Origin of the sequence: Vibrio galatheae (assembly GCF_000967545.1) — a bacterium.
Lineage (GTDB): Bacteria > Pseudomonadota > Gammaproteobacteria > Enterobacterales > Vibrionaceae > Vibrio > Vibrio galatheae.
In genome coordinates, this window is record NZ_JXXV01000025.1 from 173015 (window position 1) to 228288 (window position 55274).

The window sequence follows — 55274 nt, forward strand, 5'->3', positions numbered from 1 at the left end:
GACCTTTTACGTAGTGACAGAAATGCTGAACGTAGCTGGACATTAGACAAAGCGATGGCACGTATTGGTCAAGAAGGCGGTGTACTGGTGATTTTAGGCAATGAAGAGTCGACCGATCTGCTTATCCATCGCGTGAAAATGTTTGAAGCACAAGATAAAGGCCAAGCGCCAACATTAGCTAAGAAACAGGGCACGTCACGCCGTGTTGGTGTTGGCTCGCAAATATTGCAAGACCTTGGTGTTCATGACATGCGTTTACTTTCTTCGACCAATAAGAAATATCATGCACTGGGTGGTTTTGGTCTTAACGTAGTGGAATACGTTTGCGAATAGCCGCTTATCTATGGCGCTTCATTGCAGCAAAGTTTTAGCCGAGGCTCTAAATCGAGCGGCTTTATTCCCGGTCAATATAGCGCTAGAAATACGGATGCCGGAAATTTTTAGACAAATCCACTTGGGCTAATTTCTATTAGATATTGCTCACAGAATTGTGCTAGAATCCGGCGATTCTCACTTGATGAACATAGTTAAAGGAAGGCTTATGAAAGTGATCGAGGGTGGCTTCCCAGCGCCAAACGCAAAAATTGCTATCGTTATTTCTCGTTTCAACAGTTTTATTAACGAAAGTCTATTGTCTGGTGCAATCGATACTTTAAAACGCCATGGCCAAGTTAGCGAAGACAACATTACCGTTGTTCGCTGTCCTGGTGCCGTTGAACTGCCATTGGTTGCTCAGCGTGTTGCGAAAACAGGTAAATTTGATGCAATCGTATCTCTTGGCACTGTAATTCGTGGCGGCACGCCGCATTTCGACTATGTTTGTAGTGAATGTAACAAAGGTCTTGCGCAAGTTTCTCTGGAATACAGCCTTCCAGTGGCATTTGGCGTACTAACCGTTGATACAATTGACCAAGCAATTGAGCGCGCAGGAACCAAGGCTGGTAATAAAGGTGCAGAGGCTGCACTAAGCGCACTTGAGATGATTAACGTTCTTTCAGAAATCGATTCCTAATGGGGGCCAGTGTGAAACCAGCCGCACGTCGTAATGCACGTCGATTCGCTCTACAAGCGATCTACTCTTGGCAAATTACTAAAGAAAATGTTGCTACTATTGAAGAGCAATTTTTGTCAGGTGGTAAGTATGATGAAGAAGAGCATCATGCATCAGAGCCTGCGCTTTCTAGTCCAGACACAGACGTTGCGTACTTCCGTGACCTACTAACAGGTGTTGTGCTAAGTCACACAGAGCTAGATAGTAAGATTCGTCCATACACAGCGCGTCCAATGCAAGATTTGGACATGATGGAGCTGGCCTTGCTTCGTCTTGCTATGTATGAAATGACACGTCGTGAAGACGTACCTTACAAAGTGGTCATCAACGAAGCGATTGAACTTGCTAAAGTTTTCGCCGCAGAAGATAGCCACAAATTCGTCAATGGTGTGCTAGATAAAGCCGCACCTCACGTACGTAAGAAGTAATCAGACGAGATGATTAAAAGGTCAGCATTTGCTGACCTTTTTTATGAGCTAAAATAACTCAGAAAAAAGATATGTCAGGCGAGTTTAATTTAATCGAGAAATATTTTGTTGGTCGCCAGAATCAGCGCAAAGATGTCTTGCTTGCTGCGGGAGATGATTGTGCGCTAGTACAAGTCCCAACCAACCTTTCTGTTGCCATCAGTACCGATACACTTGTGGCGGGAACTCATTTTCTTGCTAGCGCCGACCCTGCTTGGGTGGCACACAAGGCGTTAGTGTCAAATATTAGTGACTTGGCCGCGATGGGAGCCACTCCAGCTTGGGTTTCTTTGGCTCTAACTATGCCAGAGCCTAATGAAGTATGGTTGGCTCCGTTTTGTGATGCGTTTTTCAAATTGGCAGATTATTACGGAATTCAACTTATTGGTGGCGATACAACCAAAGGGTCATTGAGCTTAACCTTAACCGTGCAAGGGTTAGTTGACCCTATAAAAGCGCTACGCCGCAACGGGGCACAAGTGGGGGATTGGGTCTACGTGACAGGCAGTTTAGGCGATAGTAAGGCTGGACTGGATGTCATCCTTGATGCGAACCTAGCAAACAAACCTTATGCGCAAGAGCTTGAAAAAAGGCATTATCTAGCAACGCCAAGGGTGCTGGTCGGCCAAGCTCTACTCGGTCTCGCAAGTTCTGCCATCGATATTTCTGATGGCCTGATCTCTGATATCAAACATATTTTGCAACGCTCACAAGTAGGCGTTAGCCTAGATGTATCTAAGTTGCCAATCTCCAACGAGTTGATTCAATTTTTGGGTTCTCGTAGCAAGGCGCAGCAATATGCGCTGACGAGTGGAGAAGAGTACGAGCTCTGCTTCACTGCTCCTGAACAAAACAAAGGCTCGCTGGATAGCGCACTGAGTCACTGTGGAGCAAGTATCACTTGTATTGGTCAGATTCGGCCGCAAGGAACATTTGATTTACACAGCAACAGCCAACCCGTAAATTGGGATTTGAGCGGCTACGATCACTTTAAATAGACAGCACCTATTATGACCAACCCTTTATCACTTATCTCTTTAAAAAATCCATGGCACTTGTTAGCTACCGGATTTGGTAGTGGATTGTCGCCTGTGGTACCCGGCACTATGGGAACATTAGCCTCGATTCCATTTTACTTACTTTTGGTTCAATTGCCGTTGTCGCTGTATATCATTGCCGTGATCGTAGCTTGCTTGGTTGGAATTAAAATCTGCCAAGTGACTTCTGATGACATGGGGGTGCATGATCACGGCTCGATAGTCTGGGATGAGTTTGCCGGCTTCTGGATCACCATGTTAGTGGTGCCGTTACTTAACCTTTCTAGTGCCGATTGGAAGTGGTTGCTGACTGGATTTGTGTTATTTCGCTTCTTTGATATGGTCAAACCATGGCCGATTGGTTGGTTGGATAAACGGGTTCATGGCGGTTTAGGGATCATGGTTGATGATATTGTGGCTGGCGTGATGGCGGCGATTTCTTTATACCTAGTAGGTCGCTACGCTGGCTGGTTGTGACTGTTCGAATGGAATGAGTTCACTATCTAAATTTAAAACAAAAGGGCTGGCGTTTATCGCCAGCCCTTGCAGTTTATTACTTGTTACTTAAGTTTTTCTAAATCCGCTTCGATTTCAGCAATCTTACTTGAGACCACTTTCTCAAGATGGCGTAAATCAGACAAAATCTTCTGCTTAACATCCACCTCAACAATCGTTGCTGGCTTGGTGAGTTTGTTTAACTCATCAATAACAAGGGTAAGGTTGCGATTGATTTCGGTGACTTCTTTGTATTTGTGGCTACCACTATCGACAAGCACATTTTTGACCTGTCGCGGGTACTTAAACTTGACGCTTTTCGCAAACAGCTCACCTTTCTGTTTATGAAAATAGATTTTTAACACATCCTTGTGCGCTTCTTGACGAAGGGAATAGCGCTCAATCTGTTTAGGATCATGAATACCTAAACCTGTGAGGTGTGGATACATAGGCTACCTCTATTGTGTTGCGGTAATTATCCCTACCAACCTGAGTAGGGAATAAACAATTCAATAATAATGTAGCAGTCTATGATCGTGGTAGACAGCGCTTTTTTTACCAAGTTAGCAACTTGTGGTCGAGATCGCTTAAGGTGCTAGTTCTGCGACGTTTTTTATTAGCTTTTCTCGAAGCTCTAGCTGTTCTTCTTCACTTAATCGCCCACCATTTTCACTAGTGATAATGAACAAATCTTCTGCTCGTTCACCAATGGTAGTGATTTTCGCGGCGTGGAGGTGGACACCTGAGTCGGCAAAAGTCGCCCCGACGGTGGCAAGCAATCCTGGTGTATCAAGTGCAACAAACTCAAGTAAGGTGCGCTTTTTACTTTTGGTTGGTAAGAAGTCGACCTTCGTTTTTACTTTGAAATGCTGCAAATTACGCGGAGCACGGCGAGTTTTGATCTTGGTTGGTCGCCCATCTTCTAATACATGAACAAGATGTTTGATGACCGCCTTATGACGGTTTTCGTCAACGACGTCGCCATTTTGATCAAGCACCATAAAGGTATCGAGCACGTAGCCATCTTTACTGGTCATGACTTGTGCGTCATGTACGTTAAAGTTACGTCGGTCAAGTTCAGCAACAACGGTAGCAAATAGCGCGTGTTGGTCTTTACTGTAGACAAACACTTCGGTGCCACCTCGCGTGGCTTTCTTTGAGATCAAAATCAGCGGCTGGGAGTGATCTTCATGGCGCAACAGATGCGCGCAGTGCCAGGCAATCTGTTTGTGACTATGACGTAAGAAGTAATCAGCCTTAAACCGCTGCCAAAGTACTTCGATTTCTCGTGCGGTAAAGCCCTCTTTTCTCAATAGCGCTGAGGCCAACTGTTGGTTGTGGCGAATACGTTCTCTGACATCAACTGGGTTTTCTAGACCACGGCGCAGTGCACGCTGAGTCGAGTAGAACAACTCAGCCAGTAAGGTGCGTTTCCAGCTATTCCAAAGTTCTGGGTTGGTAGCACAGATATCGGCCACCGTCAGGCAGACCAAGTATTCTAAATACTCTTCATCACGTACCTGCTTGGCAAATTCAGTAATCACTTCAGGGTCGTAGATATCTCGTCTTTGGGCGGTTACTGACATAAGCAAGTGATGTCTGACTAACCATGAGACGAGCTTCGCTTCAGGCTTAGATAAACCATGTTCGATGCAGAAATCATAGGCTTCACTTTCACCAATCACGGAATGGTCACCGCCTCGCCCTTTGCCAATGTCATGGAAAATGGCCGCAATGATCAACAGCTCTTTCTTTTGAATCCGCGGGTATATTTCACAGCAGATTGGGTGTTTGCCATGATTGTTCGGATCATTGAAGGTGTTGATGTGTTTTAACAGGCGAACACTGTGCTCATCAACCGTGTAGACGTGGAACAGATCAAACTGCATCTGACCAACAATTTGGCTCCATTGCGGAAGGTAGGCCGCCAGAACGCCGAGTTTATGCATTAAGCTAAAGGCTTTGTGTAACGCGTTCGGGTGGCGACAAAGATCAAGAAACTTCTCTCTTGCTGCTGGGATGGTGTGGAGGAATTTATTGAGCCTGCGACGAGCGGTGCGCAACTGGCGCATGGTTGGCGGCGCTACGCCTTCAATGGTTGAATCATTGGCGATGTGTAAAAACATATCCAGAATCGTTTCCGGACGCGCTTGGAACAGGGCAGGTTTACGCGCTTCAATAAGGTGGCCACGACGTTGGAAGTCGTCACTTAAAATGATCGGTTCGGCTTCGATACCATTATCGAGTATGGCTTGATCAAACAGTTTGAGCAGCATTTTATTCAGTTCAGCTACGCGGCGCAGCGTGCGGTAGAACTCTTTCATCATCATCTCAACACCACGGTTGCCTTCACCAACGTAACCCAAGCTTTCCGCAACTTGCGATTGGTGAGCAAAGGTGAGTCGATTGTCGTATCGTTTTAGCTCGATATGCAGCGCAAAGCGGACGCGCCAAAGAAAATCTTGGCACTCGACCAGCTCGCGGTATTCAGCGTCAGTTAAAAAACCATATTGGCTCATTTCTAACAGAGAAGTGGCACCAAAGTGACGACGAGCAATCCAACTTAGCGTATGAATATCTCGCAAGCCACCTGGAGTGGATTTGATGTCCGGCTCTAAGTTGTAAGTGGTATCGTGGTATCGCGCGTGGCGATCGCGTTGCTCTTGGATTTTGGCTTTGTAGAACACCTCACTTGGCCAAAATGACTCTGAGTGAATGACCATTTTGAGCTGGTGGAAGGTATCTTCGCAGCCGCACAGCAAACGAGCTTCCTGTAAATTGGTTGCGACGGTGAGATCTTCTTTTCCTATTGCGGCGCACTCATCGACACTACGAACCGCATGACCAACTTCTAAGCGTAAGTCCCACAGTAAGGTAATAAACTCACTGACCTTTCCTTTTAGCGCATCAGGAAGTGCTTTTCTCGACACGATAAGAATGTCGATATCAGAGAGAGGATGCAGTTCACCACGGCCGTAGCCACCAACCGCAACTAAGCTGATATTGGGTAAACTAGCAAAGCCAAAGTGTTGCCAAAGTCGGTTAAGTAGCAAGTCGATATATTCAGCGCGTCCGAGTACTAAGTCGGTCACGGGATGATGATTGAGAAACTCTTGCTTCTGAGAGTTAGCGAAATGTTCGAGTTGTTTTTTTAATTCACTAATCGAAATTTGATTCTCTTCGAGAGTGAGAGGTGATTGAAAGGGCATACAGCGAATCCATGCAAAATAGTCCTATTGAGAACTAATCTATCAAAATGGCGTCAATAAAAAAATATCCCCGTCGAGGCGGGGATATTTTTAATGACTTGTTGGGTTACGCGTTATTCATCATGCGCGGAATTGTGTCATCGCTACGCAGTGTTAGCACTTCACAACCTGTGCTGGTCACGAGAATGGTATGTTCGTACTGCGCCGACTTTTTGCCATCGCCAGTATAGACAGTCCAATCATCTTCGGCATCAACTGTCACGCCAAACTTACCAGCGTTGATCATTGGCTCAATGGTAAAACACATGCCTTCTTTAAGTACGCGGCGATCATTGTTTTTGTAGTGTACAATTTGGGGTTCTTCATGGAACTCATTGCCGATACCGTGACCGCAGAAATCTTTCACAATGGAGAACTTATTGCGTGGATTCTTTTTGTTGTTCTCTTTGATGTACTTTTCTATCGCGGTACCGATATCACCAACGGTTGCGCCTGGTTTGACTTTACGCATACCGACATAAAGTGCTTCTTGAGTCACCATGCATAGGCGCTTATCTGCTGGAGAAACATCACCAACAAAGAACATCTTAGAAGTATCACCATGATAACCTTCAGGGCGCACGCTGAGGTCTGCGCCTGCTTGATTTGGAATGATCACCGTGATGTCGACATTGATGATGTCACCACTTTTCAGTACAGCAGGTTTTACTTGACCGTTGCTGCCCACTTCATCGGCCGAGGCTGGGATGCCGTGACAAACAATGTGGTTGATAGAGGTACAAATTGACTTTGGAAATCCGTGGTAATCAAGTGGTGCAGAGTAAGCGCCTTTTTCAATACCGTAATCGTGACAGATTTGGTTGAGCTCGTCGGTTGTCACCCCTTCTTTAATATGGGGTTCGATCATCTCTAGGATCTCTGCGGCCAAAGCGCCCGCGAGTCGCATACGTTCGATTTCTTCAGCAGTTTTAATCTTGATTGACATTGGCTTTCTCTACTTAATTGGCTTGCACTTCAGAGTGCGAATGGGCGCATTCTAGCAGGAACCTCTCATAATGAGAATGATTCTTCTAGCACTTACGCTGTGGTAGTAAGGGAGATTCCGATTGCTGTCGCTGTTTTTTTACTAGCCATATAGGGCAAAAATATGGTATAAAGCGCGCCGGAAATGTGGTCAGTTCTCTCTGCTTGGTTAAACTTAGTGGCGAAGCTGGTTACTTCCAACTTACTTATATCTTTAAATCACACACATTCCGTCACATATTCCGGGGTGCTGGGCAGAAGCCTAGTCGGAGTTATGGGGGATGTGGAGGCCTAACCCCATAGAGGATTTTAAAATGGCAACTGTATCAATGCGCGATATGCTGAAAGCTGGTGTTCACTTCGGTCACCAAACTCGTTACTGGAACCCAAAAATGAAGCCATTCATCTTTGGTGCTCGTAACCGCGTTCACATCATCAACCTAGAAAAAACTGTACCAATGTTCAACGAAGCTCTAGCTGAACTAGCTAAAGTTGGTGAGAAAAAAGGTAAAGTTCTTTTCGTAGGTACTAAACGCGCTGCATCTGAAGCTGTTAAAGAAGCTGCTATCGCAAGCAACCAGTACTACGTAAACAACCGCTGGTTAGGCGGCATGCTTACTAACTACAAAACTGTTCGTCAATCAATCAAGCGTCTAAAAGATCTTGAAGCTCAAGCTCAAGACGGTACTTTTGACAAACTAACTAAGAAAGAAGCTCTAATGCGTACTCGTGAAATGGAGAAGCTAGAGAAATCTCTTGGTGGTATCAAAGACATGGGCGGTCTTCCAGACGCGCTATTCGTAATCGATGCTGATCACGAACACATTGCGATTAAAGAAGCAAACAACCTAGGTATTCCAGTTTACGCTGTGGTAGATACTAACTCTAACCCTGACGGCGTTGACTACATCATCCCAGGTAACGACGATGCGATCCGTGCAGTACAACTGTACCTAAACGCAGCGGCGACTTCAGTAACTGAAGGCCGTAACAAAGACGTTGCGGCAGTAGCTGACAAAGACGGTTTCGTAGAAGCTGAATAATAGCGGCTCCGAGTCACACTTAGCTTATGTGCAATCCAGTTGTAGCATAAACTGAGTTATAGTTATCAGCAGGGGCCGAAAATGTAGGCCCCTGTTTTTTACCAAATCCAGAATCAACTGAGGAATAGAGAATGGCAACTGTAACTGCTGCTCTAGTTAAAGAACTTCGCGAGCGCACTGGCGCTGGCATGATGGAATGTAAAAAAGCGCTTGTTGAAGCAAACGCTGACATCGAACTAGCAATCGAAAACATGCGTAAGTCAGGTGCTGCTAAAGCTGCTAAGAAAGCAGGTAACGTAGCTGCTGAAGGCGCAATCATCATCAAAGAAGAAAACGGCTCTGCTGTTCTTCTTGAAGTTAACTGCCAAACTGACTTCGTTGCTAAAGACGGTAACTTCACTGCATTTGCAGATAAAGTAGCGGCTGACGCACTAGCGACTAAAGTTTCTGTTGAAGAGCTAGTAGCTAAATTCGAAGAAGAGCGTGTTGCTCTTGTTGCTAAGATCGGTGAAAACATCAACATCCGTCGCGTTCAATATGTTGAAGGCACAGCACTAGCATCTTACCGTCACGGCGAGAAGATCGGTGTAGTTGTTGCTGGTGAAGGCGATGCTGAAACTCTTAAGCACGTTGCTATGCACGTTGCAGCTTCTAAGCCAGAGTACGTGAACCCAGAAGACGTACCAGCTGACGTAGTGGCTAAAGAGAAAGAAGTTCAAGTTGAAATCGCTATGAACGAAGGCAAGCCACAAGAGATCGCAGAGAAAATGGTTATCGGCCGCATGAAGAAATTCACTGGCGAAATCTCTCTAACTGGTCAAGCGTTCATCATGGAGCCGAAGAAAACTGTTGGCGATATGCTGAAAGAAAAAGGCGCTTCTGTTGCTACATTCGTTCGCCTAGAAGTAGGTGAAGGTATCGAGAAAGCAGCAGAAATGAGCTTCGCTGAAGAAGTTGCTGCAGCTCAAAAAGGTTAATCCTTAGCGATACGCACAAAGTTTAGACCGTAGCCAAGGCTGCGGTCTTTTTACGAATAAAGGCATAATTTTAGCCGTGATGAATAGGGACGAAAGTGCCTAGATGCTAGTACCTAGTTCTTAGAGTGAATTGCTCTCCTCTAGAAAGTAGGGTCTACTAACTAGATACTTATCTCTATCCATGACTGTTAATCAACAACTCTCTATTGGAAGGTAAACTCCATGACTACGAACCCTAAACCAGCATATCAACGTATTCTACTAAAACTGAGTGGTGAAGCTCTTCAAGGTCCAGACGGTTTTGGTATTGATCCTGCGATCCTAGATCGTATGGCGCAAGAAGTTAAAGAACTTGTTGAACTGGGTGTTGAAGTCGGTGTTGTTATCGGTGGTGGTAACCTGTTCCGTGGTGCGGGTCTGGCTGAAGCCGGTATGAACCGCGTTGTTGGTGACCACATGGGTATGCTAGCAACCGTGATGAATGGCTTGGCAATGCGTGATGCTCTGCATCGTGCTTATGTGAATGCGCGTGTTATGTCTGCTATTCCACTTACGGGTGTATGTGATGATTACAACTGGGCAGACGCTATTCGCGAACTTCGTCAAGGCCGCGTAGTGATCTTCTCAGCAGGTACAGGCAACCCATTCTTCACAACGGATTCGGCAGCTTGCTTGCGCGGAATTGAAATCGAAGCTGACATCGTTCTAAAAGCCACGAAAGTTGACGGTGTATTTACCGCAGACCCAGTAGCAAACCCAGACGCAGAGCTGTATGATAAGCTGACTTACGCAGAAGTTTTAGATAAAGAACTGAAAGTAATGGATTTGGCAGCATTTACACTGGCTCGTGACCACAAAATGCCAATCCGTGTATTCAACATGAATAAGCCAGGCGCACTACGTCGCGTGGTAATGGGTGAAGCAGAAGGCACGCTAATCAGCGTAGCAGAGTAATTCTTATCGCCGCAGCACACGTGAATTGTGTTGCGGTATTGCCTTTTGAAGATCCCCGATTAAGCTTTCTTCAAGAAAGATTTACACATTAAGGTGATATTGTGATTAACGAAATCAAACAAGACGCTCAAGAGCGCATGGAAAAAAGCGTTGAAGCGCTAAAAAATAACCTTTCTAAAGTTCGTACAGGTCGTGCTCACCCAAGCCTACTTTCTGGCATTAGCGTAGAGTACTACGGTGCACCAACGCCTCTTAACCAAGTCGCGAACGTTGTAGCCGAAGATGCTCGTACACTTGCAATCACAGTATTTGATAAAGAGCTTACACAAAAAGTTGAAAAAGCGATCATGATGTCTGACCTAGGTCTAAACCCTATGTCTGCAGGCACTATCATTCGCGTTCCGCTACCACCTCTAACAGAAGAGCGTCGTAAAGACCTAGTTAAGATTGTTCGTGGTGAAGCTGAAGGTGGTCGTGTTGCTATCCGTAACATCCGTCGTGATGCGAACGGTGAGCTAAAAGCGCTACTTAAAGACAAAGAGATCTCAGAAGACGAAGATCGTAAAGGTCAGGATGAGATTCAAAAACTGACTGATGCCGCTGTTAAGCAAGTTGACGACGTACTAGCAGCCAAAGAAAAAGAGTTGATGGAAGTCTAATTCTCCATAAACTTTCTCTATATAGAGCGCTGTGCTCGCAGCACAGCGCTTTTTTATGCTACTCTCTGTCCCCTGCTGATTATTCATCAACGTCTTATGCAAAATTCACAACTCTCTCCTGATTTACTCCCGAAACACATTGCAATCATTATGGATGGCAACGGCCGTTGGGCTAAAGCGCAAGGTAAACCACGCGTGTTTGGCCATAAAAACGGAGTAGCCGCAGTGCGCAAAGCGATATCTACCTCTGCGAAATTAGGCATTAAAGCGATTACACTGTTTGCGTTTAGCAGTGAGAATTGGCAAAGACCGGAAGAAGAAGTCGGCGTATTGATGGAGCTGTTTATTAGCGTTCTGTCAACAGAAGTTAAAAAGCTGCACAAGAATAACCTGCGTTTGCGTGTGGTCGGCGATACGTCACGCTTTAACGCTCGTTTACAAAAAAAGATTGCTCAAGCAGAGGCTTTAACCCAAAGCAATACGGGCATGGTCATCAACATTGCGGCCAACTACGGCGGTAAATGGGATATCATGCAAGCGACGAAAGCAATTTCAGCTAAGGTTGCCGCAGGCGAGTTGAACCCTGATGATATTAGCGAAGCGCTAATCACAGAGCATCTCACCATGGCAGATTTACCTGAAGTTGATTTAATGATTCGAACCAGTGGTGAATGCCGTATCAGCAACTTTATGCTGTGGCAAATGGCCTATGCTGAACTGTATTTCACGCCGATTTACTGGCCAGAGTTCGATGAAAATAGCTTAATAGAAGCAGTGACTTGGTTTGTAAACCGTGAACGTCGTTTTGGTTGTACCGGAGAACAAGTTAAAGCTCTAATGGAAAGCGAATAAAGGATCAAAGTTTGAAACAAAGAATTATTACAGCACTCATTCTCGCTCCATTGGTTATATTGGGTATATTCAAACTTTCTTTACCTATGTTTATAGTCGCATTAGCGGCGGTCACTCTTATCGGGTTCTGGGAATGGACTCAATTTGTTTCAGCGCCATCGCGCATGCTTGCCATGATTCCGAATGTTTTGGTCAGCGCGGCTACTTTATGGTTAGTGCCTTCTGATGCTTTTCATCTCAATCAAATCACTCAGTCTCACTATGCAATTTTAGTCTTAGGCTGTGTGTGGTGGTTGGCTGCCAGCGCGCTTGCCATCAGCTACCCTAAATCATCGGCATTGTGGCAAAAATCTAATTTTCTGCGTCATGGATTCGGTATTTTGACTTTACTGCCTTTCTTCTGGAGTGTGATTCTGCTGCGGGCTGAAGGTATTAATGTCGATTCGTATCATGGTGCCAAGCTCGTTCTTTATGTTTGCTTTATCGTTTGGGCTGCAGATAGTGGTGCTTACTTTGCGGGTAAGAGCATGGGTAAGCATAAAATGGCCCCCCACGTCAGCCCGAACAAAACCATTGAAGGGCTCATTGGTGGCATGATTACGGCAAGTATTGTTGGATGGGCAACCTCATATTGGTTCGATATTCAGTTTGCTAATGCCTACGTTATGGTAGGGATTACCTTAGTGACGGTCGTAATCTCTGTACTGGGGGACTTGGTTGAGAGCATGTTTAAACGAGTATCGGGCATTAAGGATAGCAGCAATATTATTCCGGGGCATGGCGGTATTTTAGATCGTATTGACAGCCTAACTGCTGCATTCCCTGTGTTTGCATTCCTCTACTTTATATTTTAAGGCAAACTGAGGTTTGCTTTATTCATACATTGGTTTCTTGCTATGCGTAAGTTAACGATTCTCGGTGCGACTGGCTCTATCGGATCTAGCACACTTAAGGTCATCGAGCAAAATCCAGACAAGTTCTCGATCGTGGCGCTTGCCGCAGGGAACAATGTCGACAAAATGCGTCAACTGTGCCAAACATGGCAACCCAAATATGCGGTGATGGCCGATGAGCAAGCAGCGCGGGAGCTAAAGTCCCAGTTAAGCCAACTTAACATCAACACGCGAGTTAGAGCGGGTGTTGATGCGATGTGTGAAATTTCGTCGTTTGATGAAGTTGATACTGTGATGGCGGCGATTGTCGGTGCCGCTGGTCTATTACCGACCATGGCGGCGGTAAAGGCAGGTAAGCGTGTTCTATTGGCGAACAAAGAAGCCCTAGTCATGTCTGGACAGCTTTTTATTGATGCAGTTGAACAGTATAGCGCAGAGCTGCTTCCTGTCGACAGTGAGCACAACGCCATCTTCCAGTGTTTACCAGGCGAGATTCAAACCAAGTTAGGCCGCTGCAATCTCGAACAGCAGGGTATTTCTCATATTTTATTGACAGGTTCTGGTGGTCCTTTCCGTTATAGTGAAATCGAAACACTCAACGGTGTGACACCTGAGCAGGCAATTGCCCACCCTAATTGGTCTATGGGGCCTAAAATCTCTGTTGACTCGGCTACCATGATGAACAAGGGCTTGGAATATATTGAAGCAAAGTGGCTATTTAATACTTCCCGCGAGCAGCTAAAAGTGTTGATTCATCCACAGTCCGTTATTCATTCTATGGTCCAATACCGAGATGGATCTGTCTTGGCTCAGATGGGGGAGCCGGATATGGCAACTCCGATAGCTTTGACGCTTTCGTATCCTGAGCGAGTGAGTGCGGGTGTTGCTCCGCTTGACTTTACTCAGGTCGGGGAGTTGACATTCCTTGAGCCAGATTTCTCACGCTATCCTTGCCTTAAACTGGCGATTGATGCTTGTTATGAAGGGCAACACGCGACCACGTTACTTAATGCGGCCAATGAAATTGCTGTAGAGGCATTTTTGAACCGTCGACTTAAGTTTACTGACATAGCCGTCGTCAATGAGCAGGTGATTAACAAGCTGTGCGCATCAGTTCACCAGTCACATTGTACTGACTTGGACAGCATTCTAGAGCTAGATAGAATGGCAAGAGAGTTAGCCATCAACGCCATAAGTGAGCGTAAGCTATGACCGATATAATCTGGAATTTTATCTCCTTTATTGTCGCACTCGGCATCTTAGTTGCGGTACATGAATTTGGCCACTTTTGGGTCGCGCGTCGTTGCGGTGTGAGAGTGGAAAAATTCTCTATCGGTTTTGGTAAATCGATTTGGAGCAAAGTCGGCAAAGATGGCACTGAGTACAGTCTTGCGGCTATTCCCCTAGGCGGCTACGTTAAAATGCTTGATGGGCGAGTGGATGAACTTGCCGCTGGTGATGAGGCATTTGCTTTTGACCGCAAACCCTTGTGGAAGCGTACAGCAATCGTCGCGGCAGGCCCGGTATTCAACTTTTTGTTCGCCATATTTGCTTACTGGCTGGTGTTTTTAATCGGTGTGCCAGCGGTTAAGCCTGTTGTTGGTCAGGTGACCCCTTACTCGATCGCCGCAGAGGCAGGACTCGAACCTGGCATGGAACTAAAAGCCGTTTCGGGCGTCAAAACTGCGGATTGGGAGTCCGTTAACATGGGGCTTATCTCTCATATTGGTGACAGACAGCTCACCATGACGGTTGCGCCAGCTGATGGGATTGGGATCGAAGAAACTAAGTATTTTGACTTAACGGATTGGAACTTTGACCCAGAGAAAGAGTCTGCTATGTCAGCGCTTGGTTTTGTTCCCTACACACCAGCAATAACAGCTAAGCTCACCAGCGTTGCACAAGAGAGTGCGGGTGAGCGAGCTGGGTTAGAAGTTGGCGATGTGCTACTCAAAATCGATGGCGTAGAGATTGTCGATTGGTCGCAAGTTGTGGCGAGTATCCAAGGTAGCCCGAATCAGAAATTGATGTTAGAAGTCGAGCGAAATGGTGTAGTGGTACCAATTACCATTACACCAGATAGCCGAACCCTAGCGAATGATCGCGTTATTGGTTTTGCTGGAATCGCTCCTGAAGTCGCAGAATGGCCAGAAAATTATCGCTTCGACTTACAATTTGGTGTAATTGAATCAGTCGGGAGAGCGGTCGAAAAAACAGGGCAAGTCATTGAGTTGACCATCAGCATGTTGAAAAAACTGATTGTTGGTGATGTCGGCCTAAACAATTTGAGTGGACCTATTTCTATCGCAAAAGGCGCTGGGACGACGGCTGATTATGGCTTAGTGTATTTCCTAGGGTTTCTGGCGTTAATCAGTGTGAACTTAGGGATTATTAACCTTGTACCGTTGCCAATGTTGGACGGCGGACATTTATTGTTTTTTGCTATTGAGGCTGTAATAAGACGCCCCGTCCCGGAAAAATTTCAGGAAATGGGTTACCGTATCGGCGGTGTAATTATCTTCTCTCTTATGGCAGTGGCAATTTTCAATGATTTTGCTCGTCTGTAATCGAGCAAAGGTTGAAGTGAGGAATAACTAGAACAAAATGGCAATGAAAAATATTCTGTTTGCGACCCTGTTAGCGACAAGCGTGAGTGCAAACGGAGCTGAGAACTTTGTAGTTCAAGACATAAAAGTTGAAGGTTTGCAACGTGTAGCGTTAGGTGCTGCGTTATTGAAAATGCCCGTGCGAATTGGTGATACCGTTGGTAGCCAAGATGTTTCTGAAATGATTCGTGCCTTATATGCGACGGGTAACTTTGAAGATATCAAAGTGTTACGTGACAACGACGTTTTGGTCGTTCAGGTTAAAGAACGCCCAACTATTGCGAGTATCTCTTTTTCAGGTAACAAAGCGATCAAAGAAGAGCAACTGCAACAGAACTTAGATGCCTCTGGGATTCGGGTTGGTGAAGCGCTCGACCGTACGACATTGTCGACGATTGAGAAAGGGCTCGAAGATTTTTACTACAGCGTTGGTAAATACAATGCGAGTGTAAAAGCGGTCGTCACACCGCTGCCACGTAATCGTAGTGACCTAAAATTTGTCTTTACTGAAGGTGTGTCGGCGAAAATTAAACAGATTAACTTTATCGGCAACGAACAGTTTACCGATAAAGAGCTGCTAAGCCGCTTTGAACTCAATGTCGACGTTGCGTGGTGGAATTTCCTTTCCGATGACAAATATCAAAAGCAAGTGCTTGCTGGTGATATTGAAGCGTTGAAATCCTACTATCTCGATCGCGGTTACCTAAAATTTCAAATCGATTCTACACAGGTGGCGATTTCACCTGACAAGAAGGGTGTGTACATCACGTTAGGTCTTAATGAAGGCTTGCCGTACACAGTCAAAGATGTGAAGTTCCGTGGAGAGCTACTTGGTAAAGATGATGAATTTGAAGAGCTGGTTACCTTTGAAGCGGGTGAAACCTACAACGGCTCTGAGGTCACCAGTTTAGAAGAGAACGTTAAGCGTCTACTTGGTGAAGCGGGTTACGCTTACCCACAAGTACGCACTATTCCTGAATTTGATGATGAAAACCAATCTGTTTCTTTAGTAGTAAACGTTGAAGCAGGTAAACGTATCTACGTGCGTGATATTCGGTTCGTGGGTAACAACTCAACTAAAGATGAAGTATTACGCCGCGAAATGCGTCAAATGGAAGGTAGTTGGCTCAACTCTAAATCGATCGAAACAGGTAAAGGGCGTCTTAATCGTCTAGGCTTCTTTGAGACTGTCGATGTACAAACTGTGCGCGTTCCCGGCAGTGAAGACCAAGTCGATTTGGTGTACAACGTTAAAGAAGCAAACTCAGGCAGCGTCAACTTTGGTGTTGGCTACGGTACGGAGTCGGGCATCAGTTTCCAAGTTGGTCTGCAGCAAGATAACTTTGCGGGCACTGGTAATCGTGTTGGTATTAACGCGATGATGAACGATTACCAAAAGAACGTTAGTTTAGATTATCGTGATCCGTACTGGAACCTAGATGGTGTCAGCATGGGCGGAAAAATTTTCTACAACCAGTTTGAAGCGTCTGAAGCGAACATCATCGACTATACCAATGAAAGTTACGGTGCGAGTCTGACGTGGGGTTTCCCATTTGATGAATTGAACCGTTTTGAGTTTGGCTTTGGCTTGACTCACAACACTATTGGTAATGTCCCTACTTATGACCAAGCACAGCGTTTCGCTGAAAGTATCGGTCAAGGCAACGGCGATATTGTCACTAATGATATCGACCTTAACGTATCCTGGACGCGCAACAACTTGAACCGTGGTTATTTCCCAACCGCAGGTAACTACCAGAGTGCGTTTGCCAAAGCGACGATCCCAAGCTCTGATGCGCAGTACTTCAAAGTTCAGTACGACGTTAGGCAGTATATGCCAATTACCAAAAAGCATGAGTTTACCTTGTTAATGCGCGGTCGCTTAGGTTACGGTAATGGCTATGGCAAAACGGATGGCAACGATAACTTGTTCCCATTCTATGAAAACTACTATGCGGGTGGCTTTACAACTCTGCGTGGTTTCCGCTCTAACAGTGCAGGCCCGAAAGCGGTTTACACAGTGAATGGCAATCCTAGTGTGTGTAACTCAGACACTTGTTTGTCTGCAACGGACGATTCGGTCGGTGGTAATGCGATCGCTCTCGCGAGTGTTGAGCTGATTGTTCCAACCCCATTTGTTTCTGAAGACTTCAAGAGCCAGATTCGAACCAGTTTGTTTGTCGATGCGGCAAGTGTGTGGGATACAGAATTCATCTATGATTCTAACTATGCTGGTGATAGTTACTACTACGATTACTCAGATCCAATGAACTACCGCTCGTCTTACGGTGCGGCGTTGCAATGGATGTCTCCAATGGGGCCGTTAGTTTTCTCAATTGCGAAACCAATTAAATCTTACGAAGGTGACGACGAAGAATTCTTCACTTTCACTATCGGCAGAACCTTCTAATTTAAAGGAAATTACAGTGAATAAAACAATCAAAGCGGCTGGTCTTAGCCTTTTAGTCATGATGTCTTCTATGTTCGCGAACGCGGTAGAAGCTGCGCAGAAAATTGGTTATGTAAACACTGCTCAAGTATTCCAAGCGCTTCCTCAACGTGAAGTTGTTGCGCAGAAACTTCAAGAAGAGTTTAAAGATAAATCTGATGAGCTGCAGGCTATTCAGGCAAAAGGTAAAGGCAAAGTTGAAAAGCTGCAACGCGATGGCGAACTGATGAGCCAAGAAGACATTGATAAACTACGTCTTGAAATTGGCCAACTAGAAAGCGAGCTTAAGCTGAAAGCGCAATCGTTCGAGAAGTTAAGAAAACGCCGTCAAGCAGAAGAAAAACAGAAACTATTCAAAACCATTCAAGATGCGATTAACGCAGTGGCTGAAAAGCAAGGCTTTGACATGGTTGTTGATCAACAGGTGGTTCGTTTTGCTAAACCTGAAAACGATATCTCTAAAGCTGTAATTGACTCGCTAAAATAATTATTTATGACAACTCTTTCTTTGGCTGAATTAGCCACGATAACCGGGGGGGAGCTACATGGTGATGCAACGGCTGTTGTGACCATGGTAGCGCCAATGGATAGCGCTCAGGAAGGACATGTGACTTTCCTGTCTAATCCGAAATACGCTAAGCATCTTGCCGAGTGCAAAGCGACAGTCGTGATGGTAAAAGAAGCACAACGTGAACTTTGTTCAGGTAATGTGCTGGTGGTAGAGGATCCTTACGTTGCTTTTGCTAAAGTTGCACAGGCGCTTGATACCACACCATCTCCGGCGCAAAGTATTGCCGCATCAGCTGTGATTGCTGATGATGTGACACTTGGTGACAATGTGTCAGTTGGTGCCAATGCTGTTATTGAGTCTGGCGTGACGCTGGGTGACAACGTGGTCATCGGTGCCGGCTGTTTTATCGGTAAGAATGCTAAAATTGGTCACAATACTAAGTTGTGGTCTAACGTATCGATTTACCACGAGGTATCGCTCGGGAGTGATTGTCTTGTTCAAGCGAATACCGTTATCGGCTCCGACGGTTTTGGTTACGCCAATGAAAAAGGTGAATGGATTAAAATCCCTCAGCTAGGCTCTGTATGTATTGGTAACCGAGTTGAAATTGGCTCATGTACTACGATTGATCGCGGCGCTCTGGATGATACGGTTATTGAAGATAACGTAATTTTGGATAACCAAATACAGATCGCACACAACGTACACATCGGATATGGTACAGCTATGGCTGGTGGTACGATTGTTGCGGGCAGTACTAAGATCGGTAAATACTGCATCATAGGTGGTGGCACTGTGATTAATGGTCACATTGAGATTGCCGATGGTGTGACCATTACTGGTATGGGGATGGTGATGCGCGCTATTGAAGAGAAAGGTATGTACTCTTCAGGTATCCCGTTACAACCCAACAAAGAGTGGCGCAAAACCGCAGCTCGTGTTCATCGTATTGATGATATGAATAAGCGTTTAAAAGCACTCGAGAAACAGTTAGAGAACAAGCAACAAGACTAGTTCTCATATCGTGTTTAAAAAGGCTCGCGTATTGCGGGTCTTTTTCATCTATAATGCCCGTCAGATACAAAATTAGCATTCAATATAGGAATATGACTTTGACTACTGAAAACAAAACGATGAACATCACTGAAATTCAGGAATTGTTGCCGCATCGCTACCCATTCTTACTGATTGATCGTGTTATTGATTTTGAAGAAGCAAAATATCTTACTGCGATCAAAAACGTTTCAGTGAATGAACCTCAGTTTACAGGTCATTTCCCACAACTACCTGTATTCCCGGGAGTACTGATTCTGGAAGCGATGGCACAGGCAACGGGCCTGCTAGCGTTTAAGTCATTCGGTGCTCCTTCAGACAACGAGCTATACTACTTTGCAAGCGTTGATGGTGCGAAATTCCGTAAGCCAGTAGTACCTGGTGATCAACTTGTGATTGAAGTTGAGTTTTTAAAAGAGCGCCGTGGCATCGCCGCCTTCAAAGGCATTGCAAAAGTTGATGGCGAAGTTGTCTGCTCTGCTGAACTAAAATGTGCTCGTCGAGAGTTTTAATATGATCCATGAAACAGCGAAAGTTCATCCTTCAGCCGTTATTGAAGGTGACGTGACCATCGCAGCAAACGTCACGGTAGGGCCGTTTACCTATATCTCAGGTACGATTGAGATTGGTGAAGGGACAGAAATTATGTCTCATGTTGTGATTAAAGGTCACACAACGATTGGTAAAGACAACCGTATTTTCCCACATGCTGTGGTTGGTGAAGAAAACCAAGATAAGAAATATGGTGGCGAAGAGACAACGGTCGTGATCGGCGATCGTAACGTGATTCGTGAAGCTGTGCAGATTCACCGTGGTACAACCCAAGACAAAGCAACGACCGTGATCGGTAATGACAATTTGCTGTGTGTTAACGCACATATTGCTCATGATGTGATTGTTGGTAACCACACCCACGTCGGCAACAACGCAATTTTAGGTGGCCACGTGACGGTAGAGGACCATGCTGGTGTCATGGCGTTATCTGCTATTCATCCGTTCTGTAAAGTGGGTGCTTACAGTTATATTGGTGGCTGTTCTGCTGTGGTAAAAGACGTGCCGCCTTATGTGTTAGCACAGGGTAACCATGCGACGCCATTTGGTCTTAACCTAGTTGGCTTGCAACGCAATGGTTTCGAGAAAGCAGAGCTTCGCGCATTACGCAATGCGTACAAAGAGTTCTACCGCGCGGGTAAAACTCAAGCCGAAGCAAAAGTCGTGCTCGAAGAGATGGCAAAAGATTGGCCGTCAATTAAGCACTTTATTGATTTCGTGGAAACTTCTGAGCGTGGCGTTATTCGCTAAACTTGCTCCTCATGAATAGCAAAAGATCGCAATCTATTGGTTGCGATCTTTTTTGCGTTTTGTAGCATTCGGAAAGGTAAATTCAATCATGGGAAAACCATTACGTATTGGTATTATTGCGGGCGAGCTATCTGGTGACACGCTAGGTGAAGGTTTTATCAAAGCAATAAAAGCTCAGTATCCTGATGCGGAATTTGTGGGTATTGGTGGCCCTAAAATGATTGCTCAAGGTTGCCAGTCTCTGTTTGAGATGGAAGAGCTTGCTGTGATGGGGTTGGTTGAGGTGTTAGGCCGTTTACCAAGGTTGCTCAAGGTCAAAGCTGAGCTGGTGAAATATTTTAGCGCGAATCCACCCGATGTGTTCGTAGGAATTGACGCGCCAGACTTTAACCTCCGTGTTGAACTCGATCTGAAGAAAAAAGGCATTAAAACCGTCCACTATGTCAGCCCTTCGGTGTGGGCTTGGCGACCAAAGCGGATCTTTAAAATCGATGCCGCGACCGATCTTGTACTGGCGTTTCTGCCATTTGAAAAAGCGTTTTACGACAAGTACAACGTTGCCTGTGAGTTTATTGGTCACACCTTAGCCGACGCCATTCCTCTGCAACCTGATCAGCAGCAAGCGAGACAACTGCTCGAACTTGAGCCAAACAGACAGTGGCTAGCTGTACTACCGGGAAGTCGTGGCGGAGAAGTAGGTTTAATTGCTGAACCTTTTATTCAGACTTGTCGTCAAATCAAGCAAAAGCACCCTGATATTGGTTTTGTTGTGGCAGCGGTCAATGATAAACGTCGTCAACAGTTTGAAGAAATTTGGCAAGCGGTCGCCCCAGAAATCGATTTTGTTATCGTTCAAGATACGGCGCGCAATGTTATCACCGCCTCGGATGCAGTACTGCTGGCTTCTGGTACGGTTGCATTGGAATGCATGCTACTCAAACGACCTATGGTCGTGGGTTATAAAGTGAATCGCTTAACGGGTTGGTTAGTGCAGAAGCTGGCGATTACTGAATATGTGTCTCTGCCCAATATTCTCGCCGGTGAAGAACTGGTGAAAGAATTGATCCTTGAACAGTGTGATCCAGAATACTTAGTGCCCGCAGTCGAGGAAATGCTCAGCAGCAACAACGATGACTTAATTGAACGTTTTACTCAAATGCATCAGATGATACGTAAAAATGCCGATGTCCAAGCGGCAGCCGCCGTGCTAAAACTGATTGGTAAAGAGTATAACAATGGCTAAACAAAGCAAAGAGTTGCCACCTTTTGAGTACCCGCAAGGGTATCTGTATATCGCTGGAGTGGATGAAGTGGGACGCGGGCCATTGGTCGGTGATGTTGTGACTGCAGCGGTCATTCTTGATCCGAACAACCCGATTGAAGGGCTCAATGACTCAAAGAAGTTATCTGAGAAAAAACGCCTAGCCTTATTGCCTGAAATTCAACAAAAGGCGCTCGCTTGGGCGGTGGGGCGCTGCTCTCCCGAGGAAATTGACGAACTGAATATTCTTCAAGCCACTATGGTCGCAATGCAAAGAGCTGTCGCAGGCTTAGAAGTTCAACCAGATTTCGTATTGATTGATGGCAACCGCTGTCCCCAATTACCTATGCAATCGCAAGCTGTGGTTAAGGGAGACTTGAGTGTTGCGGAGATCAGTGCCGCATCGATTATTGCTAAAGTGGTTCGCGATCAAGAGATGGAGGAGCTGGATAAGCTTCACCCTGAGTTTGGTTTTGCTCAGCATAAGGGTTACCCAACTAAGGCGCATTTCGCCGCAATTGAACAGCATGGTGTGATTGATCAGCACCGCAAGAGCTTTAAGCCTGTTAAGCGCGCGCTTGGCATCGAATAGCAATGCACTTTCAGGGGTATATAAGTCAAAGTTTTTCACTTAAAATACCCCCAATATCTCCATAATTTTTCACCGTTTCGGATCTTTTTCATGTCAGACCCAAAGTTTATCCACCTTCGAGTACATAGTGACTTCTCCATGGTTGATGGCCTCTCCAAAGTGCCGCCCTTGGTTAAGAAAGTGGCCGAAATGGGCATGCCTGCCGTCGCCTTAACGGACTTTACCAACTTGTGTGGCTTGGTTAAGTTTTATGGCACCGCTCATGGTTGCGGTATCAAACCGATTATTGGCGCTGATTTTGTGATGCAGTCGCCAGAGTTTGGCGATGAGCTGACTAAGCTAACGGTATTAGCGGCGGACAATATTGGTTATAAAAACCTGACCCTATTGATCTCTAAAGCTTATTTACGTGGCCATGTCCAGCACCAACCTGTCATAGATAAAGAGTGGCTTATTGAGCTTTCAGAAGGAGTAATTATCCTTTCGGGAGCCAAGAATGGTGAAATTGGTAAAGCGCTGCTCAAGGGCAATCAAAAAGTCGTTGAGGAGTGTGTTGAGTTTTACAAGACGCATTTCCCCGATCGCTTTTACCTTGAGTTGATCAGAACAGGGCGTGCCGATGAAGAAACTTACCTTCACTTCGCTCTTGAGCTTGCTGAGCAGCAAGACCTTCCGGTTGTCGCGACCAATGATGTTGTGATTCTAGATGAAACGCTATTTGATGCGCACGAGATACGAGTTGCCATCCATGACGGCTATACCTTGGAAGATCCGCGCCGACCAAAAAACTATAGTGCTCAGCAGTACTTGCGTAGTGAAGAAGAGATGTGTGAACTCTTCTCCGATATTCCCGAAGCGCTAGAAAACAGCGTTGAAATTGCTAAGCGTTGTAATGTCACCGTACGTCTTGGTGAATACTTCCTGCCTGCTTTCCCAACAGAAGGAATGGAAGAGACTGAATTCTTGGTCATGAAGTCCGAAGAAGGTCTCGAAGAACGTTTGGAGTTCTTGTTCCCAGATCCTCAAGTTAGAGCGCAAAGACGACCAGAGTACGATGAGCGACTGAAGATAGAGCTAGAAGTAATCAACAATATGGGCTTTCCCGGTTACTTCTTGATCGTTATGGAGTTTATCCAATGGTCGAAAGATAATGATATCCCCGTAGGCCCCGGACGTGGTTCAGGTGCAGGTTCATTAGTCGCCTATGCATTGAAAATCACTGACCTTGATCCACTCGAATACGATCTGCTCTTCGAGCGATTCCTCAACCCAGAACGTGTTTCGATGCCCGACTTCGATGTCGACTTCTGTATGGACAAACGTGATCAGGTTATTGATCACGTAGCTGAAATGTATGGTCGTGATGCTGTATCGCAGATCATCACTTTCGGTACCATGGCGGCGAAAGCGGTTATCCGTGATGTCGGGCGTGTGCTTGGTCACGGCTTTGGTTTTGTTGACCGTATATCTAAACTGGTACCACCCGATCCGGGCATGACGCTGGAAAAAGCATTCAAAGCTGAACCAGCGCTGCCTGAGTTATACGAAAACGACGAAGAAATTAAAGAGCTTATCGATATGTGTCGCATCCTTGAAGGGTGTACACGTAACGCCGGTAAGCACGCGGGTGGCGTGGTGATTTCGCCAACAACCATCACAGACTTTGCGCCTATTTACGCTGATGCAGAAGGGCATTTCCCTGTTACTCAGTTTGATAAGAACGATGTTGAAACCGCAGGGCTGGTTAAGTTTGACTTCTTAGGTCTGCGGACACTGACCATTATCGATTGGGCTCTTGGTCTGATTAACCCGCGTTTGGCACGCGAGGGTAAAGCGCCTGTTGCGATTGAGTCGATTCCACTCGACGACCAAGCTTCGTTCAACTTGCTACAAAATTCAGAAACGACCGCGGTATTCCAGCTTGAATCGCGCGGAATGAAAGAGCTGATTAAACGCCTCCAGCCTGACTGTTTTGAAGATATCATCGCACTGGTGGCATTGTTCCGTCCAGGTCCGCTGCAATCGGGTATGGTAGACAACTTCATTGACCGTAAACATGGCCGAGAGGCGGTGTCTTACCCTGATGAACAATGGCAACACGACTCACTCAAAGAGATTCTTGAACCCACCTACGGCATTATCCTCTATCAGGAACAGGTAATGCAGATCGCCCAGGTTCTATCTGGCTATACCTTAGGCGGCGCGGACATGCTGCGTCGTGCTATGGGTAAGAAAAAACCAGAAGAAATGGCCAAGCAGCGTGCGACCTTTGAAGAAGGGGCAATCGCCAACGGCGTTGATGGCGAACTGGCGATGAAGATCTTCGACTTGGTTGAGAAGTTCGCTGGTTACGGCTTCAACAAATCGCACTCTGCCGCTTATGCGCTGGTTTCTTATCAAACTCTGTGGCTTAAAACTCACTTTCCAGCGGAATTTATGGCGGCGGTAATGACCGCCGATATGGACAATACCGAGAAAGTGGTTGGTCTGGTAGACGAGTGTTTTCGTATGAAACTCAAAGTCTTACCACCCGACATCAATGCGGGCCTGTATCGATTTAATGTCGATGAAGAAGGTGCGATTGTCTATGGAATTGGCGCGATTAAAGGTGTAGGTGAAGGGCCAATTGAAGCGATTCTTGAAGCGCGTAACAAAGATGGTTACTTTAAAGACCTGTTCGACTTTTGTGCGCGTATAGACCTGAAGAAGGTCAATAAGCGTGTGATTGAAAAGCTAATTTATGCCGGAGCGTTAGACAGGCTGGGGCCACACCGCGCAGCTTTAATGGCTTCGCTTAATGACGCGGTCAAAGCCGCCAGTCAACATCACCAAGCAGAAGCATTTGGTCAGACTGATTTGTTCGGTGTGTTAACCGAAGCACCAGAAGAAGTAGAGCACAAATATACCAAAGTTGATCCTTGGCCAGAAAAAGTCTGGCTTGAGGGTGAGCGCGATACTTTGGGTCTTTATTTGACCGGCCACCCAATAAATGCCTATATAAAGGAACTGGGTAAGTACACCAGTTGTCGATTAAAAGATGCCACACCCACTCGACGCGATCAGAGCGTTACAGTTGCAGGTCTGGTTATTGCAGCGCGAGTGATGACAACCAAACGTGGTACTCGTATCGGGATCATGACGCTAGACGACCGAAGCGGGCGTATGGAGGTAATGTTATTCTCTGATGCGCTTGATCGTTATGCAGAATTGTTAGAAAAAGATAAAATTTTGGTTGTTTCTGGACAGGTCAGCTTTGATGATTTCAATGGTGGTCTTAAAATGTCCGCGCGCGAGGTTATGGATCTCGGGACTGCTCGTGAAAAATACGCGCGAGGGTTATCAGTCTCGATCGACCAATCTCAGATCAATGACCGATTTTTTGAGCGCTTTAGTCAAATACTCGAGCCTCATCGGGCAGGTAGCGTTCCTGTCCATGTATACTACCAGCGCTGCGATGCACGTGCGCGTTTAACGTTAGGTACAGAATGGCGAGTAACGCCAAGTGACGCATTATTAGATGATTTAAAACAACTACTTGGGAAGAGCCAGGTAGAACTCGAATTTAACTAGTTCGGTAAAACACCACCGAATCATAAAGGATCTATAGATGAGCCTGAATTTTTTAGAATTTGAAAAGCCAATCGCAGAGCTAGAAGCAAAAATTGAAGCACTACGTGACGTATCACGTCACGGTGGAGACTCTGGTGTTGATCTTGAAAAAGAGATCGAACAACTAGAAAAGAAAAGCTTAGAGCTGAAAAAGAAAACTTTCAGCGATCTTGGTGCTTGGGAAACTGCCCAACTTGCTCGTCACCCATTGCGTCCATACACGTTAGATTACATTGAACATGTATTTACGGAGTTCGATGAGATGGCAGGTGATCGTCACTATGCTGATGACAAAGCCATTGTCGGTGGTATGGCGCGTCTGAATGGTCGTCCTGTGATGGTCATTGGTCACCAAAAGGGTCGTGAAACCAAAGAAAAAGTGAAACGTAACTTCGGTATGCCTAAACCAGAAGGCTACCGTAAAGCACTGCGTCTAATGCAGACGGCAGAGCGTTTCAATATGCCAATCATTACCTTCATTGATACCGCAGGTGCCTACCCAGGCGTTGGTGCCGAAGAGCGTGGTCAGTCAGAAGCTATCGCGACGAACCTAAAAGTGATGGCGGGCCTTACAGTGCCAGTTATCTGTAACGTTGTTGGTGAAGGTGGTTCTGGTGGTGCACTTGCTATTGGCGTTGGCGACTACGTCAACATGCTGCAATACTCAACTTACTCGGTGATTTCTCCAGAAGGTTGTGCATCAATCCTTTGGCGTGATTCGGATAAAGCGCCACAAGCCGCAGAAGCAATGGGTCTTATTGCGCCGCGTCTGAAAGAGCTGGATCTTATTGATGAAATCATTGAAGAGCCACTTGGTGGCGCACATCGTGATCACCAAAAAATGGCTGAGAACATGAAAGCGACACTGATTCGCCAGCTAGAAGAACTTGAAGCATTTGACAATGACTCGCTACTTGAGCGCCGTTACCAGCGTTTGATGAGCTACGGTTACTGCTGATTGCTGAAAATTGAGACAAAAGGCTGAACTTAGGTTCAGCCTTTTTTATTGCCAGTGATAAACTAGTTTCAATCAATCTTGTTGGCTGAGCTATGAGTTTACAAAACACCTTCAATTCCGTATTAGAAAAGCATGTTCATCGTGATGGTCAAGTGATCTTAGGTTTCAGTGGTGGGCTTGATTCTAGAGTCATGCTCGAGCTGATGGCGCATTACTGCCAGCCGAAAAACATTGCCTGTTTAGCGGTCCATATTCATCATGGTTTAAGCCCAAATGCAGACCGTTGGGCTGAGCAATGCCAACGTTGGTGTCAGCAACTTGGGGTCGAGTGTGTTGTCGAGAAAGTCGAGTTAGATACGCAAGGCCACAGCCTTGAAGAGAGTGCTCGTCAAGCAAGATACGGTGCACTGAGTAAATATCTCCACCCTAAAGATCTGCTCCTTACTGGGCAACATGCTGACGATCAAATGGAAACCTTTTTCCTTGCGCTAAAGCGAGGTAGCGGGCCCAAAGGTCTGTCATCAATGGCGCAAGCGATGCCGTTTGGCGATGCTATGCTTGTTCGTCCATTTCTTACTGTTTCTCGCCAGCAGATTGAAAACTATGGTAGAGCCAAGCAACTTGAATGGGTGGAGGATGAAAGCAATCTCGACCAACGATTTGAACGTAATTTCGTGCGACATTCAATTACACCTGTCCTTATCGAGCGCTGGCCACACCTTCACCAATCGATTCAACGTTCAGCGGAGTTATGTGCAGAGCAAGAGCAACTGCTCGATGAGCTGTTGGCCGATAAATATCAAGCATGCTTTGCGGGCGATGGTGGATTAGAGATAACAATGCTTGAAGCGTTGACAGATCGAGTCCGTCGCCGATTGATACGCATGTGGCTCGACGAATCGGATCTGCGAATGCCCAGTCGTGAGCAACTTAATAATATCTGGCACGAAGTGGCGCGCGCCCAGCCTGACGCTAATCCGAAGTTAACTCTTGAATCAGCGCAGATCCGCCGTTATGCACACAAGTTATATATCGTCCGTTACTGGCAACCACTGGATGCATGGCAACAAACGTTAACCTTTGAACAAGCATGTCACTTGCCCGATGCTTTAGGGACGGTGACGGTGATTCGTAGCACGCAAGGGCGCTTATCTGAACAAGCCTTAAATCAATCCGAGTTACGTATTACCTTTGACCCAGAGGGACTGAGTGCTCATCCTGCTGGTCGCGGTCACAGCCGTAAGTTGAAAAAGTTATTTCAAGAATATGGCGTGCCAAGTTGGTTAAGGCGCAGAACGCCTATCCTGATGTGTGGCGATCAAGTGGTTGCGGTTGGCGATTTGTTCATTGATCGCCGCTTTATAGGTCAGGATTGTGAGCTTGTCTGGGGCAAGGAATCAAACTTTGTGTAAAACTGTATAGATAAAAACCCACAACTATCATGGAATTATAAGGAAGAGCAATGAAGAAAGTCGCAATTGGATTGGTACTTGGAATGGGTCTGTTAAGTGGCAATGTATTGGCTGCCGGTGATGCTGCAGCAGGTCAAGCAAAAGCGGCGATATGTGCAGCTTGTCATGGCGCAGATGGTATCGCTGTTATTCCGGGTTACCCAAACCTTAAAGGTCAGAATGAACAGTATATTGTTACCTCAATCAATGCATACAAGAACAAAGAGCGTAATGGTGGTCTAGCAGCTGTGATGCAAGCGCAGGCTTCTATGCTTAGCGAAGCAGATATTGCTAACCTTGCGGCTTACTACTCTAGTTTAAAATAATTATCCAGATTATTGACCTCGCCCGAGCAAGTTAAGCTCGGGCTTTTTATTAGCCAGTGAACATGGGATAATAGTGTTAAAGACAATAGTTTAAGGGAAGAACATGAAAAAGATTGAAGCGATCATCAAGCCGTTTAAGTTAGACGACGTTCGTGAAGCATTGGCTGAAGTTGGTATTACAGGTATGACGGTTTCTGAGGTCAAAGGCTTTGGTCGTCAAAAGGGTCACACGGAGTTATATCGCGGCGCAGAGTACATGGTTGATTTTTTGCCTAAGGTAAAACTTGAGATCGTGGTGGCTGAGGATGTTGCCGATCAGTGTGTTGATACGATTATTGAAACGGCGCAAACCGGTAAAATTGGTGACGGTAAGATCTTTATTACAGACGTGGAACGTATCGTTCGTATTCGTACTGGTGAAGAAGACGAAGACGCAATTTAACCCCAAGATATTATTAGAAAGAGCCGCGAGGCTCTTTTTTGTTGAGACGAGCAATGAAAAAACCCACCTATCTACTCGTTATTATGCTGACCCTATGTATCGTTGCAGTTGGTGGCTACCAGAGCATCTTCCGCACCTCACAACAGGCTCAATTAGGCCTAATTTCGAACCACGACATCGAGTTATCTCTGCACTGCTATCAAAATACTGAAGCACCGCAAATAGATAACAAGGGTCAGTTGAACTTAACGGTTTGGAATATCTACAAACAGAACAAATCAAACTGGCAAGAAAGTCTCACCAAGCTATCGCAAGATAAGCATCTGATATTAATTCAAGAAGCAAGCATGACCGATGAGTTCAAGCAATGGATTGAGCAACAGGGTTGGTTTGCTAATTTGGTTGACGCGTTTGAAGTGTTTGATGTTGCGGCTGGTGTGTTGAATTTATCCGCCTCTGCACCAAGTAAAGCTTGCGCCTATACTGAGTTAGAACCTTGGCTGCGTTTACCCAAATCTGCGTTGTATGCAGTGTACCCGCTCTCTTCTGGTGAAGAGCTTGCTGTGGTGAATATCCACGCAGTGAACTTTACCTACGGTACACAAGAGTACAGCCGACAGCTCAAAACTTTGACTGATGAGCTTAGTGACCATTCTGGGCCGATTATTGTTGCTGGTGATTTCAATAGTTGGAGTGAGGAACGATTGGTGGTTATGTCGGCTGCCTTAAGCCAGTTAGGGTTAAAAGAGGTGGTCTATCAGCCAGACAATCGTACTCAGTTCATCACTGGCTTACCGCTTGACCATGTTTTCTATCGTGGTTTGCGTCTAGAAAAAGCAGAGGCGCCAATCAATGACGCCTCAGATCATAATCCTATCCTAGTGAACTTTCGTCTGACTAGTGACTAAAAAATGATGATATACAGCGCCCAGATCAGATAGTAAGCCAGCCAAGGTAGGGCGGCAATCACTAGTGCCTGGCCACGCTCGAACTCAGTCCAAGTGCCGACAGCAGCATAGCCTAAGGTGATATACCAAGGGAGAAGTAGCGGGAACGAGCTAGCAAACTGTGACCATTCGTTAGTTAATGGCAGTTTTAACAGACCGTTGAGACTGTTGAGATCGGCGGCATAGACCATAACCTGACCATGCTTCAATAGCGCGCTTATGTAACTCGCTAAATCGCCGAGTACCGCAGGGAAGGTAATCACTGCACCTGCAGCGAACCACTTCCAGAAACCATGCTGATGTTGGCTGGGTTTGGCGGCGAGATTAAACCAAAATGCCAGCATTAAGATGGTTAACGTTCTCCCCGCCATGTCACTAATGATTTCACTGGCCATAAGTGTGTTGGCATCGAGTAACGCGAGCTGCTGTGGATTGGTTACACTCAATTGCTCGGTTAAGCCTTGTTTTAGCCACTCAAAGTCGACCATTTCGAAGTAAGCGCCCCAAAACAAGAATGGGGTCAGGATTAAGAATACATATGGTTGCCAGCCCCAAGCCCCACGTTGATAGAGGGCTAAGAAACACGCGCTAGGCGAACGGAATATATCGACCAGCATGATTAAAGGGTTACTTGACGGGTTCATACACTTACCTTAGTTACATCAACATACAGCTTAAGCTTTTGACCAGGCTTAAGGTACTTTTGCTTATTAAGATCATTCCATTTCACTATGTCGTTAGATTTGACCCTAAACTTACTTGCAATACCGCTAATGGTGTCACCTGTACGCACGTTATAAAAAACGGTGCGGATGATAGCGCCATCAGAGCTGTTCTTCCAAATCACCAGTTTTTGACCTACACGCAGTGTGTCTTTTGGCCCCATACCATTCCATTTAGCTAGAGATTGATGAGAGACCTTATTTGCTCTTGCGATAGACCACAGGCTCTCACCCGAGCGAACTGTGTGGGTGAGTTTAAACTGTCCACGCGTAGTTGCCTGCGTTTTAGCGAGGCGATTCGCCGCACTCAGCGCGTAAGCTTGGTCGTCACGAGTCGAGGTGGGAATCATTAAGTGTTGACCAACGCGAATGTTGTTGCCCGTTAAGTGGTTTGCGTTGCGTATAACCTGTGATGTCGTGTTGTACTTCTTAGCAAGCACACTCAGGCTATCCCCCGATTTGACCTTGTAACGCACAACCTTGAGTCCTTTACCGCGGTTTTCACTGACGGCTTGATTGAACTTATCCACACTGTCCGTTGGCAGCAGTAGTTGGTGTGGGCCGTCAGGCGCCGTTGCCCACTGGTTGTAGGCTGGGTTTAGGCTCTGGAGCTGTTTGACACTGATGCCTGCATAGCCAGCCGCAATGGCTAAATCAAGCTGCTCTTTAGGGTCGACCATTTCCACTACGGGTTGGTTGATGATCGCGGGGATCTCAATGCCGTATTTGTCTTGATTGGCGATGATATCCGCTAAAGCAAGCAGCTTAGGTACATAACCACTGGTCTCTTTCGGTAAGTCTAAAGAGAAGAAATCCGTTGGCTTGCCGAGCTTAGTGTTTTTGCGGATGGCGCTGGAGACTCGGCCACCACCACTGTTATAGGCGGCAATGGCGTGTGTCCATTCTCCGTCAAAACGCTTGTTGAGATAGGTCAGATAATCCAGCGCAGCATCCGTTGCCGCAGAAACATCACGACGGCCGTCATACCAGAAGTTCTGCTTTAGACCTTGTTGTTTTCCAGTGGCTGGAACAAATTGCCACAAACCCGCGGCACTACCATGTGAGTAGGCAAATGCATCGAATGAACTTTCAACAATAGGCAGCAGTGCCAACTCCAAAGGCATCTCACGCTGTTCTATTTTCTCTGTGATGAGATAGAGGAAAGGTTCCGCACGCTGAGAGACCGTTTTAAGGTGATTTGGATGCTTGAGATACCAAGTTCGATAGTAGTTCACTAGCTTGTGATCTGGAATCGGCATCTCCAACTGCATCGCGATACGCTGCCAGACATCTTGTTGTGTCTCTGGCGTTACCGTTGGCTCGGGTTTGACGGAAGGTTTTGCTGGTCGAGCGCTTGGCTCAGTTTGCTTGATTGTTGATGTGTTTGTTTCTGGAGATACGGCTTCCCCAGAATCAGTCGGCTGGGTAAGCTGACAACCTGATAATATTAGCGCTAATACCCAGCTGTGTTTAACTCGCATTGCACAGCCCTTTTTTTACTTAGCTGCTGATAATACTTGCCTCAATAAGCGGGTGACAAGCAGCAAAACGTTAAAATTCGTTCTTCCACTCACGTAATGCGCTAAAAATTGCCAATGAGTCGCTTGCACTGGTGCGATTTGCTACTGAACGCATCACGCTTGGCTGGTCGGTGCGTAGAAAAGGGTTGATCCATTTTTCACGCTGAATTGTGGTCGGTAGGGTTGGTTTGTTTTGCGCTCTCAGGCGGTTGACCTCATCACGGTACTGTTGAAGCTTGTCGTTATCTGGTTCGACAGCAAGCGCAAAGGCGACGTTGCTTGCGGTGTATTCGTGAGCACAATACACCTGGGTTTCGAGTGGGAGGCTGGCGAGTTTGTTCAGCGCACTATGCATTTGCTCCATCGTGCCTTCCATTACTCGGCCACACCCTGCAGAGAAAAGCACATCGCCGCAAAAAAGTTTACCATCGCCGACGTAACCAATATGACCGAGTGTATGACCTTCCAGCCCTAGAACCAAAAATACTTCACCAAACAGCTCGATTTGATCGCCCGCGTCGACCGAGTGAGTCAAGGTCGGAATTGGCTCATTAGCAGGGCCCACGACATCGATGTTGGGGTGCTGTCTGACCAGTTCGGCGACACCACCAATGTGGTCATTGTGATGGTGAGTAATCAAAATCGCTTCTAAACTCAGGTCATGTTGTTTTAGGTAGGCCAAAACTGGAGCAGGATCACCTGGATCGACAACTGCACAACGGTGATCGCTATTTTCGATCAGCCAGATGTAATTATCATTAAATGCAGGTATGCTCTTGATATTCAACATGGTTGTCTCTCCAGTTTGTTAGTCAACAGACGCTTGATGAAGCAGGTTAATTATGAAGCCAGCACGTAGCACTAAGAAGCTTGAAAAACCGCACTCTTGGTACCAACTAAAAAATGGTCAGTGGGTGAGTGAGTCGATTCAAACTCGCATTGATGAATGGTGTCCAAAGCTATTTGGCTATCATTTATTAAAGCTCGGAGGCTTGAGTTGCGAGTTAACCAGTTTCAACTGCAATATTCAACATCAAGTTCACGTCGATATCCAGAATCCTTTACACAACGTTATTGCCGACGGCTATGACTTACCTTTTTTAGAAAAGAGTTTTGATGCGGTGCTGATGGCCCATCAACTGGACTATTGTAATGACCCTCATCGGATGCTGCGTGAAGTTGACCGAGTTATGATGGATGATGGCTATCTGATCATCACCGGCTTTAATCCGATCAGTTTGACCGGCTTGGCCAGTCTTATGCCATGGAGAAAGAACAACCTGCCGTGGAGTGGTCGAATGTTTACCTCCAATCGAATTTCTGATTGGTTAGGCTTGTTGAATTATCAAGTGATAGAGTGCGACCGTTATGCGTTGTTTCCAATGCAGAAATACCGCACCATGTGGACATGGCTAGAGAACAGTTTGGGTGAGTGGGCGTCACCGATGGGCAGTTTGTATTTTATTGTCGCTCGTAAGCGTACCTATCCACTTAAGCCAATTAAACCGCACTGGAAGCTGAAACGAAAATTGACGCCACTTGGCGTCAATTACAAGATATCGAATCGGCACAGCCACAAAGGCTAGTTAGGGATATAGCCAGTGTCTTCTTCGGTCGGGTTTTCAGCAGCAGCGCGGGCGAGTTCGTCACACATTTCATTTTCACGGTGACCAGCGTGGCCTTTTACCCAGCGCCAATCAATGGTGTGACGCTCGCTCTCTTTATCAAGTGCTTGCCACAGGTCAGCATTTTTAACCGGCTTTTTGTCAGCGGTTTTCCAGCCACGCTTTTTCCAGTTGTGGATCCATTGGGTAATGCCTTGACGAACGTACTGGCTATCGGTAGTTAAAATAACATCACAAGGTTCTTTTAGCGCCTGGAGTGCAACAATCGTTGCCAACATCTCCATACGGTTGTTGGTCGTAAGAGTGTAACCTTTGGCTAAAGTCTTTTCGGTTTGTTTGTAGCGCAGAACAACGCCATACCCACCCGGACCCGGATTGCCTAAACAGGAACCATCAGTGAAAATTTCCACCTGTTTCGTCATGATTTGATACTATTGGGTTAAGCACATTATTGGCATAGTCTGACACAGTTTTTGTTATGAATACTAGCAACAATTCGAACCAACATCGTATCGTAGTACTCGATACTGAAACGACCGGTATGAACCGCGAAGGCGGCCCTCATTATCAGGGCCATCGTATTATCGAAATCGGTGCGGTTGAAATCATCAACCGTAAACTGACGGGTAGGCACTTCCACGTCTATATCAAGCCTGATAGAGAGATTCAGCCTGAAGCGATAGAAGTTCACGGTATTACAGATGAATTTCTTGTGGGCAAACCTGAGTATCAAGATGTTCACGCTGAGTTTCTTGAATTCATTAAAGGTGCTGAGCTGGTGGCGCATAACGCGCCCTTCGATACTGGCTTTATGGATCACGAGTTTAGTATGCTCGATGCGACTATCGGCAAAACGGATGACTACTGTAAGGTGACCGATACCCTTGCCATGGCGAAGAAAATCTTCCCAGGCAAGCGTAACAACCTTGATGTTCTTTGTGACCGTTACGGCATCGATAACTCGCACCGTACTCTGCACGGGGCTTTGCTCGATGCGGAGATCCTAGCTGACGTCTATCTGTTGATGACGGGTGGACAGACATCATTGCAGTTTAATGCGGGCAGCGCGAATGAAGAGGGTGGCGAAACGATAAAACGTGCAGCCAGTGGACGAAAAGCGCTAAAGGTTTTACGTGCAAGCGCCGATGAAATAGAAGCCCATCAAAGTAGATTAGATATCGTCGAGAAAAGCGGAAGCTGTCTCTGGCGTCAATAGGAGAAAGGATGTTGAGGATTTGGATTGCCATTGTCGGTGTGTTACTCAGCGCGTCAGTTTTTAGCGCCGAAGAGTCCTCAATGTCGCTGTTAGACAATCGTTTTAGGGTTGATCCCTCAATTAAGCAGATCACCTTTGTGATTTATCGCGCTAAGAGCTCTCAACCTGTAGTGCTTGTTCGGCCTGATGGTAAAAAGTATTACGCTTGGCGCAGCCCTGAGAATGTCCGTTGGTACCAAGAATCTTCAATGGACATTGTCTCGATTGATAACCCCATGCCGGGCCCTTGGCAGGCAATTGGTAAAGTCACGCCTAAAAACAAGATTAAGCTCATTTCACACCTAGAATTGAGCAGCGATAAAATGCCCAACCGCCTGTTTCAGGGCGAATCACTTAAATTTAGCGCCAGACTGACATCCGATGGTAAATCTCTGGTTCTACGTGATTTTCTTGAGCGTGTTAAATTGAAAGTGACGTTTACTAAATATATTGAGAACGAAGACGAATTAGTCAAAGAAGCACGGCCTATCCCAGAAGTTATTGGTGAGTTTGCTGATGATGGACAAGGTCTCGATGAGGTGGCTGGCGATGGTATCTTTACGGTTTCTCTGCCTATCACCAGTGCTCCGGGAAAATACCGGGTAAGAATTACTTCTGGCAATGGAGTCTTCCTGCGTGCGCAAGAGCAAGAAGTACTGGTTTACCCAACGCCAATTCAAACCACCTTTATTCAGTCTCGTGATGCTATGTCGCCGCACCGGATTGTTATTTCAGGCGAGCAAGGGATGATCTTACCCGGCTCAATTGCAGGGCATATTGATCACACCTCACCTGAAGGTCAGCTCACCTCAGTTCAAGGCTCTGCTCCGGCGGAAAGTAATAAACTAGAGTTGGAAATACCGTCGAGCGAAAATATCGGTCTATATGCATGGACGGGGGAAGCGTTTGCCACTGAGATGGGCTCTGAACGTCCTTTAGTGTTCCCAATGACAGATCATACCTACAGTGTGGTGACTGAAGTCGATATGGCTGAAACTCGACGTTTGCAAGAAGAAGAGCGGATTAAGCAACAGAAGCTAATGGAAGAGATGCAGCTTATTCAAATGCGCGAAGAGAAGCGTACACGAACTATGATCATTATCGGTGTCGGTAATATCGTCATGATTCTTATCGGTTTACTGGTGTGGTTTGTGAGAAGTAAACTGAAAGCGAGCAAACAAGCTATTCCAGAAATGCAGTTAGAGATGCCTAAGAAGTAAAAATAGATACCTCAATCACCAGATAAACGAAAGGGCTGCCATGCAGCCCTTTGTTATTTGAGGATTCAATTACGCGACTTCATCCATTGCTGATGAGAGTTGCGGAAGAGGCTTTGCCGCAAGCTGCTCCGGACTAAAATCATCAACGTTAATCACGTATAGGCGTTGCTGCTCTGCATCACGCAGTAACTTCGCTTCACTTGCGTCAATAATACCTTGCTCTAGCCCTAACGCGGCTACTTCGTCTAAGCGTAAGAATGGGCGGCGTTTGCCCGTTTCTTTGCAGATCTTATCGAAAATAGGTTCAGCTTTAAGGATAATCTCAAGCGCTTGTTCGATACGACCAACGGGGTTGAACTCGCTCGCTGCAAAGTATTGATGGCGACCAATGCGTGAGCGAGTTTCGCTCGGTGTTTGGAGGATTTGTGCCACTTGGCTATCTAGCTTATCACTTGGCGCTTTACGTACGCGACCAAATGGCATAATTAAAACACGTAATGCTTTACCCAGCCATTTGTTCGGGAAGTTGGCCAAGAACTCATCTACTGCCAGTTCCGTTTGTTTCAAGCTATCATGTAGCCCCCAGTGCACCAGTGGCAGATCTTCGATGATACGACCGTCACTTTCATAGCGTTTTAACGTTGCAGAGCTCAGGTATAGTTGGCTGAGAATGTCGCCTAAGCGTGCTGACAAACGTTCTCTGCGTTTGAGTGAACCGCCAAGTACCGCCATTGAAATATCTGATAGGAAAGCGATATTGGCACTGTAACGGTTGAGCTGTTGGTAGTAGCGCGTGGTTGAATCTTTTACTGGCGCATCAGAGAAGCGACCATCCGTTAGACCGAGCCAAAAGCTGCGCACTAAGTTACTTAGGGTGAAGCTAACATGCCCAGCAAGCGCCGCATCGAATTTGTCTAGAGCGTTAGAAGCGTCAGAGTATGCTGCATTCATCTCTTCTAATACGTATGGATGGCAGCGAATTGCACCTTGACCATAGATAATCATCGAACGGGTTAAAATGTTAGCCCCTTCGACTGTAATGGCAATCGGCGCACCTTGGTAACCACGGGCAAGGAAGTTTGATGGCCCCATACAGATCCCTTTACCGCCTACGATATCCATTGCATCGATGACGCTGCGTTGCATTCTATGCGTACAGTGGTACTTCACTATCGCTGAAATCACAGAAGGTTTTTCGCCAAGGTCAATACCTGCAACAGTGAGTGTGCTGGCTGCATCCATCACGTAGGCGTTACCACCTAAGCGTGCTAATGGCTCTTCAACCCCTTCCATTTGACCGATAGGTTGTTTGAACTGACGACGGATTCTCGCATAAGCCCCCGTTGCCAGTGCCGCGGTTTTGACACCACCGGTTGAGTTTGATGGCAGCGTGATGCCACGACCAACAGATAGACATTCAACCAGCATACGCCAGCCTTGGCCGGCCATTTCTGGTCCGCCAATAATAAAGTCGAGTGGGACAAATAAGTCATTGGCACGAGTTGGGCCATTTTGGAAAGGCACATTGAGAGGGAAGTGACGATTGCCAATTTCGACACCTTTTAGGTGAGTTGGAATCAGCGCACAGGTAATGCCAAGCTCTTGTTTGTCTCCGAGCAGACCTTCTGGATCGCGTAGTTTAAACGCAAGACCAAGCACAGTGGCAACTGGCGCGAGCGTGATATAGCGCTTATTCCATGTTAGGCGCATGCCGAGCACTTCTTTACCTTCCCACTCGCCTTTACACACCACACCAAAGTCTGGAATTGAGCCAGCGTCAGATCCCGCTTCAGGACTGGTTAAAGCGAAACAAGGAATCTCTTTACCTTCAGCAAGGCGAGGTAAGTAATAGTCTTTTTGTTCAGTCGTACCGTAGTGCTGAAGCAGTTCGCCAGGGCCTAAAGAGTTAGGTACACCGACCGTTGAAGAAAGCACACTCGAAACACCGGTTAGCTTTTGTAGCACAAGAGATTGAGCGTAAGCGGAAAACTCTAAACCACCGTATTTCTTCTTAATAATCATGGCAAAGAATTTATTGTCTTTGAGGAATTGCCAGACTTCCGGTGGTAGGTCGGCCAGTTCGTGTGTCACTTGGTAATCATTAACCATGGCACACACTTCATTGACTGGACCATCAAGAAAAGCTTGCTCTTCTGCACTCAGTTTTGGTGCTTGAATCGCATGTAGCTTGTTCCAGTCAGGTTTGCCTTTAAACAAATCGGCTTCCCACCAAACGGTGCCCGCATCCAACGCCTCTTTCTCAGTCTGAGACATGGCAGGCAGCACTTTTTTAAACAAGGAGAGGGCTTTTTTACTGATCAGTGACTGTCTGATTGAGGGTACAGCTAAAGTCGCAATAGCGGCAATAAACAGCAACCAGCTCATTGAACCAGCGGCACCAAAAATGGATAGTGCAACCATAGTGGCCGTCAGGGCGGCAATTGAAACCAGTAGCGAGCTGCGGTGGTACAAGCAGATGGCAAGTACGACAGTAAAGCTAGCAAGGGAGAGCAAGATGTCCATATTTGTTTTCCTTTTACGACGCTTGTTAGTGTGTTTTACGTCGATGTCTAGTAAGAGGTCTAACCAGTTAAGTGTAATCAAAATATTAACGAAATGTAAAATGGTCATTTGCTTAAAAAGTGATCCAAGTAGAGTGAAAAGTCTAAAATTGACGAGCTATGCGGGTTTTGTGAACCAAGATTTGCAAGAAAGCGAGATTTGTTATCCGCGGGCTATCGACAGTGACAAATGTTTGAGTAAACTCTGTAAGTAACGTTTTCTGTATTCCACACAGAATCATTTAATAAAAAAATTAGAGATAAACCTATGTACCAGGACCTAATTAAAAACGAATTGACCGAAGCTGCTGATGTATTGAACAAGTTTTTAAGTGACGAGCACAACATTGCTCAGATTGAATCTGCGGCGAAAATGTTGGCTGATTCATTTAAGCAAGGCGGTAAAGTGCTTTCTTGTGGTAACGGTGGCTCGCATTGTGATGCCATGCACTTTGCTGAGGAGCTAACAGGACGCTACCGTGAGAACCGCCCAGGTTTACCTGGTATCGCGATTTCTGACCCTAGCCATCTTTCATGTGTCAGCAACGACTTCGGCTACGACTATGTGTTCTCGCGTTATGTTGAAGCGGTTGGTGCAAAAGGGGATGTGTTATTTGGCTTATCAACTTCTGGTAACTCAGGCAACATTCTTAAAGCGATAGAGGCAGCGCAAGCGAAGGGCATGAAGACCATCGCGTTGACAGGTAAAGATGGCGGTAAGATGGCAGGTCTAGCGGATATTGAAATCCGTGTTCCTCATTTTGGTTATGCCGACCGAATCCAAGAGATTCATATTAAAATCATTCACATTGTGATTCAGTTGATTGAAAAAGAAATGGAAAAATAATTTTCCAAATGGTTTACGCAGTACCAGTGTTTAGCGCTGGTACTGTTGTTTTAAAAGGGAGCTTCTTAAACCATGTGTGAATTGCTCGGAATGAGCGCCAATGTGCCAACCGATATCTGTTTTAGTTTTACCGGGCTGATGCAAAGAGGTGGTAATACCGGCCCACATCGTGACGGTTGGGGAATTACCTTTTATGAGGGCAAAGGCTTTCGTAACTTCAAAGATCCAAATCCTAGTTGCGATTCTAAAATCGCCGAACTGGTACAGAATTATCCGATCAAAAGTTGTGCGGTGATTAGTCATATTCGTCAGGCGAATCGCGGTGCGGTCAATCTGGAAAACACTCATCCATTTACACGAGAATTGTGGGGACGTTACTGGACTTTTGCTCACAACGGTCAGTTAAGTGACTACCAAGATTTAGTGACAGGAAGACATCGCCCTGTCGGTCAAACAGATAGCGAGCTCTCATTCTGCTGGCTATTAAAACAGATGGAAGATAACTACCCAGAGCCACCACAAGATATGGTTGGTGTTTTCCGATTTATCGCCGCGTGTTGCGATAAGCTACGCGAGAAAGGGGTTTTTAATATGCTGTTGTCAGACGGCGAGTACGTCATGACATACTGTACCAACCATCTCTATTGGATCACGCGTCGTGCGCCATTTGGCAAAGCTGCATTGCTTGATGAAGACGTGGAAATTAACTTCCAGGAAGAGACGACTCCGAATGACATCGTATCAGTGATCGCCACTCAACCTTTAACTGGTAATGAAACTTGGCATCGGATGAAGCCAGGAGAGTTTGGTATTTTTCACTTGGGTGAGTTGATTGACGGTAATGCTCTAGAGCTGGTGGATGTGGCTTTTGCGCCAAAGAAAGTTACCAGTCAGGCGCCGACAGAGCCGTTAGAATAGGCAATTTTTCTTCAGATTCTAATGTCTGAAATGGGCGAGTTTGTATTACTCCGATGTAAAAAAGGCCGATGTTTCCATCGGCCATTTGTATTTCTATGTGACAGTTTATGCGAGTTGCGTTTTCACATGCTCAACAATCTCTGCCATTGCAACGGCTGTCTTCTCACCTGATCGGCGGTTCTTGTACTCGAAGTTACCTTCTTTCATACTGCGATCGCCGATGATGATAGTATGAGGAATACCGATAAGCTCCATATCAGAGAACATTACGCCTGGTCGCTCTTTACGATCGTCGAACAAGACTTCAATGCCCATCGCTGTCAGCTCAGCGTACAGCTTCTCTGCGGCTTGTTTTACTTCTTCAGATTTGTGCATGTTCATCGGCACGATAGCTACTTGGAAAGGTGCTAATGCGTCTGGCCAGATAATGCCGTATTTGTCGTGGTTTTGCTCGATTGCAGACGCAACAACACGTGAAACACCGATACCGTAACAACCCATCTCTAGGATTACGTTCTTACCATCAGGGCCAAGCACACCGCAGTTCATCGCTTGAGAGTAAACATTACCTAGTTGGAAGATGTGACCCACTTCGATACCACGCTTAAGCATCAGCGTACCTTGACCACATGGGCTTGGATCGCCTTCTACCACGTTGCGTAGATCTTCAACTTGGCCGAGTTCAACGTCACGACCCCAGTTGATACCAAAGTAGTGTTTGTCGTCAATGTTAGCGCCTGCGCCAAAATCGTTCATTACAGCCACTGTGCGGTCAACAATGAATGGTAGTTCAAGGTTTACTGGACCTAGAGAGCCCGGGCCTGCGCCGATCAGTGCACGAATCTCTTCTTCTGTCGCCATCTCTAGAGGAGCGGCTACTTGAGGAAGGTTTTCAGCTTTGACTTCGTTGAGTTCGTGGTCACCACGGATGATAAGCGCGATGATCTCTGCATCTACTTCTTCAGATGCTTTAACGAATAGAGTCTTAACGGTTTTTTCGATTGGTAGATCGAACTGCTCGACAAGATCAGCAATGGTTTTCGCATTTGGCGTATCAACTAGCGTCATCTCTTGAGTTGGCTCAGCGCGCTCGCCAGCAGGAGCTGCCGCTTCTGCTTTTTCGATGTTCGCTGCGTAGTCAGATTCAGTTGAGAAGGCGATCAAATCTTCGCCACTTTCAGCCAGAACGTGGAACTCCTGCGAGCCGCTACCACCGATAGCACCCGAGTCCGCCAATACTGGACGGTACTCAAGGCCCATGCGGTCGAATGCTTTACAGTAAGCATCGTGCATCGCTTGATAAGATTTCTCTAGACCCGCTTTGTCGATGTCGAAGCTGTACGCATCCATCATGCAGAATTCACGTGCACGCATCACCCCGAAACGTGGGCGGCGCTCATCGCGGAATTTGGTTTGAATTTGGTACAGATTTAGCGGTAACTGTTTGTAAGAGCTCACTTCATTGCGCACTAGGCTAGTGATCACTTCTTCAGCTGTAGGGCTAAGAACAAACGGACGAGTATGACGGTCAGTAAATCGAAGTAGCTCAGGACCCATTTTTTCACTGCGGCCTGTCTCTTCCCATAGTTCAAACGGCTGAACAACGGGCATCAAAGTTTCGACTGCGCCTGCATTGTCGATCTCTTGACGAACGATGTTTTCGACTTTACGCAGTACACGTAGACCAGTAGGTAGCCAGGTGTAGAGACCTGAAGCCAGCTTACGGATCATACCTGCACGTAGCATGAGCTGGTGGCTCACTACTTCTGCGTCGTTTGGAGTCTCCTTCAGAGTAGAAAGAAGATAATTACTGGTACGCATTAAATTTATCCGTTTATTAAAGTTAGTTACTCAAGCCAGAATGGACAGGAGCAGAGAGTTCCCAAAATGGGAAATATAAGCCGCCTATAATATCAGCCAAATGCTTTTGTCAAAAGTCTTCAATCGCAGTAACTGTTATTAAGTTTTCACAGGCAGTGAACTTGACGTTCAGATCGAACAAATTTACCGCATATTGTTTATCGTCAGGTTTGTTTTTCTTGTACGCAGGGCGAGGATCCTGAGCGAGAACTTGATCGATAACGCTAGTTACATACTCGTTGTCGCTGCGCTTTTGTAAAAACTCTAAGGCTGTGGACGAGAAGACAACACGTGATTTCTTAGGCTCCTCTTCGGCATACCCGCCTAACGCTTCAGAGATAGAGTCGGAGTAGGGGATATAAGGCTTAATATCGATAATCGGTGTGCCATCGACTAAGTCAACATTGCCCAAATCCAAATAGATCTGATCGCCTGTTTTACTGATGCCTTTGACTTCTACCGCTGACATGCCAATGCCATTGGGTCTGAAGGTGGAACGTGAGGCGAATACACCGATACGCTCATTTCCTCCCAAACGAGGTGGGCGTACTGTTGGTTTCCATCCGGCTTGTAGATTTTGATCAAACAAAAATAGCAACCAAACATGAGAAAACTGCTCTAGTCCTCGTACAGCTTCAGGGCTATTGGCATCGCCAAGCAACTTAACGCGTGAGCGTGCCGCAGGGACTAAACGGGGCTGGCGAGGCACAGCGAACTTCTCTTTGTAAGGGCTTTCAATTAAACCGATCGGCGTTATGGAATACATGCATTTGCTCTTTGAAAGTGAATGTCGAAAAAATAACACAAAAAAGAGTAGTAAAATAACTTGATAATAATTATCATTCAATATGTTATAACATAACAATTTATGTCGAGGTAATTATGCAAGCCAACATTCACCCTGAGTACAGAACCGTGGTTTTCCATGACACAAGTATTGATGAGTACTTTCTTATCGGTTCAACATTACAAACTGAGCGCACTATTGAGTGGAAAGATGGCAAAACTTATCCCTACTTTACGTTGGAGGTTTCTTCTAAGTCACATCCGTTCTACACAGGTAAGCAGCGCGTGATACATCAAGAAGGGCGTGTCGCTAACTTTAAGCGTCGCTTTGGTCAGTTTTCTAAAGGAGGCGAGTAAATGAAAGTTGTTAAATCCCTCAAAAGTGCAAAAAGTCGTCACCCGGACTGCCAAATCGTAAAACGAAGAGGGCGCCTATACGTTATCTGTAAAACCAATCCAAGATTTAAAGCGGTGCAAAAGTAGCTTTTTGTTCTCACTTGGGCCTATTTACGCTTCGAGTCTCGATCACAAAACGTAAATACCACCTTTTTGGTGATTGTGTATCAGATAGACGGCACTAATGTTGTCTATCTGATACTAATTTCTCTTTGCCTTTCTTATCTATCAGCTACTTACACTTGAACTTATAATCACAAATGATACTTTTGTTTGATTCATAATGCTGACTATTGTTGTTTATTTGGACGCATTTGCTATATTTTGGTTTATTTATCGTTAAATAATATCGCATGTTACACATTTTGTAACATTTATGATTTCTAATTGAGAGTTTTGTCGAGTACCCTTCGCTGGCTTTTTGACATCTTTGTCACAATTGCTCAGGAAAAACTACAAGGAGGGAACAGATGAGTTCATCTGCTTCGATTAAACAAAATTCACCTAAAAAGCCGCTGTTTACGCGCTTTTTAGACGCTGTTGAATATTTGGGGAACTTATTACCCCACCCAATCACTCTATTCGCCATTTTCTGTTTAGCTATTCTTGTACTATCTGGAATCGCGGGCTTCTTTGAAGTATCGGTTATGGACCCTCGCCCTGAAGGTGCGAAAGGCCGTGCGGCAGATGGTATGATTCATGTTGTCAGCTTAATGAATGCTGAAGGCTTACAGTTAATCGTGACTAACCTAGTTAAAAACTTTGTTGGCTTTGCTCCTTTAGGTACAGTACTGGTTGCGATGTTGGGTGTGGCGATTGCTGAACACTCAGGTCTTCTATCGGCTGCAATGCGCGGTATGGTAATGGGTGCGTCTAAGCGCATGGTTACCGTGACGGTTGTTTTTGCCGGTATCATTTCAAATACAGCATCAGAGCTAGGCTATGTGGTTCTGATTCCACTAGCCGCTATGCTGTTCCACTCACTTGGCCGTCATCCTTTGGCTGGTCTTGCGGCAGCATTCGCTGGTGTATCGGGTGGTTACTCTGCAAACCTTCTAATTGGTACGGTTGATCCACTGCTTTCTGGTATCACCGAAACAGCAGCGCAAATGATCGACCCGTCATACACAGTAGGCCCAGAATCAAACTGGTACTTCATGTTTGTATCGACCTTCTTTATTGCAGGTATGGGTGCATTTGTTACTGAGAAAATCGTTGAGCCAAAACTTGGTAAATACAACGATGAAGAAGCCTCAGAAGATTTGTCTAACGATTCAATGGGCAAACTGACGGCAATCGAGAAGAAAGGTCTTAAGCTAGCAGGTCTAGCGGTTGTGGTTGTTTCGGCACTTCTCGCTTGGACTATCGTTCCTGAAGATGGCGTGTTACGTTCGGCTACAGGCACAGTCTCAGGTTCACCATTCCTGAAAAGTATCGTTGCTTTCATCTTTGTATTCTTTGCTATTCCAGGTTTTGTTTACGGCAAAGTAACGGGCTCAATGAAGACTGACCGTGACGTGATTGACGCAATGGCGAAGTCTATGTCTTCTATGGGGATGTACATTGTACTGGTGTTCTTCGCGGCTCAGTTCGTGGCATTCTTTAAGTGGACGAATTTTGGTCAGGTATTTGCGGTTGCGGGCGCAAGCTTCCTACAAGATATTGGTCTGACTGGCCCAATGTTGTTCTTCGCATTTATCCTAATGTGTGGATTCATTAATCTGATGATCGGTTCGGCTTCGGCACAGTGGGCGGTAACAGCACCAATCTTTGTTCCAATGCTAATGCTAGTTGGCTATGCACCAGAAACCATTCAAGCGGCATACCGTATTGGTGACTCAACGACGAACATCATCACACCTATGATGAGTTACTTTGGTCTTATCCTAGCGGTTGCAACGCGCTACATGAAGAATCTAGGCATAGGTACGCTGATCGCGACCATGCTGCCTTACTCAATCTGCTTTATCGTAGGTTGGAGTTTGCTGTTCTACATTTGGGTGTTTATCTTTGGTCTACCAGTTGGCCCTGGTGCGGCAACGTACTACACGCCATAACCATCACTCAATCGTCTTTAAAGCCGGAGCACTTGCTCCGGCTTTTTTATTATTTGCTTATAGATAGCCTCATTTTGCGCAATCTCAATCAGGTATTGATGAGCAATGGGCGTTATGATTTGGAGGAAGTCATCAAGCAATAAGAGCCGATTAGTGAATAAGCATACGTCATTAAACAGAATTGAACTGGTCTGCGACTATATCTCGCACCATTTAGATCAAGAGCTGAACCTGGATATATTGAGTGAAGTGGGGGCATGTTCTAAATACCACTTTCACCGTATTTTTAAAGCTTATATGGGAATCAGTGCGATTCAGTACGTGCAAATGGCTAGGCTAAAACGAGCCTCTTTTCGCTTGGCGTTTGAACCTAAATACACCATCACGGATATCGCCTATGAGGCAAATTTTGACAGCCCTGAAGCTTTTTCCCGTGCCTTCTCTCGTATTTTTGCTCAGACACCTTCCCAATTTAGAGCGCGGCCAGATTGGCATCAATGGCATGCGCGTTATGATATTCATCCACCCAAGCGAGGAAATAGTATGCTCGAAGTACAAGTGGTCGATTTTGCTGAGCGCAATGTGGCCCTAATTGAACACTACGGACACCCAAGTCGAGTACTTGAAACGGCAGGTAAATTTATTCAATGGCGAAAAACGACTGGGTTATCGCCAATCGACAAGAGCGAAACCTTTGGTATCCCCTATTCAGATCCAAGTCAAACCGCGGAAGAGGAGTTCCGTTTTGATATTTGCGGTACCCATCAAGGTGAGGTTCCAGAGAATGAGTTTGGCGTTAAAGCTGGGATTATTCCTGCAGGGCGCTGTGCGATGGCGATCCATAAAGGCAGTCTAGATCGAATTGGAGAGACAATTTATCAAATATACCAAGGCTGGCTGGTTGAGAGCGGAGAAGAAACAAGAGACTTTCCGTGTTTTTTCCGCTACCTAAACTTTGTTCATCAAGTGGATGAATGCGACTTAGAGACAGAAGTTTATATACCGTTAAAGTAAAAAAGCCGGCGTAGTACGCCGGCTTAAAGATTGGTGAAACTCTAATTACCAGCCTTTTACGACGCCACCTTGGAAGATGTCAGAAGCCGCTGTGTAGACTTCTTCCGTCTGATAAGCCTTAACGAAGTTTTGTACGTTTTCAGCTTGTACGTTGTCTTCACGCGCAACAATCAGGTTTACGTATGGAGACTCTTTATCTTCAACGAATACACCGTCTTTCTGTGGCGTTAGGTTGATAGAGCTTGCGTAGGTGGTGTTGATGATAGACAACGCGACATCGTCAAGTGAACGCGGAAGTTGTGCTGCGTCTAGCTCTACAATGGTAATGTTTTTTGGGTTCGCAGTGATGTCACGAACGGTTGCTAGTAGGCCTGCGCCTTCACGCAGCTCAATCAGACCTTGTTGCTCAAGAAGTAGTAGTGAACGACCTAAGTTAGTTGGGTCGTTAGGTACGGCGATACGATCATCTTGTTCAATTTCGTCAACTGATGTGACTTGTTTCGAGTAACCAGCAATTGGGTAAACAAAGGTGTTACCCGCAATCGTTAATTTGTAACCACGGTCAGCAACTTGCTGATCTAGATATGGCTTGTGTTGGAACGCGTTGATGTCGATTGAGCCGTCATCCAGTGCTGCGTTAGGGGTTACGTAGTCAGTGAAGGTTACCAGTTCAACCTCAAGACCGTATTTTTCTTTAGCAACTTTTGCTGCGACTTCAGCAACTTGTGCTTCAGCGCCCGCCATAACACCAACTTTGATTTTGCTGTTGTCGACTTCTTTCTCACCACAACCCGCTAGAACCAGTGCAGACGCTGCTGCAGCGATAGTCAAAAGACCTTTAAGACTAAATTTCATCACTATCTCCTTATAAATTAAATCTGTGAATAGGTTTTATTATTAACGGTGATCGACGCGACGAACAATCGCATCACCAATTGATTGAATGATTTGTACCAGCACTATCAGCATCACTACTGTGACGGCCATGATGACCACATCGTAGCGGTGGAATCCGTAGCGAATCGCCACATCACCCAAACCGCCACCGCCAACCGTTCCTGCCATGGCTGAGTAGCTGACTAATGTCACCAGCGTAATGGTGACTGAATTAACTATGGTTGGCATTGCTTCTGGAAGCAGTACTTTAGAAATGATCTGCAGTGGTGTGGCGCCCATTGATTGCGCCGCTTCAACTAAGCCTGTTGGTACTTCAAGTAAAGCACCTTCAATGAGACGTGCTACAAATGGAATGGCACCGATAGTTAGTGGGACAATCGCCGCTGTGGTACCGATAAAAGTGCCAACCAAAAGCTTAGTTACTGGAATGATCGCGACCATCAAAACTAGGAATGGCACTGAGCGACCAATATTGACAATTGCGCCCAGTGCGCCGTTAAGTCTGGTGTTTTCTAGCAAGCCACCTTTTTTAGTGATGTGCAGAATGACACCAAGAGGGATACCGACAGCAAAACCAACGATACCGGCGACGGCAACCATGTAGAGAGTTTCCCACGTTGCGCCGATTAAGAGTTTGCTGTTCAGGCTCAGCCATTGTGAAATTTCGTTAAAGGACATAACCCAATACCTCTACTTTTACCTTGTGGTCACGCAAGAACTCAATGGCTGCGTTGTCATCTTGTTCATTACCAAATAGTTCAGCGACCATCATGCCGAACTTGACGCCGCCCGCATAATCTAAGTCTGAGCTTAAGATGCTGACATCAATATTGAATTTGCGTGCAATCTGCGTCATCAGCGGCGCATCGACGGTTGCACCTGTAAACTCAAGGCGAACCAGCGGGTAGCTGCCGTCGACACGTGTCTGTTGCAAGCGTGCTTGGTAATCTTCTGGAATAGAAAGGTCGAGCGTCGAGCGGATAAATTGGTGCGCCAGTTCCGTTTTCGGGTGAGCAAAAATCTCACCGACTGTGCCTTTTTCCACCAATTCACCGCCACCAATAATGGCGACCTCATGACAAATGCTCTTGACCACATCCATCTCGTGAGTGATCAGCAGCATAGTAATCTTTAGCTTGCGGTTGATCTCTTTAAGTAACTCAAGAATCGATTGTGTTGTGGCGGGATCGAGTGCGCTGGTGGCTTCATCACACAGTAAGACTTTAGGATCCGAAGCCAATGCACGGGCAATTGCCACACGTTGTTTTTGGCCACCACTGAGGTTGGACGGATAGCTCTCATGCTTATCTTCTAAGCCGACCAGCTTTAATAGCTCTGTCACCTTAGTTTTGATTTGTTCAGACTCTCTGCCTGCCAGCTCTAATGGCAGTGCAACGTTAGCAAACACGGTACGAGATGAAAGCAAATTGAAGTGCTGGAAGATCATTCCGATGTTACGACGTGCTTCGCACAGTTGTGACTGAGTCAATTGAGTAAGGTCAACACCATCGACAATGATTGATCCTGTCGTTGGAGCTTCTAACATATTGACGCAGCGAATCAGGGTACTTTTTCCTGCTCCCGACGAGCCGATGACACCAAAGATCGTTCCTGGTTGAATTTGTAGGTTAATATCTTGCAAGGCGTGTATTTCTTTATCGCCTTGATAGAAAACCTTATTTACTTGATTAATTTCAATCATCGAGAGACCCACTATCAGATTAGATGAACAGCAGCAGAATATGTTGAGCTACATCTCATTTGGTAGATGATGCTATGGTCTTACAGCTTTTGTGTCAATAGATATTTTTACGTCTAGACGTCTAAACGTATCTTTTGCTCGAACGATTGGTAATTAGATAGTGATGAAAGAAATAAAGCGTGTAATAATTTAAGAAGTTAAAGCAAAGAATGAGAAGCATATTTTGGCAAAACCGGCAGTCTTTTTGGACCGAGATGGCGTAATAAACGTTGATCATGGCTATGTTCATGACGAGCACGATTTTGAGTTTATTGATGGTGTATTTGAAGCGACCAAGCAGCTTAAAGATATGGGTTATCAATTGGTGCTGGTTACAAATCAGTCGGGTATTGCGCGCGGCAAGTTCAGTGAAGATCGCTTCCTTTCACTAACGCAATGGATGGATTGGAACTTCGTCGATAACGGAGTGGAGTTCGATGGTATCTACTACTGCCCACATCATGCTGAACATGGTCAGGGTAAATATAAGCAAGAGTGTGATTGCCGTAAGCCAAAACCGGGGATGTTTATTTCAGCCCGTGACTTCTTGAAAATAGATATGGCCAACTCAGTGATGGTTGGCGATAAAGCCGAAGATATGATGGCGGCGGAAGCTGCAGGGGTCGGCACTAAAATCCTTGTTCGTACTGGTAAACCAGTGACTGAAAAAGGTGAAGCGATAGCGTCTGTGGTGCTAGACAGTATTAAAGACGTCCCTGCGTATCTGATAAAATAACCTGTATAAGGCCGCCATTGGTGGCCTTTGTCTTGTTGGAGGGAATCATGAAGTATCGAATATTATTGACCACATTTGCTGCAGCAACACTCGCTGGATGTTCTTTTACATCTACGGACGAGCAAAATCAGTATCGTGGCGATTTCATGTTCTATCAGTGCAGTGCTGATCAGACGTTCAAGTTAGCCTTAATGCCCAATGATAATTTGGCGTTACTTAGGTTGCCGAAGAAGGATTACCGCCTGATTCAAGTGCCGTCAGGTTCTGGCACTAAGTACATTCAAGATGATGGCACCGCAGAGACGCCGAATGTAGTGACTTTGTTTACTAAAGGCAAAGAAGCGCGTCTCGAAATTGGTGAAGTTATCTACAAAAATTGCCTTACTCAATAATTCTCTACCTGAGTGTACAAGTAGGCATGATTGCCTACTTGTCATTTCTAACCACTAGATCCACGATCATATGAGCAAAAAATTAACCATTCTTGATATTGCGCGGCTATCCGGTGTTGGTAAGTCGACCGTATCCCGTGTTTTGACCAACGATCCTAAGGTCAAACCAGAGACACGAGCAAAAGTAGAGCAAGTGATTGAAGAGTCTGGTTATGTGCCGTCAAAATCAGCTCAGTCTATGCGTGGGGGCAGTCAAAAAGTGGTCGGCGTGATCATCTCTCGTCTCGATTCACCTTCTGAAAACAAAGCCGTGAGTAGCATGCTGACCACTCTCTATGACGTTGGTTACGATGTTGTCATTATGGAGAGTCAGTTTGACAAAGAAAAAACCAACGCTCATTTGGACGTGCTCAAAAAGCGCAATGTGGATGGTGTGATTGTTTTTGGCTTTAGTGAGCTCGACCTAACCAAGCTAGCGAGCTGGCACAATCATAGCGTGGTTATTGCGATGGATACCGATCAGGTTTCATCGATCAACTATGATAATACGCAAGTGATCGTTAAAGCGTTGGATTTTCTAGAGCAGAAAAAACTCAATCATATCGCTTTTATCGGCGTCGACCCAAGTGATAAAACCACAGGTAAGTTGCGCTTAGACGCGTATCTTGAGTGGTGTCAGTCTCGCTCAATTCCGACCCAATACCGAACTGGTCAATTGAACTACGACAGCGCGTATCAGTTAGTCGATCAGGTTTTGACCAAGCAAACTCAGGCAATAGTCTGTGCGAGCGATACCTTGGCTCTGGGAGTGATTAAGCGCTTGCAAGAGCTCGGCCGTGAAGATGTTGTTGTAACCGGAGTAGGGGGCAATGAATTGCTATCCTTCCTTTTTCCGCAAGTGTTCAGCATTGACCCTGGTTATGCATCTGCAGGTGAGAAAGCCGCTAACTTGTTGATCTCTCATATAAATGGAGAGAGTGAACAAGTGCATCTGATGCAAAGTCCTATCTCAATCTAAGCCATTATTTTCAAAGTGATTTAAAATTATACTGTGATCTCATTCAATTAATGGGACTGTTCCCATTTTTGTTTGCAATCAGATCTGACACTATAATGCGCACAATTGGGAATGTTCCCATTATAAAAATAAACCGAGTCAGTTTGAAACGTCACAAGTTTTAAGAACAGATGAATGAGAATCCAAATAGGGTGGACAAGGATATGAGTAAGATTGCGAAACAACAAGTGGAGCGTCTGATAGAACTGGTTGGTGGTCGCGACAACATCGCGAGCGTGAGCCACTGTCTAACGCGCCTTCGCTTTGTACTAAACGATACCGCAAAAGCCGATGAAAAAGCATTGGAAGCACTGCCGTTAGTCAAAGGTTGCTTCACTAATGCTGGTCAATTTCAAGTAGTTATTGGCACTGAAGTTGATGAAGTGTACAAGGTGTTGATCGAGCTATCGGGTAAAAGTGAAGCATCGAAAGATGAAGCAAAACTCGCAGCGCGTCAGAATATGAACATCTTGGAGCGTGGCATTTCCCATCTTGCTGAAATCTTTGTACCACTGCTTCCCGCCATCATTACTGGTGGTTTGATTCTTGGTTTCCGTAATGTGATTGGCGACATCAAGATGTTTGATGGTCAATCCTTAACTGAGATCAGTCAGTTCTGGGCAACGGTTCATAGTTTCCTATGGCTAATTGGTGAGGCGATTTTCTTTTTCCTACCGGTTGGCGTGTGTTGGTCTACAGTCAAAAAGCTTGGCGGAACCCCGATTCTCGGTATTACGTTAGGTGTAACACTGGTATCACCACAACTAATGAACGCCTATCTGATAGGTAAGCAAGTTCCTGAAGTGTGGGATTTTGGTCTGTTCGTGATTGAAAAAGTCGGCTATCAGGCTCAGGTGATCCCAGCGATGTTAGCGGGTATGGCTTTAGCGTTTATTGAAACTAACCTCAAACGTATCGTCCCTTCATATTTATACCTAGTCGTCGTGCCATTTGTTTCAATCATTCTTTCGGTGGTATTGGCTCACTCTCTCATTGGCCCATTCGGTCGTGTTCTTGGCGATGGCGTTGCGTTTGCAGCTAAAGCGGCGATGACGGGTGATTTTGCCGAGATTGGTTCTATGGTGTTTGGTTTCCTTTATGCGCCATTGGTGATCACGGGTATTCACCACACAACAAACGCGGTCGACCTACAATTGATGCAAGATTTAGGTGGTACACCAATCTGGCCATTGATTGCGTTATCAAACATTGCGCAAGCGTCAGCGGTGGTTGGCATTATTATCATCAGTAAAAAGCATGGCGAGCGTGATATCTCTGTACCAGCGGCTATCTCGGCTTACTTAGGTGTGACAGAGCCAGCGATGTACGGTATTAACCTTAAGTACAAGTTCCCAATGTTAAGCGCAATGATTGGCAGTGCTATTGCCGCAGCCATTTGTGGTAGCGCAGGGGTGATGGCAAACGGTATCGGTGTTGGTGGCTTGCCGGGTATTTTGTCAATTCAACCACAGTTCTGGGGCATCTATGCTATCGCTATGTTAGTGGCGATTGCCGTACCTGCCGCATTGACTCTCTTCTTCTATAAGCGTGCACAATCTAAAGGTGAATTGGAGCCTGTAAACGCTTAATTTTCTCGTTTGGAGCGGTGTATGCCGCTCCTTGTTCAAGGTTTATTTTTTGGTAAGTGAGTTTAGCAATGACAACAATCGCTAATGATGCAAATTGGTGGAAAACTGCTTCTATCTATCAAATCTATCCGAAAAGTTTTTGCGATAGTGGTAGTAAAGGAACAGGGGATATTCAGGGCATTATTTCTAAGCTCGATTACTTAAAGAAGCTCGGTATTGACGCAATTTGGCTGACACCAGTTTACCAGTCGCCGATGATAGACAACGGATACGATATCTCCGACTACTACGCGATCAATCCCGATTTTGGCACCATGGAAGATTTTGACCAACTTCTAGAGCAAGCGCATCAGCGCGGTATTCGCATCATTATGGATATCGTGGTCAATCATACTTCGACTCAGCATCATTGGTTTCAGTCTGCATTGGGCGATAAAAACAGCCCGTACCGCGATTATTACATCTGGAAAGATCCTTTAGCGGGTGATGTGCCCAACAACTGGGAGTCAAAGTTTGGCGGTAGCGCTTGGGAATTAGACCCGCAAACCAATCAGTACTTCTTACACCTTTTTGCCAAAGAACAAGCGGATCTTAATTGGGAAAACCCGAAAGTACGCGGAGAAGTGAAAGAGATCATTAGCTTTTGGGCCGAAAAAGGGGTCGATGGCTTTCGATTAGATGTCATTAATCTCATTTCTAAGCAGCAGGATTTTCCTAATGATGAATTGGGTGATGGCAGACGTTTTTATACCGATGGCCCACGTGTACATGAATATTTGCAAGAGATCAGCGCGGCGGTATTTCAAAAATATGGCAGCGTGACTGTGGGGGAGATGTCTTCAACCACGCTTGAACATTGCCAGCAGTATTCCGCGCTAGACAGTAAAGAGCTGTCGATGGTATTTAACTTCCACCATTTGAAAGTGGATTACCCGAATGGTGAAAAGTGGACTCGCGCGCCGTTTGACTTTATCCAACTCAAGCAGATATTTAACCACTGGCAAACGGGCTTGAATGGCAAAGGCTGGGGGGCATTGTTCTGGTGTAACCATGATCAACCGCGAGTGGTGAGTCGATTGGGCGATGACAAACGCTATCGTCTGGAGTCTGCCAAAATGCTTGCTGCTTCAATTCACATGATGCAAGGCACACCTTATATCTATCAAGGTGAAGAGATCGGTATGACTAACCCCGGCTATGATGCTATCGAGCAATACCGTGATGTGGAAAGCACCAATATGTACGACATCATGGTCAATCAACAAGGTGTCAGTCACCAAGAGATGATGGCGATTCTAGCGCAAAAGTCTCGTGATAACTCGCGAACGCCTATGCAATGGAATGAAAGTCAGTATGCAGGCTTTTCTAAGGCACAACCTTGGCTTGAAATCGCGGAGAACTATAGTGAGATTAATGCAGAAAAGGCGCTTGAAGATAACAATTCGGTATTCTATTTCTATAAGAAATTGATTGAGCTACGTAAACAGGTTGAGGTAATTACTACTGGCCGGTATGAGGATCTTTACCCTTATCACCAAGCCATATTCGGCTATCAGCGTCAGTCAGATAAGCAAACCCTTATCTGCCTCAATAATTACTATGGTGAGCAAACTGAGTGTTTATTGCCTGCTAGCTTTGATGTCACAAAAGCGCACTATCTATTAGGTAACTACTCAGATTTGGGTGGGGAAGTGATGCAGCATCAAGTACTACGCCCGTATGAGACACGCATTATCCTTTTAGAAAACTAACTCCCCCCAATTGTTGTTAGTTTACTTAGCCCCGTTTATCGGGGTTTTTTTACGTATATCACTAAGAAAAAGCTCCAGTAAAGGTGATTTTCTTGATTCTAAACGCAAAAAAGCCAACTCAGAGAGTTGGCTTTTTGGAATGTGGTGGAGGGGGACGGATTCG

53 protein-coding genes (1 of these 53 cut by a window edge) are annotated in these 55274 nt (G+C 45.8%); 40 read left to right on the forward strand and 13 right to left on the reverse strand.

All coding sequences use genetic code 11. The annotated features are described in order from the left end of the window. From ribBA to pgpA, 5 genes are all read left to right on the forward strand, one after another. Positions 1-333, forward strand: partial view of a bifunctional 3,4-dihydroxy-2-butanone-4-phosphate synthase/GTP cyclohydrolase II gene (ribBA, locus tag TW81_RS14480; protein ID WP_045956437.1) — the end only. 777 nt of this gene lie to the left of the window's left edge; only the last 333 of its 1110 coding nucleotides appear in the window; its start codon lies off the left edge, out of view; it ends in the stop codon at positions 331-333. A 208-nt stretch (positions 334-541) separates the two neighbouring features. Further along, entirely contained in the window at positions 542-1012 is a 471-nt protein-coding gene (gene ribH, locus TW81_RS14485) for a 6,7-dimethyl-8-ribityllumazine synthase (protein WP_004415274.1), read from the forward strand. After that, positions 1012-1479, forward strand: a complete 468-nt coding sequence (gene nusB / locus TW81_RS14490) for a transcription antitermination factor NusB (protein ID WP_045956438.1) — start codon at positions 1012-1014, stop codon at positions 1477-1479. The genes ribH and nusB overlap by 1 nt, the downstream gene beginning before the upstream one ends. Before the next feature lie 71 nt (positions 1480-1550). Beyond that, positions 1551-2516 (forward strand): thiamine-phosphate kinase, encoded by a 966-nt coding sequence (gene thiL / locus TW81_RS14495; RefSeq protein ID WP_045956439.1) that lies wholly within the window; start codon positions 1551-1553, stop codon positions 2514-2516. Positions 2517-2528: 12 nt separating this feature from the next. Further along, entirely contained in the window at positions 2529-3032 is a 504-nt protein-coding gene (gene pgpA / locus TW81_RS14500) for a phosphatidylglycerophosphatase A (RefSeq protein WP_045956440.1), read from the forward strand. Between the two features lie 83 nt (positions 3033-3115). Here pgpA and TW81_RS14505 read toward each other — a convergent pair whose 3' ends face one another. From TW81_RS14505 to map, 3 genes are all read right to left on the reverse strand, one after another. After that, complete coding sequence (locus TW81_RS14505) at positions 3116-3499, reverse strand: DUF3461 family protein (RefSeq protein ID WP_045956441.1); 384 nt, start codon at positions 3497-3499, stop codon at positions 3116-3118. A 138-nt stretch (positions 3500-3637) separates the two neighbouring features. Continuing rightward, entirely contained in the window at positions 3638-6259 is a 2622-nt protein-coding gene (gene glnD, locus TW81_RS14510) for a bifunctional uridylyltransferase/uridylyl-removing protein GlnD (protein ID WP_045956442.1), read from the reverse strand. Positions 6260-6365: 106 nt separating this feature from the next. Beyond that, a complete protein-coding gene (map, locus tag TW81_RS14515) occupies positions 6366-7244 on the reverse strand; it encodes a type I methionyl aminopeptidase (RefSeq protein WP_045956443.1) in 879 nt (292 codons plus the stop codon). A gap of 352 nt (positions 7245-7596) precedes the next feature. Here map and rpsB point away from each other — a divergent pair, with 352 nt between their 5' ends. From rpsB to TW81_RS14620, 21 genes are all read left to right on the forward strand, one after another. Then, positions 7597-8325, forward strand: a complete 729-nt coding sequence (gene rpsB / locus TW81_RS14520; protein WP_045956444.1) for a 30S ribosomal protein S2 — start codon at positions 7597-7599, stop codon at positions 8323-8325. A 131-nt stretch (positions 8326-8456) separates the two neighbouring features. Continuing rightward, a complete protein-coding gene (gene tsf, locus TW81_RS14525) occupies positions 8457-9302 on the forward strand; it encodes a translation elongation factor Ts (protein ID WP_045956445.1) in 846 nt (281 codons plus the stop codon). 222 nt (positions 9303-9524) lie between these two features. Continuing rightward, positions 9525-10256, forward strand: coding sequence for a UMP kinase (pyrH, locus tag TW81_RS14530; RefSeq protein WP_045956446.1), 732 nt, complete (start codon positions 9525-9527; stop codon positions 10254-10256). A 101-nt stretch (positions 10257-10357) separates the two neighbouring features. Continuing rightward, entirely contained in the window at positions 10358-10915 is a 558-nt protein-coding gene (gene frr / locus TW81_RS14535; protein ID WP_045956447.1) for a ribosome recycling factor, read from the forward strand. A gap of 96 nt (positions 10916-11011) precedes the next feature. Beyond that, entirely contained in the window at positions 11012-11767 is a 756-nt protein-coding gene (locus TW81_RS14540) for an isoprenyl transferase (RefSeq protein WP_045956448.1), read from the forward strand. Between the two features lie 11 nt (positions 11768-11778). Next, positions 11779-12621 carry a phosphatidate cytidylyltransferase gene (locus TW81_RS14545; protein ID WP_045956449.1) on the forward strand — a complete coding sequence of 281 codons (843 nt, stop codon included), beginning with the start codon at positions 11779-11781 and terminating at the stop codon, positions 12619-12621. Positions 12622-12663: 42 nt separating this feature from the next. Beyond that, positions 12664-13872 (forward strand): 1-deoxy-D-xylulose-5-phosphate reductoisomerase, encoded by a 1209-nt coding sequence (gene ispC / locus TW81_RS14550; RefSeq protein ID WP_045956450.1) that lies wholly within the window; start codon positions 12664-12666, stop codon positions 13870-13872. Beyond that, positions 13869-15227, forward strand: coding sequence for a sigma E protease regulator RseP (gene rseP / locus TW81_RS14555; RefSeq protein WP_045956451.1), 1359 nt, complete (start codon positions 13869-13871; stop codon positions 15225-15227). Before ispC ends, rseP begins: the two co-directional genes overlap by 4 nt. Positions 15228-15264: 37 nt before the next feature. Further along, entirely contained in the window at positions 15265-17676 is a 2412-nt protein-coding gene (bamA, locus tag TW81_RS14560) for an outer membrane protein assembly factor BamA (protein ID WP_045956452.1), read from the forward strand. Between the two features lie 16 nt (positions 17677-17692). Then, a complete protein-coding gene (locus TW81_RS14565; protein WP_045956453.1) occupies positions 17693-18202 on the forward strand; it encodes an OmpH/Skp family outer membrane protein in 510 nt (169 codons plus the stop codon). Between the two features lie 6 nt (positions 18203-18208). After that, complete coding sequence (gene lpxD / locus TW81_RS14570) at positions 18209-19240, forward strand: UDP-3-O-(3-hydroxymyristoyl)glucosamine N-acyltransferase (protein ID WP_045956454.1); 1032 nt, start codon at positions 18209-18211, stop codon at positions 19238-19240. 98 nt (positions 19241-19338) lie between these two features. Continuing rightward, positions 19339-19791 (forward strand): 3-hydroxyacyl-ACP dehydratase FabZ, encoded by a 453-nt coding sequence (gene fabZ, locus TW81_RS14575; protein ID WP_045956496.1) that lies wholly within the window; start codon positions 19339-19341, stop codon positions 19789-19791. 1 nt (position 19792) lies between these two features. Continuing rightward, positions 19793-20581: an acyl-ACP--UDP-N-acetylglucosamine O-acyltransferase gene (lpxA, locus tag TW81_RS14580; RefSeq protein ID WP_045956455.1), complete on the forward strand. Its 789-nt coding sequence runs from the start codon at positions 19793-19795 to the stop codon at positions 20579-20581. 88 nt (positions 20582-20669) lie between these two features. Next, positions 20670-21824, forward strand: coding sequence for a lipid-A-disaccharide synthase (gene lpxB, locus TW81_RS14585; RefSeq protein WP_045956456.1), 1155 nt, complete (start codon positions 20670-20672; stop codon positions 21822-21824). Next, positions 21817-22434 (forward strand): ribonuclease HII, encoded by a 618-nt coding sequence (rnhB, locus tag TW81_RS14590; RefSeq protein ID WP_045956457.1) that lies wholly within the window; start codon positions 21817-21819, stop codon positions 22432-22434. The genes lpxB and rnhB overlap by 8 nt, the downstream gene beginning before the upstream one ends. Positions 22435-22524: 90 nt before the next feature. Then, positions 22525-26004, forward strand: coding sequence for a DNA polymerase III subunit alpha (gene dnaE / locus TW81_RS14595; protein ID WP_045956458.1), 3480 nt, complete (start codon positions 22525-22527; stop codon positions 26002-26004). Between the two features lie 37 nt (positions 26005-26041). Then, positions 26042-27001, forward strand: a complete 960-nt coding sequence (gene accA / locus TW81_RS14600; RefSeq protein WP_045956459.1) for an acetyl-CoA carboxylase carboxyl transferase subunit alpha — start codon at positions 26042-26044, stop codon at positions 26999-27001. 92 nt (positions 27002-27093) lie between these two features. Then, a complete protein-coding gene (gene tilS / locus TW81_RS14605) occupies positions 27094-28413 on the forward strand; it encodes a tRNA lysidine(34) synthetase TilS (RefSeq protein ID WP_045956460.1) in 1320 nt (439 codons plus the stop codon). A gap of 50 nt (positions 28414-28463) precedes the next feature. Further along, a complete protein-coding gene (locus TW81_RS14610; protein ID WP_045956461.1) occupies positions 28464-28778 on the forward strand; it encodes a c-type cytochrome in 315 nt (104 codons plus the stop codon). 103 nt (positions 28779-28881) lie between these two features. After that, positions 28882-29220 carry a nitrogen regulatory protein P-II gene (glnB, locus tag TW81_RS14615; RefSeq protein ID WP_045956462.1) on the forward strand — a complete coding sequence of 113 codons (339 nt, stop codon included), beginning with the start codon at positions 28882-28884 and terminating at the stop codon, positions 29218-29220. Between the two features lie 53 nt (positions 29221-29273). Continuing rightward, positions 29274-30128: an endonuclease/exonuclease/phosphatase family protein gene (locus tag TW81_RS14620; RefSeq protein ID WP_045956463.1), complete on the forward strand. Its 855-nt coding sequence runs from the start codon at positions 29274-29276 to the stop codon at positions 30126-30128. On the opposite strand, the gene TW81_RS14625 is transcribed toward TW81_RS14620, so the two are convergent. From TW81_RS14625 to gloB, 3 genes are all read right to left on the reverse strand, one after another. Next, a complete protein-coding gene (locus TW81_RS14625) occupies positions 30125-30811 on the reverse strand; it encodes a YIP1 family protein (protein WP_045956464.1) in 687 nt (228 codons plus the stop codon). The two genes, TW81_RS14620 and TW81_RS14625, sit on opposite strands and share 4 nt — an antisense overlap. Continuing rightward, entirely contained in the window at positions 30808-32370 is a 1563-nt protein-coding gene (locus TW81_RS14630) for a lytic transglycosylase (protein WP_045956465.1), read from the reverse strand. Before TW81_RS14630 ends, TW81_RS14625 begins: the two co-directional genes overlap by 4 nt. A gap of 70 nt (positions 32371-32440) precedes the next feature. Beyond that, a complete protein-coding gene (gene gloB / locus TW81_RS14635) occupies positions 32441-33199 on the reverse strand; it encodes a hydroxyacylglutathione hydrolase (protein WP_045956466.1) in 759 nt (252 codons plus the stop codon). A gap of 52 nt (positions 33200-33251) precedes the next feature. Here gloB and TW81_RS14640 point away from each other — a divergent pair, with 52 nt between their 5' ends. Beyond that, complete coding sequence (locus tag TW81_RS14640; protein ID WP_045956467.1) at positions 33252-33995, forward strand: class I SAM-dependent methyltransferase; 744 nt, start codon at positions 33252-33254, stop codon at positions 33993-33995. Here the strand turns inward: TW81_RS14640 and rnhA are convergent. Continuing rightward, positions 33992-34456: a ribonuclease HI gene (rnhA, locus tag TW81_RS14645; RefSeq protein WP_045956468.1), complete on the reverse strand. Its 465-nt coding sequence runs from the start codon at positions 34454-34456 to the stop codon at positions 33992-33994. The genes TW81_RS14640 and rnhA overlap by 4 nt on opposite strands. A 56-nt stretch (positions 34457-34512) precedes the next feature. On the opposite strand from rnhA, the gene dnaQ reads away from it, so the two are divergent. After that, on the forward strand, positions 34513-35250 hold the full coding sequence (dnaQ, locus tag TW81_RS14650) for a DNA polymerase III subunit epsilon (protein WP_045956469.1): 738 nt from the start codon (positions 34513-34515) through the stop codon (positions 35248-35250). An 8-nt stretch (positions 35251-35258) separates the two neighbouring features. Then, a complete protein-coding gene (locus tag TW81_RS14655; RefSeq protein ID WP_045956470.1) occupies positions 35259-36509 on the forward strand; it encodes a TIGR03503 family protein in 1251 nt (416 codons plus the stop codon). Positions 36510-36578: 69 nt separating this feature from the next. Here TW81_RS14655 and fadE read toward each other — a convergent pair whose 3' ends face one another. After that, a complete protein-coding gene (gene fadE / locus TW81_RS14660; RefSeq protein ID WP_045956471.1) occupies positions 36579-39032 on the reverse strand; it encodes an acyl-CoA dehydrogenase FadE in 2454 nt (817 codons plus the stop codon). A 306-nt stretch (positions 39033-39338) separates the two neighbouring features. Here fadE and lpcA point away from each other — a divergent pair, with 306 nt between their 5' ends. Continuing rightward, positions 39339-39917 carry a D-sedoheptulose 7-phosphate isomerase gene (lpcA, locus tag TW81_RS14665; RefSeq protein ID WP_045956472.1) on the forward strand — a complete coding sequence of 193 codons (579 nt, stop codon included), beginning with the start codon at positions 39339-39341 and terminating at the stop codon, positions 39915-39917. 72 nt (positions 39918-39989) lie between these two features. Then, on the forward strand, positions 39990-40835 hold the full coding sequence (locus TW81_RS14670; RefSeq protein ID WP_045956473.1) for a class II glutamine amidotransferase: 846 nt from the start codon (positions 39990-39992) through the stop codon (positions 40833-40835). Positions 40836-40940: 105 nt separating this feature from the next. Here TW81_RS14670 and TW81_RS14675 read toward each other — a convergent pair whose 3' ends face one another. Together TW81_RS14675 and tsaA are read right to left on the reverse strand one after the other, a co-directional pair. Continuing rightward, positions 40941-42656: a proline--tRNA ligase gene (locus TW81_RS14675; protein ID WP_045956474.1), complete on the reverse strand. Its 1716-nt coding sequence runs from the start codon at positions 42654-42656 to the stop codon at positions 40941-40943. A 109-nt stretch (positions 42657-42765) separates the two neighbouring features. Then, entirely contained in the window at positions 42766-43461 is a 696-nt protein-coding gene (tsaA, locus tag TW81_RS14680) for a tRNA (N6-threonylcarbamoyladenosine(37)-N6)-methyltransferase TrmO (RefSeq protein WP_045956475.1), read from the reverse strand. 116 nt (positions 43462-43577) lie between these two features. On the opposite strand from tsaA, the gene TW81_RS14685 reads away from it, so the two are divergent. The 4 genes from TW81_RS14685 to TW81_RS14700 all read left to right on the forward strand — a co-directional run bounded on the left by TW81_RS14685 (position 43578) and on the right by TW81_RS14700 (position 46948). Continuing rightward, positions 43578-43838 carry a type B 50S ribosomal protein L31 gene (locus TW81_RS14685; RefSeq protein ID WP_045956476.1) on the forward strand — a complete coding sequence of 87 codons (261 nt, stop codon included), beginning with the start codon at positions 43578-43580 and terminating at the stop codon, positions 43836-43838. Next, positions 43839-43964, forward strand: a complete 126-nt coding sequence (gene ykgO, locus TW81_RS14690; protein WP_005380299.1) for a type B 50S ribosomal protein L36 — start codon at positions 43839-43841, stop codon at positions 43962-43964. 383 nt (positions 43965-44347) lie between these two features. Continuing rightward, entirely contained in the window at positions 44348-45934 is a 1587-nt protein-coding gene (locus TW81_RS14695) for an AbgT family transporter (RefSeq protein WP_045956477.1), read from the forward strand. A 153-nt stretch (positions 45935-46087) separates the two neighbouring features. Beyond that, entirely contained in the window at positions 46088-46948 is an 861-nt protein-coding gene (locus tag TW81_RS14700; protein ID WP_045956478.1) for an AraC family transcriptional regulator, read from the forward strand. 45 nt (positions 46949-46993) lie between these two features. Here TW81_RS14700 and TW81_RS14705 read toward each other — a convergent pair whose 3' ends face one another. From TW81_RS14705 to metN, 3 genes are read right to left on the reverse strand one after another with little or no spacing between them, the layout of a single operon-like run. Next, entirely contained in the window at positions 46994-47803 is an 810-nt protein-coding gene (locus TW81_RS14705) for a MetQ/NlpA family lipoprotein (RefSeq protein ID WP_045956479.1), read from the reverse strand. Positions 47804-47845: 42 nt separating this feature from the next. Beyond that, positions 47846-48523, reverse strand: coding sequence for a methionine ABC transporter permease (locus tag TW81_RS14710; RefSeq protein ID WP_045956480.1), 678 nt, complete (start codon positions 48521-48523; stop codon positions 47846-47848). Beyond that, a complete protein-coding gene (metN, locus tag TW81_RS14715; RefSeq protein WP_045956481.1) occupies positions 48513-49547 on the reverse strand; it encodes a methionine ABC transporter ATP-binding protein MetN in 1035 nt (344 codons plus the stop codon). The genes TW81_RS14710 and metN overlap by 11 nt, the downstream gene beginning before the upstream one ends. A gap of 223 nt (positions 49548-49770) precedes the next feature. Here metN and gmhB point away from each other — a divergent pair, with 223 nt between their 5' ends. The 5 genes from gmhB to treC all read left to right on the forward strand — a co-directional run bounded on the left by gmhB (position 49771) and on the right by treC (position 55111). Further along, entirely contained in the window at positions 49771-50322 is a 552-nt protein-coding gene (gene gmhB, locus TW81_RS14720) for a D-glycero-beta-D-manno-heptose 1,7-bisphosphate 7-phosphatase (RefSeq protein WP_045956482.1), read from the forward strand. Positions 50323-50369: 47 nt separating this feature from the next. Further along, positions 50370-50714 carry an MliC family protein gene (locus TW81_RS14725; protein WP_045956483.1) on the forward strand — a complete coding sequence of 115 codons (345 nt, stop codon included), beginning with the start codon at positions 50370-50372 and terminating at the stop codon, positions 50712-50714. A gap of 70 nt (positions 50715-50784) precedes the next feature. Further along, the gene (treR, locus tag TW81_RS14730) at positions 50785-51732 is read left to right on the forward strand and encodes a trehalose operon repressor TreR (RefSeq protein WP_045956484.1); all 948 of its coding nucleotides are present in this window, start codon (positions 50785-50787) and stop codon (positions 51730-51732) included. A gap of 203 nt (positions 51733-51935) precedes the next feature. After that, a complete protein-coding gene (gene treB, locus TW81_RS14735; protein ID WP_045956485.1) occupies positions 51936-53360 on the forward strand; it encodes a PTS trehalose transporter subunit IIBC in 1425 nt (474 codons plus the stop codon). A 68-nt stretch (positions 53361-53428) separates the two neighbouring features. Continuing rightward, positions 53429-55111 carry an alpha,alpha-phosphotrehalase gene (treC, locus tag TW81_RS14740; RefSeq protein ID WP_045956486.1) on the forward strand — a complete coding sequence of 561 codons (1683 nt, stop codon included), beginning with the start codon at positions 53429-53431 and terminating at the stop codon, positions 55109-55111. Positions 55112-55274 lie beyond the last annotated feature (163 nt).

Coding starts and splice junctions, on each gene's coding strand:
- TW81_RS14640 (WP_045956467.1), top strand. CDS start 33,252: ATGAAGCCAGCACGTAGCACTAAGAAGCTTGAAAAACCGCACTCTTGG.
- TW81_RS14505 (WP_045956441.1), bottom strand. CDS start 3,499: ATGTATCCACACCTCACAGGTTTAGGTATTCATGATCCTAAACAGATT.
- accA (WP_045956459.1), top strand. CDS start 26,042: ATGAGCCTGAATTTTTTAGAATTTGAAAAGCCAATCGCAGAGCTAGAA.
- rseP (WP_045956451.1), top strand. CDS start 13,869: ATGACCGATATAATCTGGAATTTTATCTCCTTTATTGTCGCACTCGGC.
- dnaE (WP_045956458.1), top strand. CDS start 22,525: ATGTCAGACCCAAAGTTTATCCACCTTCGAGTACATAGTGACTTCTCC.
- rpsB (WP_045956444.1), top strand. CDS start 7,597: ATGGCAACTGTATCAATGCGCGATATGCTGAAAGCTGGTGTTCACTTC.
- metN (WP_045956481.1), bottom strand. CDS start 49,547: ATGATTGAAATTAATCAAGTAAATAAGGTTTTCTATCAAGGCGATAAA.
- TW81_RS14705 (WP_045956479.1), bottom strand. CDS start 47,803: ATGAAATTTAGTCTTAAAGGTCTTTTGACTATCGCTGCAGCAGCGTCT.
- tsaA (WP_045956475.1), bottom strand. CDS start 43,461: ATGTATTCCATAACGCCGATCGGTTTAATTGAAAGCCCTTACAAAGAG.
- ribH (WP_004415274.1), top strand. CDS start 542: ATGAAAGTGATCGAGGGTGGCTTCCCAGCGCCAAACGCAAAAATTGCT.
- lpxD (WP_045956454.1), top strand. CDS start 18,209: ATGACAACTCTTTCTTTGGCTGAATTAGCCACGATAACCGGGGGGGAG.
- tsf (WP_045956445.1), top strand. CDS start 8,457: ATGGCAACTGTAACTGCTGCTCTAGTTAAAGAACTTCGCGAGCGCACT.
- map (WP_045956443.1), bottom strand. CDS start 7,244: ATGTCAATCAAGATTAAAACTGCTGAAGAAATCGAACGTATGCGACTC.
- ykgO (WP_005380299.1), top strand. CDS start 43,839: ATGAAAGTTGTTAAATCCCTCAAAAGTGCAAAAAGTCGTCACCCGGAC.
- glnD (WP_045956442.1), bottom strand. CDS start 6,259: ATGCCCTTTCAATCACCTCTCACTCTCGAAGAGAATCAAATTTCGATT.
- dnaQ (WP_045956469.1), top strand. CDS start 34,513: ATGAATACTAGCAACAATTCGAACCAACATCGTATCGTAGTACTCGAT.
- TW81_RS14630 (WP_045956465.1), bottom strand. CDS start 32,370: ATGCGAGTTAAACACAGCTGGGTATTAGCGCTAATATTATCAGGTTGT.
- TW81_RS14670 (WP_045956473.1), top strand. CDS start 39,990: ATGTGTGAATTGCTCGGAATGAGCGCCAATGTGCCAACCGATATCTGT.
- TW81_RS14655 (WP_045956470.1), top strand. CDS start 35,259: ATGTTGAGGATTTGGATTGCCATTGTCGGTGTGTTACTCAGCGCGTCA.
- rnhA (WP_045956468.1), bottom strand. CDS start 34,456: ATGACGAAACAGGTGGAAATTTTCACTGATGGTTCCTGTTTAGGCAAT.
- lpcA (WP_045956472.1), top strand. CDS start 39,339: ATGTACCAGGACCTAATTAAAAACGAATTGACCGAAGCTGCTGATGTA.
- lpxB (WP_045956456.1), top strand. CDS start 20,670: ATGGGAAAACCATTACGTATTGGTATTATTGCGGGCGAGCTATCTGGT.
- treR (WP_045956484.1), top strand. CDS start 50,785: ATGAGCAAAAAATTAACCATTCTTGATATTGCGCGGCTATCCGGTGTT.
- pgpA (WP_045956440.1), top strand. CDS start 2,529: ATGACCAACCCTTTATCACTTATCTCTTTAAAAAATCCATGGCACTTG.
- TW81_RS14725 (WP_045956483.1), top strand. CDS start 50,370: ATGAAGTATCGAATATTATTGACCACATTTGCTGCAGCAACACTCGCT.
- treC (WP_045956486.1), top strand. CDS start 53,429: ATGACAACAATCGCTAATGATGCAAATTGGTGGAAAACTGCTTCTATC.
- TW81_RS14620 (WP_045956463.1), top strand. CDS start 29,274: ATGAAAAAACCCACCTATCTACTCGTTATTATGCTGACCCTATGTATC.
- TW81_RS14625 (WP_045956464.1), bottom strand. CDS start 30,811: ATGAACCCGTCAAGTAACCCTTTAATCATGCTGGTCGATATATTCCGT.
- TW81_RS14540 (WP_045956448.1), top strand. CDS start 11,012: ATGCAAAATTCACAACTCTCTCCTGATTTACTCCCGAAACACATTGCA.
- TW81_RS14610 (WP_045956461.1), top strand. CDS start 28,464: ATGAAGAAAGTCGCAATTGGATTGGTACTTGGAATGGGTCTGTTAAGT.
- treB (WP_045956485.1), top strand. CDS start 51,936: ATGAGTAAGATTGCGAAACAACAAGTGGAGCGTCTGATAGAACTGGTT.
- gloB (WP_045956466.1), bottom strand. CDS start 33,199: ATGTTGAATATCAAGAGCATACCTGCATTTAATGATAATTACATCTGG.
- thiL (WP_045956439.1), top strand. CDS start 1,551: ATGTCAGGCGAGTTTAATTTAATCGAGAAATATTTTGTTGGTCGCCAG.
- glnB (WP_045956462.1), top strand. CDS start 28,882: ATGAAAAAGATTGAAGCGATCATCAAGCCGTTTAAGTTAGACGACGTT.
- TW81_RS14675 (WP_045956474.1), bottom strand. CDS start 42,656: ATGCGTACCAGTAATTATCTTCTTTCTACTCTGAAGGAGACTCCAAAC.
- fadE (WP_045956471.1), bottom strand. CDS start 39,032: ATGGACATCTTGCTCTCCCTTGCTAGCTTTACTGTCGTACTTGCCATC.
- lpxA (WP_045956455.1), top strand. CDS start 19,793: ATGATCCATGAAACAGCGAAAGTTCATCCTTCAGCCGTTATTGAAGGT.
- nusB (WP_045956438.1), top strand. CDS start 1,012: ATGGGGGCCAGTGTGAAACCAGCCGCACGTCGTAATGCACGTCGATTC.
- TW81_RS14710 (WP_045956480.1), bottom strand. CDS start 48,523: ATGTCCTTTAACGAAATTTCACAATGGCTGAGCCTGAACAGCAAACTC.
- ispC (WP_045956450.1), top strand. CDS start 12,664: ATGCGTAAGTTAACGATTCTCGGTGCGACTGGCTCTATCGGATCTAGC.
- pyrH (WP_045956446.1), top strand. CDS start 9,525: ATGACTACGAACCCTAAACCAGCATATCAACGTATTCTACTAAAACTG.
- TW81_RS14695 (WP_045956477.1), top strand. CDS start 44,348: ATGAGTTCATCTGCTTCGATTAAACAAAATTCACCTAAAAAGCCGCTG.
- TW81_RS14685 (WP_045956476.1), top strand. CDS start 43,578: ATGCAAGCCAACATTCACCCTGAGTACAGAACCGTGGTTTTCCATGAC.
- bamA (WP_045956452.1), top strand. CDS start 15,265: ATGGCAATGAAAAATATTCTGTTTGCGACCCTGTTAGCGACAAGCGTG.
- tilS (WP_045956460.1), top strand. CDS start 27,094: ATGAGTTTACAAAACACCTTCAATTCCGTATTAGAAAAGCATGTTCAT.
- rnhB (WP_045956457.1), top strand. CDS start 21,817: ATGGCTAAACAAAGCAAAGAGTTGCCACCTTTTGAGTACCCGCAAGGG.